The following is a 57,671-nucleotide window of genomic DNA, read 5'->3' on the forward strand; positions in this document are numbered from 1 at the left end:
AAAATTCTGTCAAAAACTTTCTAAAATTTCTTTCACCAATGAAGCAAATTCCAGTTGAATCCTTTTTCTTAGCTGTTGCCAAGCCATTTGCTAGTGCAATTTCACGAACTTGTGGCTTAGTTAAATCAGCTAATGGGAAAATAACCTTTTTGATTTGATCCTGACTCAATTGGCTTAAGAAGTAAGTTTGGTCCTTATTGCCATCCTTTGGACGCATCATGTGCGTAACTCCATTTTCGTCAGTAACAGTCTTGGCATAGTGGCCCATGGCAATATAATCAGCATCCAAATCCATGGCAAATTCCAAGAAGGATTTGAACTTTATTTCACTGTTGCACATGATATCAGGATTTGGAGTTCTGCCCTTCTTGTATTCATCCAAGAAGTATTCGAACACTCGATGCCAGTATTCTTTTTCAAAGTTAATTGAGTAATATGGAATACCTATCTTGTCTGCAACCTTCTTAACGTCTTCGAAGTCTTCAGTAGCAGTACATACACCGGAATCGTCAGTATCATCCCAATTCTTCATAAATACGCCAACGACATCGTAGCCTTGATTTTTTAGAAGTAGAGCTGCAACTGATGAATCTACTCCACCACTCATCCCTACAACTACTCTAATCTTGCTATTATCGACCATTAAATCAATCCTTTACCTCTACAAGAATCTTCTTTTCAACTAGATCCTTAAGAATGAAATTCAAAAGTTCAACAGTTTGTGCTAGATCCTTGTTTTTAAAAATATTTACCTTCTGCAAACCATTCTTGTCGGTAATAACCATGGTTAAATGCGATAAGTCCTTATTAATCGTCATCTTCAACTTAGTTGGTGCGTTATATGGGGAGTCATTATATAGAGGGTGCTCGTAGTTGTAGTTACCCTTTACAGTCTTGACAAAACCAACGTCAATCAATGCATAGAGTTTAATATCTGGACTTAAAGTAAACTGACGGTTATCACCGTTAATTACAACTTTGTTTGCCATATTTTACCTCACTTATTAATAATAAGTTACTTCCTTTTTAAAAGCAACTATTTCTGCTTTCTTTTAGCCAATTTTGCTAAGGCCTTAGCAAATTTAGCTACTTCATCATCATTATTATACCGTCCAAAAGATATTCTGATTGATTCATCTATTCTTGGTGAATCTTGACCAAAACAAGCTATTAGGACATGAGAAGGTTCAACTGAACCCGCAGTACATGCTGAGCCACCAGAAACTGCATAACCAGCTAAATCCAAGTTTGTCTGCAATACCATCGTGGAGATCCCGATAATATGCAAATTTAGAACGTGATGGGACATATTTTCGCCAACCCCACCATTGATTTCATACTTAACTCCAGCCTCATCAAGTTCTTTTAGAATAATCTCTTGGAAATGACGATACTTAGCTTGAAGTGCTGCACGATCAATCTGACTGATTTCCTTAACAGCCTGTCCAAAACCAGCAATTCCTGGAACGTTTTCGGTTCCTGCGCGTCTTTTAACTTCTTGTTCGCCACCCATAATTAAACTCGGAATTGAAACATTGCTATTTTCATATAAGAAACCTAAAAACTTTGGCCCATTGATCTTATGTGCCGATACTGATAAGAAATCAATATTCATTTTTCTGACATCGATTTCGATATTGCCCATCCCTTGAACATTATCGACGTGGAAATATGCGTTTGAATCCTTTACCAGTTTACCAATTTCTTCAAGTGGATTAATTGCACCGACTTCATTATTTACCGACATAACCGAAACTAAAATAGTATCTGGTCTTAAGGCAGACTTAAGTTCATCTAGGCTAATGTGTCCTGTTTGATCTACATCAAGATAAGTTACCTCATAACCCTGTCTTTCCAATTCACGCATTGGATTCAAAACTGACGGATGTTCAATTTTCGTCGTTATGATATGTTTGCCTATCTCTTTGCGTGAACGTGCTACACCAAAAATTGCAGTATTATTGCTTTCTGAACCACCTGAGGTAAAAATAATTTCTCCATCATGGGCGTTTATTGCTTCTGCAATTTGGTGACGCGCAAGATCAATAGCTCTTCTAGCCCTTCTACCAAGTTCATAAGTACTAGATGCGTTGCCAAAATCTTCTTGCATCTCCTTAGTTATTACCTTAATAACATCTGGAGACATTGGAGTTGTTGCAGCATTATCTAAATAAATTTCTGTCAATTTAATTCATCTTTTCTAAATAGTTACTAATTAATTTTGCAGCCTTAGCTCCTACCCGTTTTACGAAAACATCAAAGACTTCGCCAGAATCATCATCTGCATTATCTGAAATAGCTCTCATTGCAATCAACGGAACATTGAATTGATAAGCCACTTGAGCAAAAGCTGCTCCTTCCATTTCAACGCCTAATGCATCTGGGAAGTTAGCTTTAATTTGCTTTTTGGTTTCCTCAGATGAAATAAATGAATCTCCTGTTACCACCAAGCCACGACGATAATCGATTGAATTTTCATTCAAATACTTGATGAAATCATTTCTTTGAGCAGATTCCAATTTGAATCTTGCTGGTTGTCCAGGTATTTGTCCTTCAACATAATCACCAGCATTGGCATTATGTGCGTCGTGATAAGCAAATTCGTCCACTAAAATAACGTCTTCTTTGTGAACATCCTTATCCATCGACCCAGCTGATCCAGTCATAAAGATGCAATCGATCTTGACCGCTGTTAACAAACTAGCTAGATTCATAGCTGCTTGAACTTTGCCAATTCCACTCAAACCCAAATAAACATCATTGTTATTAATAGAAAAATGTTCGAATACAGTTGATCCGAACATTTCCTTCTTATCTGAGTGAAAATTGTTCTTATAATATTCTGCCTCAACATCCATTGGGACAATAATCGCAATTTTCATTGATATCCTCTTTCTTTATAACTTAAATAAAGCTAACAAAACTAGTGCTATAAGAATCACTACTATTAAGATAGCGCTATTGAGCCGCTTTTTCAGAATTAAAGACTTATCGACTTCAGTTTGTAACTTCTCATCAGTAAAATTATCCGCTTCGCCATCTCCAGCAAGTGGACGATGTTTTTCTTCAACTTCAGTTGCTTGATCATCTATTTGATCCTTATCGCTAAATGCTGAAGTTAAATTAGAAAGCATACTCTTTCTTTTTTCTGATCGGATTTTTTTCTGATACTCTGATCTTTTTTCAACCATAATTACTCACTCATGTTCTTAGTTCCAGTCAATAACATATTTTCCCAAAAAGTTATTGCGAACACAGTTTTAGCGTCGATAATCTTGCCTTCTGATAAAAGCTTCTTCAAATCATCTAAACTATACCATTCAGCGGTTAAAAATTCGTCTTCATCCAAGGATCTTTTTTCCGTTAATTTGGTCAAAGTATCACAGTAATAAAGATACATCTTTTCATCGCTAAAGCCGACGGATGAGTAAAATTGAGATACTTCTTCCCAATAATCTGCCTTATATCCGCCTTCTTCATTCAATTCACGCTTGATTGCGTCCAAAGGACTTGCATCAGTTTCGTCAATTAAACCAGCAGGAATTTCTAAAGTGATTTGCTTGATTGGTTCGCGCCATTGCTTGACAAGTAGCATTTGTTGCTGATCGTTAATCGCAATCACACCAGCAGCTGGACGATGCTGAACAATTTCTCTAGTAGAAGTTTCTCCATTAGGCAATTTAACTGTTCTGACTGATAGATCTACGATTCTACCAGAAAAAATATGTTTGGATGAAATTTCAACTTCTTCTAAATTCATTCTTTCACCTTTTTCTAGTCAGCTAGGTAAACATTAACACATTGAAGGCCATTTTTACCCTGTGCTAATTCATATTTAACCCTTTGACCTACTTCTAAGCGCTTATATCCTTCTTCTTTGATTGCTGTATAAAAAACGAAATAAGATTTATGATTCATATCATCATCGATAAATCCATATGGACTTCTAGGCTCAAATTGTTTTACGGTACCAAATCGCATTATTCTAATCCTTCTTCAAGCGCTGCTGGGAAGTTATCTCTAACAATCTTAGCACAGCGACCACAAATAGTTGGTAATGCTTCATCTGCACCAATATCATTTCTGATCATTCGGCAACGTGGGCATTCTTCGCCATCTGCATGCTTAACTTCAACTGCAAGATGTTCATACTTAGTTGCTTCTGCTGGAGCATCTTCTTGAATAATTGTTAATTTAGAAACAATCAAAATTTCTCTAAAGTCAGCATCCAAATTATCAAGAACTTTTCTACTTTCATCATCTGGATAGATAGTTACATCTGCTTCAAATGATTTGCCGATCAACTTGTCATTTCTAGCTGCTTCTAAAGCCTTCAAGATGTCATCACGAATAGCCATGAACTTTTGCCAGTTTTCAAGCAATTCATCATGATTTGTATAAGTTTCCACTTCAGGCATGTTAGCTAATTGAACGAAATCTTCATCTTCTTTCAAGTAAGCCCAGATTTCTTCCATAGTGTGTGGCAAAATTGGAGTCAAAATCTTGTCTAACTTAACAGCTGCGTCATAAATGACAGTTTGCATTGAACGTCTAGCCTTGCTATCAGCTGCTTCAATGTACAAAACATCCTTGGCAAAGTCTAAGTAGAAGGCAGAAAGATCATTGGAGATAAAGTTGAAAACCTTTTTGAATACAGTATTAAAGTCAAACTTGTCATATGCTGCTAAACAGTCAGCAACTAAATCATTCAATTTAACTTCCATGTATTGGTCAACAGATCTTAAATCCTCATATGCAACTCTATTAGTTGCTGGTTCAAAGTCTGAAGTGTTTGCCAACATATATCTGAAAGTATTTCTGATCTTACGGTAGCTTTCAGCTGCTTGGTTCAAAATATCATATGAAACTGCAACATCAGAAGTAGTGTCTGCTTGAGCAACCCATAAACGAATAATTTCTGCACCCATCTTCTTAATTACGTCGGTAGGTGAAATTACATTACCCAAAGACTTAGACATCTTATGTCCCTTGTCATCCAAAACAAATCCTTGAGACAAGATTTGCTTGTAAGGTGCTTTTCCAGTGTTGGCAACTGAAGTAATTAAACTTGAGTTGAACCAACCACGGTATTGGTCTGAACCTTCAAGGTATAAACTTGCTGGGTATTGCAAACCATCGCGCTTTCTCATAACAGCAGCCCAAGAAGAACCTGAGTCAAACCATACATCGAGGATATCAGTTTCCTTCTTAAATTCGCCATTTGGTGAATGTTCAGATGTAAAGCCTTCTGGCAACAATTCCTTAGCAGTATGAGTATACCAAGCGTTTGATCCTTCTTTTTCAAAGATCTTGGCAATGTGTTCAATGGTTTCTGCATTGATAATTGGAGTCCCGTCTTCTGCGTAGAAGATCGGCAATGGAACACCCCAAGCTCTTTGACGAGAAATTACCCAGTCTCCACGGTCCTTAATCATGTTGTAAAGACGAGTCTTACCCCATGATGGAACAAAGTTTGTCTTTTCAATTTCATCCAAAATTTCTTGTCTAAACGATGAAATCGAAGCAAACCATTGTGTGGTTGCACGGAAAATTACTGGCTTCTTAGTTCTCCAGTCGTGTGGGTATGAGTGGACGATCTTCTTAAGTTTAAGCAAAGCCTTAGCTTCTTCAAGCTTCTTAACCATCAATTCATCAACATCTTGGTAGAACATTCCAGCCAATTCAGGAATTTCATCAGTAAACTTACCTTGGTTATCAACTGGACTGAAGATAGGAAGATCATACTTTTTACCAACATTGTAGTCGTCTTCACCAAAACCTGGTGCAGTATGAACTAAACCTGTACCACCATCTAAAGTTACGTGCAATCCTTCGATCAATAAGCTTTCGCGATCGAATAATGGGTGCTTAGCAGTCATGTATTCTAATTCTGCACCCTTTAGGCTCTTAACTACTTCATAATTTTCCCAACCAATTTGTTCAGCTACAGTGGTTAATAAGCCGTCTGCGACAACATATTTCTTATCACCAACTTTAACCACGTCATAAACGAATTTAGGGTTAACACAGATAGCTTCGTTAGCTGGAATAGTCCAAGGAGTAGTAGTCCAAATGATGAAGTAAGTATCATCATCAAGAATGCCTTTACCATCTTTTACTTGGAAAGCAACGTAGATAGTGTTAGCTTCAACGTCCTTATATTCAACTTCGGCTTCGGCTAAAGTTGATTCACTTGACCATGACCAGTAAACAGGCTTCTTACCCTTGTAGATATAGCCCTTCTTGTACATTTCACCAAAAACGCGAATTTCTTCTGCTTCAAATTCTGGTTGAAGAGTAATATATGGATGATCCCAATCTGCCATAACACCTAAGCGCATGAAATCTGCTTTTTGCTTAGCGATTTGTTCTTCAGCATATTGATGACAAAGTTCACGATATTTTGCCCGATCCATTGTCTTGCGATCAACGCCTTGTTTAGCAAGTTGTTGTTCAATTGGAAGACCGTGAGTATCCCAACCTGGTACATACGGTGCATAAAAGCCACGCATACCCTTGTAACGTACAATAATATCTTTTGATACCTTGTTCAAAGAGTGACCCATGTGAATATTGCCGTTAGCAAATGGAGGGCCATCATGTAAATCAAATCTTTCGTGACCTTGATTTAGCTTAAGTCTTCTTTGGTAAATATCATTGTCTAACCAGTCTTTTTGCCATTCTGCTTCGCGTACGGGCAAATTGCCGCGCATCTTGAATTTAGTTTTACCCAAATTCAAAGTCTCTTTAATTTTCATAAAAATCCTCTCTAAAAAAACAAAACCCCGTCCTAATTAGGACGAGGTTAACCGTGGTACCACCTAAATTGAGCTACTGCTCCACTTGGCTTTGCGTAACGTGCAAAAAATCGAATAGGCCAATTGGCAGCTGATCAACTTATTCAGGCTCTAATGCTGATCTTTCACCGTCATCAGCTCGCTGATATGCCATAAAGTTTTACTGTCGGTCTATTATTAATTATGATCTTTATAATTATCCGGAAAAACAATTGTAGGTGCATTATCACTGAAATTGATTTCAGGATTACTGCGATCAACTGTTTCTTGACTCGGACTGTCACCAGACAAAATGGTAGATGAGCTATCCAGATCATCAGGTTCTTGAGTAGAGTTTAAGCCATCTAAGTCCTCGTTGTCAATAATATCCGGCTCATCATCATCAATTTCATCGTCTAAAGCGGATTCACGAGCAAATTCTTCCTCTTGACTTTGAGCATAAGACAATGGTTCAGAGCCATCTCCTGGATAAAATCTTTCAGTATGATAAAACTCATCCAAAGTATGTTGCCAATTTTCATCTGACAAATCATTGATTTGCTTCTCTAACAAATCCTGAATATGCTTTCTGAAAACAGCAACTTCTTCCTTAATTCGCTTATAATCAGCTGAAATAGTTTCTTGTTGTTGCTTTTGGAAGTTGGTATCAGTTTCTGCTTGTTTCTTAGCATCCTCAATAATTTGAGCTGCTTCTTTTTCTGCTGCCAATTTCAATTCGTTAGCAGATTGTCTTGCAGAAACCAAAACATCGTTAACTTCCATTTTCTTCTTGTTATAGTCATCGACTTGACTTTGAAGCTTTTCAATCTTTTCGTCTTGAGCTACGATCTGGTTCTTCAGATCGATCATTTCATCTAAAGTATCACCATAGCTATCAACAATATCATCCAAAAAAGAATCTACTTCATATCTATCATAGCCATTGCGACCTCGACGGGTAAACTCTTTATTATGAATATCCATTGGAGTTATTTGTTTCTTTTTGCTTGCCAAAACTTTAGCACCACCTTTAATTTACCTTTTTTAGTTGCTTGAACATCTAAAACTTGAGCACGTCCAAGATGACGCAAACTAATAATATCATTCACCTTAACTATTATATTAGAATTTTTTGTCTCAAGCCAATTTAATTTTGCCTGTCCACCTTCGATTAACTGCTTAATCTGCACGCGACTTTGTTTGCTAAGCGACGACAAAATTGCGTCAAGTCGCATCGAAGAAACAATCGCTGTAACTTCAATTGAATTATCTTCTGGAACAAGGACCTCTTTTGGACTAATTTGTTTGATTCTAACTTTATTTTTTCCGATTCGAGAAATTTGGTCTGTGAAAAATACAGCTAAGTCTTTTTTGACAAAAAATTGCCAGCGTCCCATACCGTCGCCAATTATATCGCCAAAAGTATTTAAACTAACTCCAGAATTGGCTAGAGTTCCGAGAATATCGCTGTGCCTTAAAGATATAAATTTGCTTGGATATTCTATCTCAAGTGGAACAATTTCAAAATCATCGGGCAAAATACCATTCCAATTCGACGATAAGTATACACGCCGGCGTTCAGAATCTTTGTAACCACCATAGCTTTGAATTAGGCTTGCTTGCCCTATTACCTCATTTAGAATATATCTTTGAGCAGGATCCAAAAAACTAGTTAAAATTTCGTCATCAGAATACATTAGACGGTTATAAATATCGATGATTTCATCAATATCGCTGCTTTTTCCGTATCTGGAATAAAACCATTCTTTGTTTTTCTTTGCTTTCACATTCATAGTAGTTTCAAAAATAAAAGCGAGGCAAATCCTCGCTTTTTATCCAAATAATTTAAGTAAAATATTGTACAACCAAAATATTGCCTTGGTTTGAATGAAATAAAGTACAAGCAGTGCTAGCACCGATGATAGATCTATTCCAATCGAATAAGCCAATTGCTTAATTGGGCCTATTCTAAAAAGATTTAGATAAGGATCAACGATTCTATCTAGCAACTTACCCACTGTTGAATTCGCCAAAAACGGCATCCAACTCATAATGGCATCAATTACAATACAGATGGAATAAAACCAAAGGATGTATTGTAGAGCCATAATGATGTAATAAACTACCATCATTCCCATTAATTTAGGTTATCTTTCTTATCAACTAAATCGCTAATTTTGCCATCTGTTTGAAACTTTGGTGGAGTAGCCAAGAAAATCTTATCGCCAATCCTTTGAATTTCCCCATTCAAAGCATAAACAGTACCTGTAATAAAATCAACGATTCTTCTAGCCGAGCTGTCTTCCATCCGACTAAAATTAATCACAACTGCTTTATTTTTCAATAAGTTTTGTGCAACATCTTTTGCATCAGAATAAACACGAGGCTCATAAAGGACAATTTGACTCTTTGCGGAATCGATTCCCGCCTTTATTGACACCACGTTGTTGCGATTAATTGAATTCAACGGTGCTTGAGAACTCTCAGTATTTTCTTGTGGTTGAGCATACTCTTCTTCATCGTATAACTCATCATCATCCGAAATACCAAGGAACTTTCCAAAATCAAAAGCCATTATTTATGCTCCTAACTAATTTTCACCACGGTGCTTAAAAAATGGAATGCTACTGTTGTCGTCATCATCATCTGAAGCACTTGTTTCAATTTGTGGGATACTATTTGCTTGATCTACATTGTTAAATGCATCAAAATCATCTTGTTCTTGAACTGCATGAGCACGACGAGTTCCAGTTGAAGCTGGACTTTCATTCAATCCCCAAATATCATTAGGGTCATCAATTGCCAAAGAACTGTGTGGCTTAGCCTGGTTTAGTTGCGGCTTAGGTTGAACTTCTGGCTGTGGTTGCACTGGAGCTGCTTTTTGTTCAGCAACTTCAGCTTGTGGTTTAGCTTCTCTACCAGAAACTTGATGACCACGACCTGGCATTTGCTTTGATGCTCTTTCTTCAACTTCTGAGTCAATTCCAGTTGCAATTACTGTAACAACAACTTCATCACCTAAGTTTGGATTAATTGACGTACCGAAGATAATGTTAACATCGTCGCCAGCTGCCTTAGATACGATTTCTGAAGCATCTTGAGCTTCAAACAAAGTCAAATCTGGTCCACCAGTAATATTCAATAGAACTTGCTTTGCACCATCAATTGATACTTCAAGCAATGGAGATGAAATAGCCAACTTAGTAGCTTCAACTGTTCTGTTTTCGCCACTAGCACGACCAATTCCCATCAAAGCAGCACCTTGGTTCTCCATAACTGTCTTAACATCGGCAAAGTCAAGGTTCACGTAGTCAGTTGAAGTAATCAAGTCTGAAATACCTTGAACACCTTGCTTAAGAACGTTGTCTGCTTCCTTGAAGGCATCCATCATTGGGGTCTTCTTATCAACCATTTCTAGCAAGCGGTTGTTAGCGATGATAACTAAAGTATCAACGTATTGCTTTAATTGAGTAATACCTTCTGCAGCGTTTCTAGCACGCTTAGGTCCTTCAAAAGTAAACGGACGAGTAACAACACCAACAGTTAAAGCACCTGTTTCACGAGCAATTTTTGCAACAACTGGAGCTGCACCAGTTCCAGTTCCACCACCCATTCCGGCAGTTATGAAAATCATATCTGCACCTTTAAGTGCATCTTCAATTGTTTGTTCACTTTCTTCAGCAGCTTTTTGCCCAACTTCTGGATGAGAACCAGCACCTAAACCTCTAGTAAGCTTAGGTCCTAATTGAATCTTTTCTTCTGCTTTATTACTATTTAATGCTTGGACATCAGTGTTAGCTGCAATAAAGGAAACACCTTGTACGCCATCGTCAATCATTCTGTTAACGGCATTACCACCGGCACCACCAACACCGATTACCTTAATGACAGCGTTCTTGTTGTCATCTGAATCGAATGTAAAATCCATCTAAATTAACCACCTTTAATCAAAGAACTTCTTGAAAAAGCTTTTTACGCTTCCAGTTCTCATTTTTGAATCTTTCGCTTGTTTTTGTGAAGAAGCTGATCTTCCTTTTTCTTTATTATTATAAGCTACTTTGCTTTCAGTTTCACTATCAGAGACTGTTCTTTTAGGAATTTTTTCTCTTTGCACATGTGGTGCAGGAGTTTCTTTCTTTAGAATAGTCGTTCCATAAATAGCAGAATTGACCAAATTGTCAATTTCTGACAATCTCGTAGCATAAATCACAATGCCATATGCTGCTGCATAAATTGGATTTCGCATTCCCATTTGTGAAGGTTGATAAATTCTTGTCTTAGTTGACAAAGTATTTTCGACAATTGTATCAATACCTTGCAACAGACTTGTTCCACCAGTAATTACTATTCCACCTGGCAATTTTAGCGCATTAGTCTTGGCTAATCCTTTACCTATTCTCGTGGTCATCTGCATAACTCTTGCGTTAATAATTTCGCTCAAGTATTTTTCTGTGACCATCTTTTGACCATTGGAACCGACGCTGTTAACAGCAAACTGATCCTTATCTGAAGCTAACTCAGGATCGGCATAGCCATAATCCAATTTGATTTGTTCAGCATCCTTTTTAGACGTACTTAATACTATCGAAATATCATTAGTAATATCGCTACCACCTTCAAGATCAATCTTGGCATACTTGATCTGTCCTTCGTGAATAACTGTGGCGGTAGTGGTACCTCCACCCAAATCTAGTATAATTGAACCGAAAGTTCTTTCTCCTTCGTCTAAAGCAACACTTGCAATAGCTAAAGGAGTTGGTACAAAGAAACTATTCTTATAGCCAGCACGTTCTACTGCTTTTCTGATGTTGTGAAGTGGACCAGAAGGTGCGGTCAAAAGCACTCCACGTACAGCTAAAGAATGCGCGATCATCTTTCTAGGATCGTCTACATCAGTTTTACCATCAATCATAAATCTATTTGGCAAGAATGAGATAGGATCTCTACCATCCTTGACTGCTGATTTAATTGCAGATTGTAAAACTCTAACAACGTCTTCATCGCCAACTTCTTGGCCTTTATCGCCAACATTAGTAATGCCAGCAGCGCTTTCCATCTGAAGCATTCCTACAGGAATACCTATAATCACATTATAAATACTGGTATTTGTCTTTTCTGCAACTTCGCGCAAAGCATTGCTAATTGCTGCTGCAGTTTGATCAATATCGACTATTTCACCATGACGCATTCCAGTATTTGTTGTTGTCACAGCGCCTATAACTTTGCCTGAATCGGCTACTACTGCTTTTATAGTGGTGGTTCCAATATCAATACCCACCAATAGTTTTGAATTATCCAAAATTAAGCCCCCATTAATAACTGCCCCAAGAAAATTTTAGCATAAAAGTCTATATTTTACAGCTATGATATGCCATAAGCCTTTTTCTCACTAGTAGATAATGGTCTGCTAAACGCCCCGATTTCTAAATCAATTAGGGCATTCTTTCCTGCCTTGGCCTTAATAGCATTATAGTATTTTATTTTGTTCTTTAAAGTAGCAACATTTCCAATTACTACGTTACCATCCTTCATAACCAAAATAATTTGAGTTTTTCTTCTAGTGCTTCCACTTAACAACTTAACCTGATCTCTAAACTCAGCATCTAGAGAATTGAACAGCTTTAAATCGCTCTTTAGCGAAACACGTTGATTATAGCCAATAAAAATCGGCTTATCCTGATTTATATTATCCCATAACAACGCCTGACTGCCTATTTTTCCATTCGATAAAATTTTACGGTACTTGGTTCCGTCCTTAATATAGCCTATTGTTTCATATTCATGAATCTGTATGACTAAATTATTCAATCCCTTAACAGAAACCGCAGCACTTTTTACCTCGGGATATTTTGCCGTTAAATTGTTAGTCAATTTTTTGTTTTTGAAGAGATAATCAAAAACCTTATCGCGAACTTCCATTCCTGATGATTCAACAACTTCTTTAGCTGAAAGATCAGGAGCTCCTGTCACTTGTACACTATTTATATTGGCTAAAGGCGAAATATAATAACCAAAGCAAAGTATTGCAATGATCGAAAAGCCCAAAATTATACCTAAATTTTTGGATAGTGATTTTCGCCTCTGCAGGTGCAACTTTGAAAGTGAGGTAGAAACCTTGGTGTTTTTCTTCTTTTTCTTTTGATTTGAGACATGATTCAAATATGGTGACAATTCCTTGCGCGGATCAATTTTCGTCACATTTTTCTTGGCCAACTACCTCACCTACCTTTAATGGGAAATTTCTTGCATTACTTTAATTACTTGATCAGCAGCGTCAGGTACTCCTAATTTCTTGGAATGTTCTGACATCTCTTGCGCATATTTTTCATCGAGCAAGATGTGATCGATGGATGAAACAAAATTATTTACGTTTAAATCATCTTCAGGTATTACCAATGCAGCACCAGCTTTTTCTAAATCTTGTGCATTCTTCATCTGGTGATTATGAGTTACGTTAGGACTAGGAATCAGTATTGCTGGAACACCCAAAGCCGTAAACTCTGCAATACTTGTTGCTCCAGATCTTGAAACCACACAAGTCATTTGAGGAAGCAAAGCTGGCATATTCTTGATGTATGGTAAAACCTTGATATATGGTCCTAAGTCAAAGCCATCCAACTTCTTTTGAATTGAATCGTAGTAGTAAGTACCTGTCACCCAAATAAGCTGATATGGCTTTTTCTTAAATTCCGTCAAGGACTTGAGCATAATACGATTGATTGCTAATGCTCCACGCGATCCACCAAAAACTAAGACCGTTGGCATATCAGAATTCAAGCCTAAAGATTCCTGAAGATCAATCTTGTCATTATTTTCAGATAAAACTTGTTGTGATCTAGGATTTCCTGTCTTAACCAACTTCTTCTTGTTTGAAAATTGCTTGGTAGCATCGTCAAAACTGTAACAAATCTTATCAACGTAGTGACCCAAGAACTTGTTAGCCAAACCTACAACAGAATTTGATTCATGGATCAATGTAGGGATCTTCAATTTAGCTGCTTCATATACAACAGCACCTGAAACGTAGCCACCAGTTCCTAGAACTACATCAGGCTTAAAGTCACGAATGATTTCTTTAGCACGCTTAGTTGCCTTCAAAAACAAATCAATAGTTTCAAAGTTCTTTAAAGGACGCTTGCGATCAAAGCCTTGGATTTTAATAGTCTTAAAGTTAACGCCAGCTGCAGGAACGATCTTTGACTCTAAGCCCTTATCAGTTCCAACGAAGAGAATTTCGTCATTAGTAGAAATTCCGCTTTGTTTCAAACGTTCAATAATTGCCATAATTGGATATATGTGGCCGCCAGTTCCACCACCAGTAAAAATAACTCTCATCTTACTTAGTCTTCAATTCCTTTACAAAGTTTATAAAATAGTCGCCACGATCTTCAAATGTTCTAAATTGATCCCATGAAGCACATGCTGGTGAAAATAGAATTACATCGCCAGCTTCTGACAATTCGTAAGCTCTTGGTACTGCTTCTTGCAAGGTATTTACAATTACAATATCCTTAATGCGAGCTTTTCTAGCAGCATCTGCTAGCAAATACTTGGTTTCTCCGTACAATACTACTGATTTGACGTGCTTTTTGATTAGAGGAACCAATTCATCAAAAACAAAGCCGCGATCTAATCCACCAGCAATCCAAACTTCTGGTTGCTTGAAAGCTGGTATTGCAACGCTAGCAGCTTCAATATTAGTCGACTTAGAATCATTATAAATCTTTCGATCGTCTAATGTCATTACATATTGTAAACGATGCTTAGCACCACCAAAAGTAGTAAGAACTGCCTTAATGTCATCGTTATCAGCACCCATAATTTTTGAAATAGCAATTGCAACTAAGCAATTTTGACGGTTATGAATACCTGGCAATTTGATATCATCATCAGCAATAATCTTTTCGCCATGACTTTCAAGAGCATCTTTTCCAATGTAGTAGTCTGCTTGAGAATCAGATTCAGAGAAAGTTATCATCTTTGCCTTGCTGATTTCTTGTTCACGCTTCAAGATATCTTTTTGGTCGAAGTTAGCAACAAAGTAATTGTCAGCAGTTTGGAATCTTGTGACATTCAATTTAGCTTCAACATAGTTATCAAAAGTCTTGTGGTAGTCAAGGTGAACATTGTGATAAATATCCACGATAGCCGCTACCCTTGGATTAAGGTCTGTTACACCCATGAGCTGGAAGCTTGAAATTTCTACTACCAATAAATCGTCCTTAGTAGCTTTCATAACAACTTCAGAAATTGGAACCCCAATATTTCCTACAGCATATGCATGATGACCTGATTTTTGCAAATGATGGTCAAGAATTTGCTGGGTCAACATAACGGTAGTAGTCTTACCGTTTGATCCAGTCACGCAAACATATGGTGCCTCACTTACGCTTAAAGCAACTTCTGGTTCAGTAATAATTGGAACTTGCAATTCTTCTGCCTTCTGCACCATTGGGTTTTCATAAGGAATTCCCGGATTCTTGATAAAGTAGTCGAAATGTTCTTTTTCCATTAATTCGATTGGATGATATCCGCCAATTACGCGAACTCCCAAGCCTTCAAGCTCTTTGGCATGCTCGTTTTTAGACAAATCTGCGCTGTCATTTAGCGTAATATCTGCTCCAAATTTCAAAAGTAGCTTGCTGACAGCAAAACCACTCTTTCCTAATCCTAAAATTAGGACTTTTTTATTACTAAACTTACTATTTTCCTTCATTTTTATCTATTAACCCCAAATTGACAAATACAAAATACTACCAATTAGTCCTACTAACCAGAATACAATATCAACTTTCCATTCAGACCAATGCATCATTTCAAAATGGTGGTGTATTGGCGTCATCTTGAAAATTCTCTTACCAGTTGTTTTGAATGAAATAACTTGCAAAATAACACTGGCAGTTTCACAAACAAAAACAATTCCAATTAACAATAATGACCATGGGCGGTTTAGGAACAAACTTACTGCTGCTAAGCCCCCACCTAAAGCAAGTGAGCCAGCATCACCCATAAAGATTTTAGCTGGTTTATGGTTGAAAATGAAGAAAGCAATCAAACCACCGATCACACTCATACAGAAAATCAAAATAGCTTCATTGTGTTGCTTAAATGCAATGTAGGCATACGTACCATATGCAACAATTGACAATCCTGTAGCTAAACCATCTAATCCATCTGATAAGTTTACAGCATTAGAAAAACCAACCAACCAGAAAATTTCAAATAACACAAATAAAAGTAGGCTGTTAACCACCCCAAAGAATGGTAGGTATAAACCAAAGGTAAATTTGTCTTGCATTGCAATTACAACTAAAACGATTGCAATCAAAATTTGCAATAACAACTTTTGCCAAGCACGTAAGCCTAAATTACGTTTAAAGTATAACTTGATACCATCATCAAGAAATCCGATGATTCCGTAACCTAAAAGCGCAATTACTAGTATCCAGCTGATATTAGTAAGCTTATCTTGCCAAATTGATACCCAAATGGTTGAAATAACTGCAGCCAAAACGAAAACCGTTCCACCCATCGTAGGCGTACCAGATTTAGATTGGTGCCACTTTGGTCCTTCATCTCTAATTTCTTGTCCTTCTTTGTGTGATCTCATATAAATGATCATCCAAGGCAAGAAAATGGCTGTTATAACTAGCGAACTTACTAATGAAACTATGCTAATATCCATAAAACTCTCATCCTATTCCTTTAATTCAACTTTCAATTTTGCATTCGACTTGATTGTCTTCCCTGGCTTAATACTTTGTTTAATCACTTTGCCACTTCCGCTTGTCGAAATCTTTATACCGGTCAAGCTAGAGAATTGCTTAACATCAGTCAAGCTCCAATTCTCCATATTCGGCATACTGATTTTGCCCGAAGTTAAAACAAACACCTTAGATCCATTGCTTACCTTTTGATATTTCTTTACCCCTTGAGCAATTACCTTATTGCCAGATCCCAACTTAACCAAGTTCAATCCTAATCCTTTTAACTCTGAACTTGCTGTTTCGATGGTCATCTCCTTTAAGTTTGGAACCTTAACTGCCATTGCAGGAGAAGTATCATTCTTAGACATAATGATTACCCGGTTCATCAAGGGCTTAAAGATCGAACTAAGGATTGTTTCAGCTGAATCCGACATTCTTCTAGGCTGTTTCATCGTAATGTAAATACAGTAGCGAGGATTTGATCTTGGCGTGATTCCAACCACAGAGAAAATGTAATTATTGTCTCCTGTCAAATATCCTCCGCCTTTAGGGTTGGCAATTTGTGCTGTACCAGTCTTAACACCAATGCTCTGGCCACTTATGTTATAAGCTGCACCAGTACCAATATTCTTGCTCAATACTCGCTTCATATTATCTACGATAATTTTCCGTGTTTTAGCAGAATATATTGGAGAACCAACTTTCTTGGTTTGATAGCCTTGAATCACCTTATCATCACTATCAGTGATTTTTTCAACTAGTTGTGGCTTAACCATCTGACCATTGTTACCCAGACTTGAAAAAGCCTGCATCATCTGCATTACATTGACATTGACACCCTGACCAAAACTCGTTACAGCCTGGTCAGTAACTGTACCAAATGATAAAATACCAGCCTGTTCACCTGGCAAGGTAACTCCAGTCTTTTTGCCTATTCTGAAACGGTTCAAATACTTCTTCCAAGTCTTGGCGCCCATTTGTTGTTCCATATGAACAAAACCGGTATTACTTGACCTAGCAAAAGCTTGCCAATACGGAATAGAACCCCAACCTGACTTTTGCCAGTCATAGATTGTAGCTCCTCCAACAGATACAGAACCTGAACTGTAGTAATTATTAGGATGGTAATTGCCACTATTGACTACCGCTGCCATGGTCAAAATCTTGAAAACTGATCCCGGCTCATAAGTATCTTGAACTAAGATATCACGATATGAACTAGTCAAACCCTTCTTGGTTTGTGGATTGAAGGTTGGGCGCTGCGAAGCAGCTAAGATCTTTCCTGTCTTCATATCTTCGACTACGGCTGTCATGCTTACAGGATTATACTTTTCTTGAACCATGGAAAGTCTTGTTTCAAGAAAACTCTGTAATTGAGAATCAATCGTCAAATATAAATTGTTCCCATTTTTAGCTGCCTTATAAACGCGATTCTTAGAAGCTATTTGATTTTCTGAGGCATCGACAGAAGATATAGTATATCCATCTTTGCCTGAGAGAGTCTTATTAAACCAGGCTTCTAATCCCATCGTACCAACTAAAACATTTGAGCCAGTTTTAGAATTATATTCGGGCTGTGCCAAACCAACAATGTGGGACGCAAAATTACCATTTGGATATAGTCTTGAAGGCGTTTCAATAAAATTGATTCCTGGAAGTTTCATTTTTTCAATTTTATTTTTTTGTGCCTTGGTTAAACCACTACCACCTGAACCAAATTGAACTTGAAATGCCTTTCTAGTAGGATTCAAGTATTTCAAAATTTGATCCTTGGAAAGTGGCAAAACAGTTGCTAACTTTTCAGCAGTTAGTTCTTTATTCACAACATATTCTGGTCTGTTCTTATAATCGATTGAAGACTTGTCCAAAATTGCATAAATCGTGTACAAATGTGAGTCTTCTGCAATCGCCAAACCATTTCTGTCATATATTGTGCCTCGGCTTGCCTTAATGACTGTATTTCTACGGTACAATTGCGATGTTCTCTGTGTAAGATTCTCACCATTAATTGTCTTGGAAATACCTAAATATAAAAATCTACCCATAAATACAAGAAAAACCAAAGCCACGGCTAATTGGAGGATTCTCCCCACCGTAAAGCGGTAGTCGTGGGCTTTGGATTTCTGTAGCTTTAAATTACTTTTTTTCTTATTCATTAGTGAATTGTCCTAATGTTTTTTTCTATTAACGTTAGACCCTTCTTACGAGCGATCTTATTTAATCTCGTTGTTGAAGTTAACTCGCCAATATCTTGTCTTAAACCAGTTACCGTATTCTCATTCTTAGTAATTGACTGCTGTATACTGCTCAATTCTTGTTGAGCTGAAGTTGCAGTAATACTTGAAGAAACAAGAAATGTCATCATAGCAATTGCAATGACGCTTCCTAGGATAACTAGCAATCTTTCGAATACGGTCCATCTAACGTTTCTAGGATTATAAGCTCGTTGCCTTTCTAGCGTGAACTCGACTTCTCGATCGGATTCAACTTCATAATTTCTAGCAGAACTATCAGTCATAGTACTTCCTCATCATATCTTCTCTGCAACCCTTAGTTTTGCACTGTGTGAGCGGTTGTTGTCCCCTAGTTCCTCAGTTGTTGCCGTGATCGGTTTGCGGTTAACCAACTTTAAGGTTGGTTTTAAGTTTTCAGGGATTACCGGCATACCTCTTGGCACTTCAACCTCAGAATACTTCTTAAAAATCTTTTTAACGATTTTATCTTCATCCGATTGAAAAGTAATTACACTGATACGTCCACCCGGCTTTAAAAGTTCTATTGCTTCTTCAAGTGAAGTCTGTAAAACATCTAATTCATGGTTTACAGCCACTCTCAAAGCTTGAAAAGTTTTTTTAGCTGGGTGTCCGCCTGTTCGTCTTGCATACGCAGGAATAGCTTCTTTAATGATCTCGACTAATTCAAAAGTCGTCTCAATTGGGGCATTTTGTCTGCGTTCTACAATCTTACGCGCAATTTGCCGCGAAAACTTTTCATCGCCAAATCTAAATAGAATTTTGGCGAGCTCTTTTTGGTCTAGTGTATTGACTAACTGATAGGCGTCAACTTCTTGACTTTGATCCATCCTCATATCTAGTCTTGCATCATAACGATATGAGAATCCGCGATCTGCTTGATCAAATTGCGGAGAAGACACACCTAAGTCATAATAAATACCATCAATGCCATCTGTGTACCCCAGCTCTACCAGGTTGTCCTTCAAATGACTGAAGTTATCATGAACAAGCTGTAATCTCGGTGTGCTTTCTTCGTTCAATAAATCAGCGAAGTTTAACTTGGCTGCCTTTATTGCATACTCATCCTGATCAAAACCAATCAAAGTGCCTCTATCAATTTTGCTAAGTAAATACCTTGCATGTCCTCCACCACCAAAAGTTGCATCGACATAAAGACCATCATTTTTTGGTTTCAAATTATCAATAGTTTCGTGTAAGAGAACACTGGTGTGTTTGAATTCCATAATTTACAGTTCAATTTCATCCAAATTTTCTGCGATGTCATCATAATCTTCATTTGCTTGATCAGCAAATTCAGTCCAATGCTTCAAGGACCAAATTTCGATTCGGTTTGAAACACCAATAATGACACATTCTTTAGTAAGCTCGGCATGTTCTTTTAATGTCGTGGTCAGATTAACACGTCCTTGCTTGTCGAACTCGCATTCCATCGCACCAGAGTAAAATAGGCGCATAAAAGCGCGCACATTTCTCTTAGTCAACGGAAGTTTCGCTAATTTAGCTTCAATTTTGTGCCACTCATCAAGTGAGTAACCAAAAATGCAGCCTTCCATTCCTCTAGTGAATACCATTTTGTCACCAACTTGATTTCGTATTTTAGCTGGTATAATCAACCGACCTTTACTGTCCAAGTTGTGACGATATTCACCCATGAACATGGTCTAGCCCCCTTCCAATGAATAATTTACCACAATTCCCCACTTCCTACCACCCATAACAGTTAAAAAACTTGATAATTTATCGATTTATTAATTAATTTTGCTTAAACAAAAAATTCCCTACCAATAAGGTAGAGAATTGCTTCACAAATTATTACATCAGAACGAAAAAGACCAAACCTATATACCATAAAATTGATGAAACACTAAGATAGCGCCATAGCTCATAAAGTGTTTTCCAAAGCGAAATATTCTTATTTTTGATGGCAGTTTCTAAGGCTACCCATAAAACCAAAATAAAAAACATCAAAAATCCATATGGCAAAAATGATGGTTGATGGCGTAATTTAGTAATCATTCCACAAGCTGGAATGAAAAATAGCGGCAATAGGTCTAATCCAGAAAACTGCGCTTTAGGTAAAAATGTATTGATCAGAAAAGATATCAGCAGACCAAGTGCTGGAATTAGAAAAATTGACAACATAAAAATTCCTCCATAAAACGATTCTACACTTATGCCGTTGAAAAAAGTACCTTTTAAGCATAAAATATTTCAGAGTAGGAGGTTAAAAGTTATGGCACGTAGAAAGAAGAAATCAACATTTCAAAAAATAACCATTTTTATGGCTTTATTGATGGCTTTAATTACTCTTCTAGGAGTTCTTTTCCAAACCTTGAGCGTTGCAGGAATGCTTTAAAGTGTAATTTTAAAAGAGGTGACAATCATTTATCGTGATTGTCACCTCTTTTATATTTCTGGATAATTATTGTCGATAAGCATCCAGGTCAATTAAAAATGGATAACTTTGAGCCAAATTGCCCCAAATCCAATAACTGACAAAAAAGAATGGAATCGACCAAACTGCAGTCAAAACGAGGCTACCAACCAACTGATTGATTGGCACGACTGCAAGACCAACTATTCTCAATATGCCCCAATTCCAAATTTGGAAGGCTACACAGCCAATTATTATGATAATTAACCTAGCCCAAAAGGTTTCTGGCCAAAATCTTGCTATTTTTTGGCAAAGCCAACTGGCAAGCGGCAAAAATACCAAATTTACTCCCAGAATACCTAAGAAAAAGCAATCAGCCACAAGCCCTGTAAAAAAGGCTAACCAAATCTCCTTGCTATTTACATCATCAAAAAGTGCAATCAGCATGATAGCAATGGGAAGAAAAAAACTCCCGGTACTGTAACTCTTAAAAGTCAACACCTGATGCATGTAAAAAGACAAAGAGCCGTCAAAAGCTAGAGTAAGAAATAAGGCTATTGCCAAAACCCATTTACGTAGGAAGCGCATTAATTTGCCACCTTCCTAACAATTACAGATACCACTGAAGGATTGTCCAAATCGCCGGCTGGCTTAATGTTGATCAAGTTTGAAAGACCAAATTGATCCTTCATTGTTTTGGTAACTGTTCCAATTAGCAATCCTTTAGGAGAATTTCCACCCATACCACTAGTATATACGGCTGTGCCTGGTTTTAGCTTCAAGTTATCATTAACTTGTGAAAAAGCTAAGCTGCTATCTGAATTAACAGTAATGATTCCATGAACCACCTTACCGTTTGAAGCTTTTGCTTGGACTGCAAATCGATTGGCTGACTTGTCTGTAGTCGTTAGCAATTCAACTTTAGCAGAAGCAGCATTGGCTTCGATAACTCTACCAATAACTCCCCCATCACTCATAACAGCTTGATTTTTCTTAATGCCTGATGCAGACCCCTTATCAATAACTAAGACATCTGACCAGGTATCATTTGAGCGAGAAACCACTGATGCAATAATTGTATTGTAATCAGTTAAAGTATTTTTTATTTTTATAGCTGCTTTCAGCTGCTTATTTTCTGCCCGAAGAGCTTGATTTTGAGCTTTAGTTTGTCCAAGATCAGTAACTTGCTTCTTTAAATAATCATTCTCATTTTGAGCATTCAAGATGTCATTAACGTTGGTTAACCCACCAGAGATCAATCCAACTGGTACATTGATAATTCTAGCTCCTAATGCTACTACATCATTACCGAAGCTTTGGATTAAGAGCGGAGTATTTCTTTTATTTCTAAGACTAACGCTTCCACCTAAAACAGCAAAAAATACAATAACGACCACAAATGTAGTTAATAATTTTTTATTTTGTAAAAACTTTTTCATACACAAATGATCCTAATAAATACAAAAACCGGCACCGGCCGGTTTTCCTGCTATTTACGACTTCGACGCATTACTTCAATATTCTTAAGAGATTCGCCTGTACCGATTGCTACACAATCAAGTGGATCTTGTGCAATAAACACTGGCACCTTAGTTGCTTCTGAAATAACTTCTGGAAGGTTCTTAAGCAAAGCACCACCACCAGTTAAAACAATACCGTGATCGATAACATCGGCAGCAATTTCAGGTGAAGTTTGTTCCAAGGTTTCCTTGATTGCAACAATAATGTCTTGAACAACATCTTGAATTGCTGAAGCTACATCGCTAGCTTCAATTTCAATTGATTTTGGCAAACCAGTAACTAAATCTCTACCACGAATATTCATAGCTTCAATTTCTTTGGCTTTTTCAACTGAAGCAGAACCAATTTGAATCTTGATATCTTCTGCAGTTCTTTCACCAATAAGCAAATTGAACTTAGAATGAACGTAATTGATGATTGCAGTATTGAACTTGTCACCTGCTTGACGAATTGATGATGACGAAACGATACCACCTAATGAAATAGTTGCAACATCAGTAGTACCACCACCTATATCAACAACCATTGAACCAGTTGGATCCATTACAGGTAGTCCAGCACCAATAGCTGCAGCAAACGGTTCTTCAATTACAAATGCTTCGCGAGCACCTGCAACACGAGCAGCATCGATAACTGCACGCTTTTCAACTTCAGTAACGCCTGATGGAACACAGATCATCACTGATGGCTTAGAATTGCCTACTGTCTTTTCCATAAAGTACTTCAACATTGAAGCAGTGGTATCGTAATCTGCGATAACTCCGTCTTTCATAGGGCGGATTGCTCTAATAGTTCCCGGAGTTCTACCAATCATTTCTTTTGCTTCTGAACCAACCGCAATTACTTCACCAGTCTGGGTATTTTTTGCAACTACTGATGGTTCGCGCAATACAATGCCCTTGCCTTCCATGTAAACGAGTGTATTGGCTGTACCTAAGTCAATACCAATGTTTTTTGTACCTAATCCAAACACAAAAATCTCTCCTTAATTTCCTGACTCTAAATCTTGAATAATTATAGCATAAACTAAAGGTAAAACAGCTTTTTGAACAAATTTTATAAAAATTAAAAGATATCGTTTTCGCGCATGCTAAAATACTTGCCCTTACCAACAATGAAATGATCGATCAAATCTACCTTCATAAACTTGGATGCTTCAATCAAATCTGAAGTAAGCTTTAAATCGCTACTGGATGGCTCAAGCCTACCACTAGGGTGATTGTGGCAGACGATAATCCCGGAGCAGTTAAACATTACTGCCCAGCGAAAGACATCCCTAGGGTGAGCAAAAGAGCGATCTAGCGTCCCTTTAGAAATCATTTTTTCTGCAACAATTTTGCTAGCATTATCCAAATAAAAAGCCCAAAATTCTTCTTGTTTTCTACCAGTTAATTTATTAGCTAAATAAATTCCAACCTCATTGCTAGAGCCGAATACCGGCTTTCTCTTTGGCTCAGCTGATCTCAACCGATCTAGCAATTCCTCAATTCCAGCAGCTAATTCTAAGTCACAATCTGGACCAGTCGCATAATTCATTAACTGTTCAAAAGAAGATATTCCTTTTGATTCCAACTTATCCGTCAAATTAGTCAAAGTGTCTACTCCTTTATCCTGAAGTATGTAGATCACCTGACCTAGCAATTCAACATCCGTACTTAGCTTAAATTGATTAGTTTGTAAATTATTCATAAAAAACCTCCTCAATTACTAAATACGCAAAAAATCAAAAAATATTTCTTAAGAATTGGTAAAGATTGTCGCAAATCATAGTTGCATTCTTTTTATCTTGTTCATTAGGCTGCAATAAATCTGGTACCATTATTACCTTTATGCCGGCATTTTTCGCAGCTTGAACTCCCGTTGGCGAGTCTTCGAATGCTAATAAGTTTTCTTTTTCGATATGCAACTTTTCAGCTGCTTTTAAATAAATATCAGCTGCCGGCTTAGGTTGTAAATTACCTTCTTGCACATCTTTATAGCTAAGATAAAAATCAAAATAATTGCGAATCCCAGTATTCCATAAAACATGTTGAACGACATTATCATAATTGCTAGATGCAACTGCCATATGCAAGCCTAATTCTTGAAACTTGTCTAATGCTTCTTGAACGCCAGGCTTCAACTGAAGCTTTCCTTCATCAGTCCATTGCCAAACTAAATCGTCTGTTCTTTTGATAAAACGATCTCGTTCTTCAGCCGTATCAAAATACTTATGATAAAAGTTCTCCATTTCACGAACAGTTGCACCCGCTAGCTTAAGATACGAATCTTCAGGAATTCCCAAATTTGCCTCTTTGGCTGCAATAATGTTTGCCTTCCAATAAAGGTTTTCGGAATCAACCAACAAACCATCCATATCAAAAATTATCCCTTTAATTTCAGGTTCAATGTTTTTGACTTTCATTACTGCACCTCTCAAATTTCAAAATTGCACTAACCAAATAAAATGATCCTGTTACAAGCAAAATATCGTCTTTTTGTAAACTATCCCGTAATTTCGAAAAAGCTGTTTGATAGTCCTCAAAATAGCTATATTTAGCTATTATTTCATCAGGAAAGTCCTCCTTTTTAGCTGCTCGAACATATGGAATCGTAGTCAAAAAAACTTCATCCCGCTGATCAAATAGTCCAAAGACATCTAAAATATCTTTATCTTTCATAATTGTAATCAATATTTTGATTTTTCGATAATTTTTTGTTTGGTGCAAAAAAGTCAACAGATTCTGCATGGCTTGCACATTATGTGCCCCATCTAAAATTATAGTCGGCTGCTGATTAATTATTTGATAGCGTCCAGGTATTACAGTCTCATCAATTGCTTGTTGAATCATTGAGCTAGTCAAATCAATCTTTAGCAATAAAAAAGTAGTGACTGCTAGCGCAATATCATAATTTTCGACTTTTGGTCTAGGCATAAATTTAAACTTGTAAGATTCAAATTGATAATTTCCATCATCATCAATTTTAAAATCTTCACCTAAACGATATAATTTTGCCTTCTCCTGGCTAGCTTTAGCTTGAATTATCGATAATACTTCAGACGGAATATTTCCAACTACAACTGGCTTTTTTTGCTTAATAATGCCACTTTTTTCTTGAGCAATATCTTTAATGGTTGGGCCGATAATTTTTTCATGATCTAAGCCGATTGTGGTGATGATGCTGGCCTCAGGATCTATGACGTTAGTCTTATCATGCTGGCCACCTATTCCAACTTCAATCACGGCATAATCACAATCTTTTTGATCAAAATACAGAAATGCCATTGCAACTTCGTATTCGAAGGTTACTAATGAAAAATCTGACTCAGTTCTTCTAATTTTTTCAATCGCTAATTCAACTTGATTTGCTACTTCTACTAACTCTTCATTTGGTATATTTTGTCCATTAATTTGAATTCTCTCGTTGAATTCCAAAATATATGGTGAAACAAAAAGACCGGTTTTTAAACCGGCCTTTTTGAGTAAATTACTTAGGTAGTAGGAAGTTGAGCCCTTTCCATTTGTACCCGTAACATGCAAGGTTTTTACTTTATCTTGGGGATTGCCCAATTCTTGTAAAACCTTTTTGATAAAACTCAAATCATTTTTCGGATGCAAATGGGGCAAAGCATACAAATATGAAATAACGTCCTTGGCCGTTTTAAATTTCACGTTACTTGCTTTCTTTCAACTCTTGAATTCTTTCTCTAACTCCAGCTAATTGACTTTCGTAATCAGCCTTCTTTTCCTTTTCCTTTGCAATAACTGCTTCAGGTGCATGAGCAACGAAACCTTGGTTTGAAAGCTTCTTTTCTGCTCGTTCAACTTCTGCGATCAAGCGCTTTTCTTCAGCCTGCATTTTAGCAATTTCTTCTTCAACATTAACTAATTCAGCTAGTGGTACAAAGATTTGTGCACCAGCGATCACTGCAGTCTTAGCAAGCTTAGGAGCTTCAATTTTAGCAGCTACAGTCAAGTCTTTTGGATGCAAGAAGCTATCTACGTAGCTAGTATTTTCTTCCAAAATGCGCTTATTCTTTTCATCATCTAATTGAATCAAGATGTCGATCTTAGAAGCCATTGGAGCGTTAACTTCCATTCTGATGTTTCTTACAGCCTTGATTACTTCAATCAAGAATGCCATATCTTCATCAGCCTTAACATTGTCAAATTCTAGGTGAACAGTAGGATATTCTGATACCATGATTGACTTGCCTTCATGTGGCATTGATAGCCAAAGCTTTTCAGTAACAAATGGCATAACTGGGTGCAACAAGCGCAAGATTTGATCAAGAATCCAGATTAAGTTATCTTGCTTTCTCTTCTTTAAATCTTCATTATCGCCGTTTAAAGCAACCTTACTAATTTCAATGTACCAGTCACAGAAGTCATTCCAAATAAAGTTGTAAGCTTCACGTCCAGCTTCACCAAATTGGTATTCGTCAAATAAACGAGTTACTTCCTTAACGGTGTGGTTCAATCGATCAAAGATCCAGCTATCTGCCAAGTCAAACTTGCTTGTATCTGGCATATGAGCAGGTTCAGCATCTTCTGGCAAGTTCATAATTACGAAACGTGATGCATTCCAGATCTTGTTAATGAAGTTCCAAGCAGCTGAAAGCTTCTTAGGATCATAACGAGTATCTTGACCAGGAGCTGTACCGTTGAGCAAGAACCAGCGCAATGAGTCAGCACCATACTTTTCAACAACATCCATTGGGTCAACACCGTTGCCCAAAGACTTACTCATCTTTCTTCCTTCTGGATCACGCATCAAACCATGAAGAACAACATCGTTAAATGGACGCTTGTCAGTAAAGTGAAGACTTTGGAAGATCATTCTTGATACCCAGAAGAAGATAATGTCATATCCAGTAACCAAAGTATTTGTTGGGAAGTATCTCTTAAAGTCTTCAGAATCTTCATCTGGCCAACCTAAAGTTGAAAATGGCCACAAAGCACTTGAGAACCAAGTGTCCAAAACATCTGGATCTTGTTCCCAGTTTTCTGCATCCTTTGGAGCTTCAAGGCCAACATAAGTTTCACCAGTTTCCTTGTTGTACCAAGCTGGAATTCTGTGTCCCCACCATAATTGACGTGAAATAACCCAGTCATGAACATTTTCCATCCATTGCTTAAGAGTTAATTCAAATCTTTCTGGTACAAAGTTTACTTTTCCATCAGTTTCTTGATTTTCAAGAACTCGCTTAGCTAATGGTTCCATCTTTACGAACCATTGCTTAGATAAACGAGGTTCAACTTGAACGCCTGATCTTTCAGAGTGACCAACTGAGTGAACGATTGGATCAATCTTAATCAAGTAACCTTCTGCCTTCAAATCTTCAACCAACTTTTCGCGGCAGTCGAAACGATCCATACCAGCGTATTTGCCAGCCTTTTCGTTCATTGTGCCGTCGTCGTTCATAACGTTGATTCTTTCAAGATTATGACGATTACCAACCAAGAAGTCGTTAGGGTCGTGAGCTGGAGTAATCTTAACCAAACCAGTTCCGAATTCTGGATCAACGTGTTGGTCTTCAATAATTGGAATATGACGACCAACGATTGGCAAAATCAATTCCTTACCAACTAAATCTTTATAACGCTCATCTCCAGGTGCAACAGCAACAGCTGTATCACCAAACATAGTTTCCGGACGAGTGGTTGCAATTTCTACGTAGCCTGAACCATCTGCAAATGGATACTTAATGTGGTAGAATGCACCCTTATCATCCTTATGAATTACTTCGATATCTGACAAAGCAGTTTCTAGCTTTGGATCCCAGTTAATAATGTATTCGCCGCGGTAGATCAAGCCTTCGTTGTAAAGTTGAACAAAGACCTTGCGAACAGCCTTTGACAAACCATCATCCAAAGTAAATCTTTCGCGAGAGTAGTCCAATGAAAGTCCCATCTTTGCCCATTGGCCTTTGATGATGTTTGCATATTCATCTTTCCATCCCCAAACTTGCTCTAAGAACTTTTCGCGACCTAATTGGTGACGATCTAAGCCATGTTCACGTAAACGAGCTTCAACCTTAGCTTGCGTAGCAATACCGGCATGGTCCATACCTGGCAAGTACAAAGTATCGAAACCTTGCATACGCTTGTATCTAATCAAAGTATCCTGAATTGCAGTATCCCATGCGTGACCCAAGTGCAACTTACCAGTTACATTTGGTGGGGGGATAACGATTGAAAATGGATGTGCCTTCTTGTCTCCAGATGGCTTAAATAAATCTTGGTCAAGCCAAGTTTGATAACGACCTGCTTCAACCTCATTTGGGTTGTATTTAGGTGCTAATTCTGTCATAAAATTCCTCCATAAAAAAAGTCCTAGACAATTTTGTCTAGGACGATTTATTAACCGCGGTACCACCTAATTTGGGCAGACTATGCCTGCCCCTCTCTTAAGCGATAACGGCGCTTACTGACCGGATTAACCTATTGAAATGTGGTTCAGCTAATCGGCAATCAAGCTACATAACGGTTTCTAGGTCTCTCAGCATTTTGACCATTCTCTGTAAATTAAACTGATACCTCTTGATTTTTGCCTTGCCAAGATTATAGCATGATTTGAATTAAGAAAAAAGTCAGATTTAGTTTTGAAGCCCTTTCTAGTATCCAAAATGCTCTTTGATTTCATCTTCGCTTACTTCTCGATATTGGCCAAAATCCAGTGACTCATCTAGCCAAAAATCTCCCATTGCTAAGCGGTGCAAACGCAAAACTTCCATCGACTGAGATAAAAACATGCGTTTAATCTGATGATACTTACCTTCGCTAATTGTAATTCTGACATTAGAAGTGCCTTTTTCAGCATCTTGATCAATTAACTCTAGCTTTCCAGGTTTAAACTTTGTTCCATTGCGCATTTCAATTCCTTGAGCAAAATTTTTGATTGTTTGCGCAGTCACCATCCCTGCCACTGTGGCTTCATAAACCTTTTCGACATGCTTTTTGGGCGAAAGCAATTGATGAGCCAAGTCACCGTTATTAGTGATCAGCAAAAATCCTGTAGTATCCTTATCTAATCTTCCTACTGGAGCCAAATTTCGATATTGATCCTCTTCTTTTAATAAAGATAATACCGTTTTTTGCTTTGGATCATTTGTAGCTGAAATTACGCCTTGAGGTTTATTTATCAAGAAATAATGATATTGCTGATAGGAAATATCTTTTCCATCTACTTGAACGTTTGCATTTTCTGCTAATTGCATTTTGGCTGATAGGACAACTTGTCCATCAACTAATACGCGCTTTTCCTTAAGCAATTTATGAACTTCTTTTCTTGATCCAACTTTCATGTTGGCAAGATACTTATCTAATCGCATAATTATAACCTTTAATCTAGTAAAAAGGCGTTAGTAGTCGATCCTACTAACGTCTTCAATTACAATAAATCTGCGTCTTCGCTAGATTGATTATCGATGAATTTTTGATCTGGATAGATAGCGGTGATTTCAATTCCATCCAAAGCTCTTTGGATTAAGCCATCAACATCCAAATATGATTCATACTTGCGTGCCTTATCAAGCTTTGGCTTAGTCTTAGGTCTTGGTGGAGCAAAAATTGTACAACAATCTTCAAATGGAACAATTGACAAATCAAAGGTTCCGATCTTTTCTGCCAATTTAATAATTTCAGTCTTATCCATTGTAGCAACTGGACGCAAAACAGGAGTAGTAGTTACATCATTAATTGCAACCATTGATTCCAAAGTCTGTGAAGCCACTTGTCCAACTGATTCACCGTTGAAGATTGCCAAACCGCCTCTTCTTTCACGAATAATATCAGCAAGTCTAAGCATAAAACGACGTTGAACAGTCATCAAATAGCCTTCTGGAAGCTTTTCTTTAATTGTTTCTTGAATTTCAGCAAATGGAACAGCGATAAAGTTAATCTTACCAGCATAATTTGCTAAAACCCCAGTCAATTCCTTCGCCTTAGCTAAGGCCTTTTCAGTAGTGTATGGAGGACTAAAGAAGTGAACCATTTCAATATCTACCCCACGCTTTAGTGCAAGATATGATGCAACTGGAGAATCGATACCACCTGAAAGCATCATTACAGCCTTGCCGGCAGTACCAACTGGCATACCACCTGCACCATGAAGCAATTGATTTGAAATATAAACCGCATCTTGTCGAACTTCAATTCGCAAAACTAAGTCTGGGTGCTTCATTTCAGCCTTGATTCCTGGAATCTTTTCAAAAATGTAATCACCGATGATTGAATTCAATTGATTAGTATCATATTCAAACTTGTGATCACTACGTCTAGTATTTACTTTGAAAGTCATCCCTGCCTCGTAAGTAGCCTGCATAATTTCTAATGCAGTTTCTTTAATGCTTTCGAGACTTTTTTCTGTTTTTATTACTGGGGAATATGTTTGTATTCCAAAAACCTTTTTCAATTTTTCATCGATTACTTCAAATGGAGTTCCATTCAAAGTAATGTGCATGCGGTCGTGCTTTGGATGAACTTCAATTTCTGGGAAATCCTTTAACACGCGATTTACATTAGCAGCTAACTTGCCAATAAAATCCTTTCTATTCTTTCCCTTAGTCGATAGTTCGCCATAGCGGACCATAACTTCTGTATATTGGACCATACTATTATTCTCCTAAATGGTTAATCTTGGCAAAATGTTGGTAAATATCATCAAATTCTGCTATAAATTTATCTGCTTCTTGCATTGTATTTGATTCATCAAAACTCAAACGAATTGCACTCGTTGCTATTTTATCATCTACATGCATTGCCACCAAGGTACTTGCTTCATCAGCAGTCTTTGAAGCACATGCAGAAGTAGTTGAAGTAAAGATATCTCTACTCTCAAGAGTATGTACTAGAGTTTCGCCCCTGATTCCTTCTAATGCAAAGCACAAAACATGTGGAGCAAAATCTGGATTAGATGGAGAAAAGATATCGATGCCTGGCTTAGTTTGCAAGTATGACAAGATCTTATCTTTAATTGCTTGTTCCTTAGCTGCTTTTTGCGATTCATCGGTCAAAACCAATCTCATGGCTTTAGCCATTGCAGCAATTGCAGCCAAATTTTCTGTACCTGAACGCAATCCCTTTTCTTGGCCTCCACCATCATTAAGAGGCATCAACATCTTGCCTTCTTTTTTGTAAAGAACGCCGATTCCGCGTGGTGCATGGAATTTATGAGCTGATAAACTAGTCAAGTCTACTCTAGGAGTGAAAACTCGCTCCCAGATATCCTTACCTAAAGCTTGAACGTTATCAACGTGGAAGTGAATTGTTGGATAATTCTCTAGCAAATCACTAATTTCATCAATTGGCTGAATTGCTCCAATTTCATTGTTAACGCCCATAACCGATACCAAAGTAGTATCAGAATCGATTGCTTGACGCAAATCGTTGACATTTACTCTTCCTTGCTTATCAACTGGCAATCTAGTTACACGAAAACCCAGTTTTTCTAAAGAATTAAAAGCATTAGCAACTGATGCATGTTCAACGCTTGAGGTGATAATATGCTTACCAAATTCACGCTTTTCAAAGGCTGTTCCCTTGATCGCTGTATTATTTGATTCCGTTCCACCTGAAGTAAAAAATACTTCATGCGGCTTTACACCTAATAAAGATGCGACTTGCTTTCTAGAAGCTTCCAACATTTGGTGAGCTCGATCGCCTAGTTTATGCAAACTGGACGGATTGCCCCAAATATCAGTTGCTACCTTGGTATAAGTAGAAAGTACTTCTGGGTCAATTTTAGTTGTAGCACTATTGTCAAAATAAATCACTCTGCATTACCCCTTTAAAAAAACGGCCATACGACCGTTTAGTAACTTATAAATTGTAACTTAAAAATATTAAAGCATCAATTATTTGTTATTGAGCTCAGAATAATATGCGTTTTCAAGTCTTTGATATGAACCAGGCTCAACTTTTTCGATTGCTGTAGCAATTGTATCTAAAGCTTCTTTGTAGTTATAGTCTTCTTGATATAACTTCATCGTATCCTTTTGAGCCTTTTGGATAATTCCATTTTCAGTAAATTTGTTTGAATACGTCATCGTTAATTCAACTAAATTTGCTGAGTTGATAATATCGTCAGTTTCCCGCTTCAAGCGCTCAACATCATCGGAAATTTGAATTAATTCGCCAGAAATTTTTTCCATATTGATTCTAACGTTTGATAATTCTTGACTCACTTTGCCAATTTCATTGACTACTAAAGTGTACATTTGAACAAAGCTATCTGGATTGCCTGGCAAATGTCTACGTTTCAAGCGACGATAAACTAAGGAGACATCTTGTTTAAATTGTTGAATTGAATCAACTGCCACGCTTTCAGAATCGTAGAGACCATCTACATCTTCTGACATTTCTTGCTCTTCAGCAGCAATTTGGCGCAAGCGATCGATCATAGCAATCCAAGAATCTTGAATTTGCGAATATACTCCCTTACCATCCGCAATATTTTGAGTATCAATCGTATATTGATGACTCATTTCATCAATCTCGCGAGTCAAATGCTTACTCTTATCTAATTCCCCATGCGTTAATTCATAGCTTTCATCAATATGACGCAACTTTTCAACTAATTTTTGAGAAGCTGCTTGTTGGCGAGAAATCAGCGTAAACATTTTTTCGCGATTCTTTTCGACAAATGGTCGTGCCTTGTATTCTTTGCCCAAAATACTGTATAAATGATCAATCTTAGCAGCAATCTTTTTAATTTCCTTAGTAAAAGATTGAATCTTCAATTCGCTCAGCAATGCTCGAGCTGAATCAATATCATCTTGAATATTTCTAATTTCATCAAGGAAATTAATCTCAGTGATTGCGTAGCGCTCAACTACCATCTGTTTATATGCTGAAGTTAGTTCTCTGATTTGATCCTGGAAAACAGTCTCTAGTTGGTGATGTGCGTCTTTGATTTTTGGCAATTCATTCTCTAGATTGGCTAGATCCATTTTAATTTTGGATAAAACACGCTTAGCTTCAACATGATCACCTTGTGAAGATAAATTCTTAGCTTCTTCAAAATCGCCTTCCATGGCAGCCAAATTATCTTCGATTTGGTCAATGGCTGAGCCATAATCAAATGAATCTGCTAAAACCATCTTTCGCATTTCGCGATACTTCTTAAGCAATGCGTCATACTGGACCTGATTTTCACGATTAGATTCTAGCAATTCTGTGAAAACATCCTTGGTATTCTTAGCATCCTCTAAAACAGGCTTGATTATTTCTTGCGCTTCTTTAATATTTTTTCTTGCCTTAAACAAGTGATAAGAAGCGTTGAAGTTAGCTGCTGTATCAATCAACTTCTGCGCATTAGGTACCTTATTGGTTGCAGAATCCTGGTAGCTCTTTCTCCAGGTGTTCAAAGTCGTCAAACTTTCTCCTGCAAGATCCATTTTATCTAATCGCTCGATATCTTGATCAAGCTGCATATTTTGAAATTTAGTTATTGCACTATCAATTGCTTCAATTTCCTTAAGTTGCTTGCGATTCATATAAAGCACAACCGCTATTACAAGTACAATTAGAATAATTATTGCTACTACAATGATTGTCTGAATTGATGACATTATTTATTCCTCCGAAACTACAATAATTATACCAAAACTGTTAGGGAAAATAGGATAAAAGATAATTTTTATTGTTGCTTTATTTTCAAAAGCCACCTATAATAGTCTTCGTGTAAAATATTTGCAGCTATAAGTGACAAGAACGTCAACATCTTGATACGCTACTAGTGAACGAGTAGCCCATGCTGCAATCGGTGAAAGTGAAAATCAAGATGCACGAATGTTGAACTTATTTGTAATATTTTACTCCAGAAATTTTTTTAGATTTTATTGGAGGATTTTTTATGTCAAGATATACAGGTCCAAGTTGGAAGCGTTCAAGAAGATTAGGTATCTCACTTTCAGGTACTGGTAAGGAATTAGCTCGTCGTAGCTACGCACCAGGTCAACACGGTCCTAACCAACGTGGTCGTTTGTCAGAATACGGTCAACAATTACACGAAAAGCAAAAGTTACGTTGGATGTTCGGTTTGAACGAACGTCAATTTAGAACTATGTTTGCTCGTGCTGGTAAGATCCGTGAAGGCGAACACGGTGTTAACTTCATGATCTTGCTTGAACGTCGTTTGGACAACGTTGTTTACCGCCTTGGTTTGGCTACTACTAGAGAACAAGCTAGACAATTAGTAAACCACGGTCACATTACTGTTGACGGTAAGCGTGTTGATATTCCTTCATACGAAGTTAAAGTTGGTCAAACTATTAGCTTAAAGGAAAAGTCAAAGAACTTGGCACAAGTTAAGGACGCTCTTGAAGCAACTACTTCACGTCCTTCATTCGTAACTTTCGACGAAAACAAGATGGAAGGTTCATTAGTTCGCCTTCCAGAACGTGACGAAATGGAACCAAACATCAACGAAGCTCTTGTTGTTGAATGGTACAACAAGTTACTTTAATACTTGTCTGTTCTTTCAAAAAAGCCTCCCTTTCTTGGAGGCTTTTTTGTTTTATATAATTTTGATTGAGGTACAGTCATGGAAGATGATTTACAATCCCGAGCACAATATGCTGCACAAGGTATTACCCCGCAAACCAAACCAGATGAAAGAAGACGCTATCTTGGCTCTTTGCGCGAGCGAGTATTGGTTAGAATGGATAATTCAGAAACTCAAAAGCCAGAGTTAACAAAGTTATTTATTGATCATATCGACGACTACACTGGTTATACTATTTTGATTAATGGCAAAATCACCGATAATACTTTTTTGGATAAAGTAGAGTCTATTTGTAGTCAAAAAAACATCGCTTTTACTTTGATCAATAATGAGACTGCCAAAACTGACCCAGAAGCTACTGCTGTTTTGGTCGTGGCTAAAGATGCTATCAATCGTATGCGGATTGAAATAGGTCAAGTCTACGCTCCAGAAATGCCTAAGACCGAATTAGCTCAGCCTGCAAAGAAAAAGATAGGCTTTTTCAAGCGACTATTTTCAGGTGATAAACAATGAGACCTTTAGCATATCGCCTGCGCCCCCAAAATATTGATGATGTGGTTGGCCAAGAACATCTTATTGGGCCTGGAAAAATAATTCGTCGAATGGTAGAAGCTAAGCTATTATCCTCAATGATTCTCTACGGCCCTCCTGGCATTGGTAAAACTAGTATCGCATCAGCAATCGCCGGAAGTACGAAATATGCCTTCAGAATGCTAAATGCGGCCACTGATAGCAAAAAAAGATTACAAGAAGTAGCTGAAGAAGCAAAATTAAGTGGAACAGTTATCTTATTACTAGATGAAATCCATCGATTAGATAAACCTAAACAAGACTTTCTTTTGTCATCGCTAGAATCTGGTCGAATCATCCTAATTGGTGCGACAACAGAAAATCCATATATTTCCACCTCTCCTGCTATTAGATCTCGGTGTCAAATTTTCGAATTAAAACCTATTGCTCCAGAAGATGCTTCTAAAGCAATAGATCGCGCACTAAGCGATTCTATCAATGGACTTGGTAAATATAACGTTACTCTGACTGATCAAGCTAGGGAGCTTTTAATCAGCAAAGGGAACGGTGATTTGCGTGCTACGCTCAACGGCCTTGAACTTGCCACCCTTTCTACTGTTCAAGAGCAAAAAAATAAGGGGCTTGATCTGTCAAGTATCACCCTAACAGAAGAAGAAATTGAAAATTCTATTCAAGTCAGAAGTCAGAACTTCTCGCTTGATGGCGACAGCCATTATGATCTCATATCAGCTTTTCAAAAATCGATCAGAGGCTCAGATACAGACGCTGCCTTATACTATCTAGCTAATTTGATTAAATCTGGCGACTTAATTTCAATTTGTCGCAGATTAACAGTCATTGCGTATGAAGATATCGGACTAGCCAATCCAGCTGCTGTTCAACACGCTTTTTTAGCAATTCAAGCTGCACAAACGATCGGCTTTCCTGAAGCTAGAATTCCATTAGCCAATGCAGTCATTGAACTTTGTCTGTCACCTAAAAGCAATAGCGCAATCAGTGCAATCGATGCAGCTTTAGCTGATGTCAATAAATCTTCTTTGGATATCCCTGATTCTTTAAAAGATGGTCATTATGCCGGTGCAAAGAAATTAGGACACAGCGTGGGCTATATCTATCCACATGATTATGCCAACGATTGGGTTCCACAGCAGTATTTGCCAACGAAATTAATGAACCATAAGTACTTCCTGCCAAAAGGAAATTCCAAGATAGAAACTGCCTTAAAGAATCAATATGCGACCCTCAAAAAGATGCAGAGCGACGGGCTTAAGCAAAAATAGCGCATTTTGATAAATGCGCTTTCATATTTCTTGACAAGCCTAGCTACATTGGGTATTATAATAGTGATCTGAGTTGATCGACAAGCTTAAATGTATAAAGTTGACCGATCAAACAATAAGACGTGGGAGTTAATAAATAACATCCGAATCGGAATACTGGCTCGTCTCAGGATCCATATTCGCTGCGATATTAACTCAAGATTTGAACACTGCGGGTTCAACAAGCGTCATTATGCTATGTTCGGTTAACTCAGATTTCTTTAGAATTTTAACAAACGGTCCCTTTGGGATCGTTTTTTTATGGAGTGAAAAAATTGGTAATCAAAATTTTTATGTTAATCTTTATCCTAGTTCTATTGCTCACCTCCTGGTATATGTGGCATCGACGCAATGGTCATTTTATCATCTACGATGTCGGCAGTGATCCTCGGCTAGCAATGGTACTTAAAGTCACTTCTATCTCGCTTTTTTTGGAAAGTTTATTGGGAATTGTTCTATTATTTGTCGCTAATAAATATTTGAATCTAATCACACTTGCGCTTGGTTCATTGACAATCCTTATTTTTGGTCTATTAATTAATAAAAAGAATGATTAATCTTGCAACAAATTTGGTAAAATGGAATTAAGGAAGAGGTGCTTAAAATGAGTTCACAATATAAACATATTCAAGTTTCTGTCGATGGATCCAAAGAAGCTGACCTTGCTTTTAGTAAATCCGTTGCTGTTGCAAAACGTAATAATGCAAGTTTAGAAATCCTTCATGTAATTGATACTCGTTCATTCCAAAATGTTTCAAGTTTCGATTCTGCAATGGTAGAACAAGTTTCAGAAGATGCCAAAAAGAAAATGGAAGATTATTACGAGCGTGCAAAGTCCGCTGGTCTTGAAGACGTACGCTATCATATCGAATTCGGATCACCTAAAACTATTATCGCTCACGATTTTCCTAAGAAGCATAAGATTGACTTAATCGTTATTGGTGCTACAGGATTAAATGCCGTTGAACGTTTATTAATCGGTAGTGTTACAGAATACGTAACTAGAACAGCAGATTGCGATATTTTGGTTTGCCGGACCAAAGAAACCGGAATTGCCGGTATCTAAAAACAAATAAAGAGGGTTGATGACCGACATATCAGTGTCGATTATCAACCCTCTTTTTATTTTATTAAAAATCTCCAGCTGTACTAAAGATGTAATCTTTGTTGTGGAATTTCATTGACAAGATCATCCCTATTCCGACCATATTACCAATCAAGGCTGATCCACCTTGAGAGATAAATGGCAAAGGAATACCCGTTAAAGGTAGAAGATCTATACTCATACCGATATTTTCGAACACGTGGAATAAGATCATCATGATAACCCCAGTTGAAATATATGAGTAAAATGCATTCCCAGTATCGAAAGTAATTTTTACCATTTGAATAATCAAATACAAATAGATCAAAATTACAGCTACACTACCAACAAAGCCAAATGTTTCTCCAATTACTGAATAAACCATATCCGATCCACGAACCGGCACATAAACGCTAATTTTGCCAAAACCATTGCCAAAAATTTGTCCTGAGCCAATTGCCTGCATACTCTGCCACAATTGATATGCACTATCAGAGGTACTGCTTGATGGAGAAAGCCATGAATTGATTCTTTCAAACTGATAAGCATGAAAAAAATGACTCAAAAATTGCTTACCTACAGTCGTCGTAACCAAAAAGATTACCACGCCGCCAAGCAAAATTACAAAACCATAGGTTGGAATAATAATCTTCCAGGTTATTCCTGAAACCAAAATTATCCCACCAACCATAGCAAAGAATACCAACATGGTACCAAAGTCATTTTGCAATTTTAACAATACTGCTACTGGCAATAAGCAAAGCAAAATTCTACCAATCAAGATCCAGTCGTTTCTTACAGTGTGTTCATAAGTCTGATTATGATTATGAACTATTCTTGCCAACATTAAAATGAATGCCGGCTTCATTACTTCAGAAGGCTGAAATGTTAATGGTCCTAATTTAAACCAACTTTTCGCACCTGTACTTGCGGCTACTTCCCGGTTATACAAGAATAGCACTGCAATTAAGAGCAATATTCCTAAAGCATAAACATATGGTGCAATTCGAAACAATTGTTCAGCATCAAATTGCATCACAAAAATCACGATAACTATTGAAATTGCGTACCACACTCCCTGCATTACTGTCGCTCTTAAAGGTGTCCCTACATTGGAATCACCGGTAGCTGCTACATATATCGAATATAGTCCTATCATTGCCAGCAAAAAAACTGGGCCAATGATATTCCACGCAATCCTATCAATTAAACTTGTCTTATTTTCTACTTGTGCCATTCACTAATCACTACTCAATTTTATTTTTCATGTAGAGCGAAGTATGAAAGCAAATCATTGATTGAGCCCTCTAGACTCTTAGCGTACAACACATTATTTGATTTAGTAGTTGTAGCACGGTAGCGGTTTTCTACCTTTTCAATGATTCCGATGGATTTTTTATTAGGGATAATCACTTCCCAGGTAGGGATACTTTTACCCTTAAGTTCATTAACTTCGACATCTATGTTTTCAATTTTCTTAGACATAACTTCTCCTACTTACCTCTTGGGATGAAATTTATTTGCGATAATTGGATCCTCATAATCCTCAGGGTGAGGATTTCTAAAGATAGTAAAATTATCTGGTACCGGATCCACGCCTCCACGTATAAATGGATTACATCTTATTATACGTGATACCCCCATTATGAGTCCAAAAAATGGGCCATGTTTCTTTAATGCATCCAACATATAATTTGAACAAGTTGGATAATACCGACATGAATCCGGCAAAAGTGGTGAGATTCCTTTTTGATAGAATCTTACTAATAAAATAAAAAATCTATTCAGTAATCTTCTCATTTTAGCGATGTTGATGCTTTTCAATATTCTTCAGCAAAGTACCTGTTCCCAAAGCAACTGCTTCTAAAGGATGGTCTGCTGTAAGAACTGGCACTTGAAGATAGTAAGATATCAATTTATCAATATTCTTCAAAAGTGCTCCACCACCAGTAAGCATAATACCGCGATCAATAATATCTGCAGAAAGTTCTGGTGGAGTTGTTTCTAATACCTTCTTGGTTGCAGCTACAATTGACATTAAGCCATCGTGAAGGGCTTCTTGAATTTCTGGAGCTGTTACTGTAGTTTGCTTTGGCAAACCATCTACAACATCTCTACCGCGAACAGTAATTGATAAATCTGGATCTGGCTCAAATGCACTACCGATTTCAATCTTGATTTCTTCAGCTGTCCTTGAACCAATCAATAAATTATGCTTATTCTTAATATAAGAAATAACTGCCTGATTCATACTATCGCCAGCATAGCGCAATGAGCTTGATGTAACTATTTCACCCATAGATAATACGGCTACGTCAGTAGTACCACCACCGATATCAATTACCATATTGCCTTGAGGCTTAAATATATCCAGTCCTGCACCCACAGCTGCTACCTTTGGCTCAAAATCAAGGTAGACCTTTCCGCCACCTGATTTTTCTGCTGCTTGAATAATTGCTTTTTGTTCAATTGAAGTAACGCCAGTTGGCGCACAAATTAAAATGTTTGGCTTTGACATAAAGCCTTTTACATTCAATTTTTCAATGAAGTATGAAAGCATTGCTTCAGTGATATCAAAATCAGCTATTACGCCGTTTTTTAATGGTCGAATAACTCTAATATTGCCTGGAGTTCTACCAACCATTTCATATGCTTCGCTACCTACAGCTACTACCTTATTAGTTGTCGTGTTAACAGCTACAACTGATGGTTCATTTAAAACAATACCTTTTCCAGAGACATTAATTAAAACGTTAGCTGTCCCTAGATCTATTCCAATATCTCGTGCCACAAATAGACCTCCCTATCATTCTTGATTAATTCTACCATACTTTATAAATCCTTGAACATGTCCAAAGTGTTTTTACCAATCCTTAAAATAGATTGCTAAGTTGCATCGATGTATCAATAAATGTTATCACAAAAGTTCCGACTAAATAGCCCAATGCAATCGCGGTAAAAATGATTAAAATTCTCGCCTCAAATATTCTACCCTTAGTGATAAATTTCTCTAGTCGCAAGGATTTAACAGCTTGAAATGATAGTCCTACCGTTACCAAATAGATAAAAATACTCAAAGCAGCATGGATTCCAAGTTGAAACATAAATTTCCTTTCAAAAAATGGCCTGAAGAATAATCTCCAGACCATTATTATTATCTTCTGTTGTAAACATCAATTCGGTTCACAGCTCTACGCAACGCAATCTCAGCACGATCAAATGATTGTTGATCATGTTTTTCACGAGCTTCTTGCATGCGCTTTTCAGCACGAGCTTTAGCTGCTTCAGCACGCGAAACATCGATATTTCTTGCTCTTTCAGCCGTGTCAGCAATGATTGTAGCAACATTATCCGAAAATTCAACGTAACCACCACTAATGGCGATATGATCAACCACACCATTGTTAGCTTGGCTTCTTGTAACTTTGACATCACCAATTGATAATGGGGTCAAAATTGGCAAGTGATTGTAAAGAATTTCTCTTTGACCATCTATTGCTCGAATATTCAATATCCGACCAAAGTGTGAATAAATCAAGCCATCAGGCGTAACGATATGCACTTCAATTAGTCTTTCTGGTTCTGCCATTGGACATCACCTTACTTTTCTAATAATGCTTGAGCTTCCGGATCACTTGGAGTCACGCCCATTTCTTTTGCCTTCTTGAGCACGTCTTCGATTGGACCAACACCACGGAAGGCATCTTCTGGAAGGTCATCTAAGTGACCATCCAAAATCAACTTAAAGCCCTTGATAGTTTCCTTGATTGGAACATATGATCCAGGAACGCCTGTAAATGTTTCGGCAACGAAGAAGTTTTGTGACAAAAAGAATTGAACCTTACGTGCACGAGCAACAATCAATTTTTCTTCATCAGATAATTCATCCATACCCAAAACAGAAATAATATCCTGTAATTCGTGGTATCTTTGAAGAACGTGTTGTACTCGAGTAGCAGTTTCATAGTGATCTTGACCTACAACTTCTGGGTCCAAAGCACTTGAAGATGATTCCAATGGGTCAACGGCTGGATAAATACCTTGTTCTACTAAACTTCTTTCCAAGTTAGTAGTTGCATCCAAGTGAGCGAAAGTAGTCGCAGGAGCTGGGTCTGTGTAGTCGTCAGCTGGAACGTATACGGCTTGAATAGAAGTAATAGAACCCTTCTTAGTTGAAGTAATACGTTCTTGCAATTGACCCATTTCAGTAGCCAAAGTAGGTTGGTAACCTACGGCACTTGGCATACGACCAAGCAATGCGGAAACTTCTGAACCAGCCTGAGTAAATCTAAAGATGTTATCGATGAACAAAAGCACATCTTGTCCTTCAACATCTCTAAAGTATTCAGCCAAAGTCAAACCAGTAAGTGCAACTCTCATTCTCGCACCAGGCGGCTCATTCATCTGACCAAAGACCATGGCAGTTTTGCTTAAAACGCCAGATGCTTTCATTTCGAAGTATAAATCATTACCTTCACGGGTTCTTTCACCAACACCGGTAAATACGGAAATACCACCGTGTTCTTGGGCAATATTGTGAATCAACTCTTGAATAATAGTAGTCTTACCAACACCGGCACCACCAAACAAACCAACTTTACCACCACGAACGTATGGTTCAAGTAAGTCGATAACCTTTATACCAGTTTCAAGAATTTCTCTACTAGTGGTTAATTCGTCATACTTTGGTGCCTCTTTATGAATACCCTCACGAGGATGATCTGCTGGAAATTCTGGTCCATTATCAATAGGTTGGCCTAAAACGTTGAAAACTCTACCTAAAGTGTCTTCACCAACCGGTATTGAAATTGGCTTACCAGTATCTAGTACTGTCATACCTCTTCTGAGTCCATTGGTAGATTCCATTGAAATGGTTCTTAAAACACCATCACCGAGTTCAAGAGTAACTTCAAGAGTAATGCTTTCCTTGTCTGAGATTTGAACTTCCAACGCATTGTTAATGTCAGGGAGTTCTTTATCAAGTGGGAATTTTACATCGACAACTGGGCCGATAACTTGAACGATTTCACCCTTACTCAAAACATCTACCTCCTTTTCATTATTCTAAGGCATTTGCACCACTAATAATTTCAGTAATTTCAGTAGTGATCTGTGCCTGTCTTGCACGATTCAATTTTGTAGTTAAAGTATCGACCAATTCATTTGCATTATCAGTAGCAGCTTGCATGGCAGTCATAGAGCTGGCATGTTCAGCTGTCTTAGCATCCAAAATCGCACCATAGATGGTTGAACGAGCATACTGTGGCAACAAGGATGTTAAAACGCTACTGATATCTGGTTCGATATCGTACTCTAAACGTTTATGTGCTTCAGCTTCTTTGATACCAATATCTAAGTCGACAATTGGCAACATTTTTTCAACACGAAAAGCTGATGATAAGGAGTTTACATGGTGAGTGTAGCAAACGTAAAGTTCGTCATAGACACCATTCATGTACATCTTGATAGCAGTTGAGACAATTGGCAACACTTGATCAAAAGTAGGTACATCTGAAATATCGTCATTTTCATATACGACATTCAAATTGTTCTTCTTGAAAAATTGTGCTCCAACAGAGCCAACAGCCAAGATTTTAACTTCCTTATCTTCGGCCTTGGAATCTTCAAATAATCCCATCATGTTTTTGATAACAGAACTATTGTAAGATCCAACCAAACCACGGTTACCAGTAACAACTAAATAACCAGTAGATTTGACATGTTTACGTTGTTGAATCAAATCAGCGGTAATTCCTAAGCCAAATACATTTGCATAATTCAACTTAGCAATATTTTTCTCATCAATTGCGATATTCTTTTCGCGAAGGTGATCTACCACTTGAGAACTCATCAAATTAGATAAAGTTTTTCTCACATGATCGTTATATATTGTATAACCTTTATCATGCTTTTCAGTTTGATTCAACTTAGATGCTGAAACCATTCTCATGGCTTCAGTAATCTTTCCAGTTTGCTTAACTGAAGCTATCTTCTTCTTCAACTCAAGTAAAGATGCAGGCATAATCTACCTCCTAATTATTACTTGGTGAAAAACTGTCGTTAAATTCTTTAAGAGCAGCTTGCAAGTCAGCTTCATCTGGCAATTGACCAGTTTCCCTGATGTGTTGAAGCAAATCATCATGACTATTGTCAAAGTTGTCATATAATTCAGATTCGTATCTTGCAATATCTTCAACTGGAATTGCATCAAGGTATCCGTGTGTCAAAGCGTACAAAATCAAGACTTGCTTTTCAACTGGAATTGGATCATGAAGTGGTTGCTTCAATACTTCTACAGTTCTACGACCACGGTTCAACTTAGCTTGGGTAGCTTGGTCTAAGTCACTACCAAATTGAGCAAAGCTTTCAAGTTCACGATAAGCAGCAAGGTCAGTACGCAAAGTACCAGCAACCTTCTTCATTGCCTTAATCTGTGCACTACCACCAACACGAGAAACTGAGTTACCCGCATCGATAGCTGGACGAGTACCAGCAAAGAACAAATCGCTCCGTAAGAAGATCTGTCCATCAGTGATTGAAATTACGTTGGTTGGAATATATGCAGAAATATCTCCGGCTTCAGTTTGGATAAATGGCAAAGCAGTCATTGAACCGCCACCTAATTTATCACTCAACTTGGCACTACGTTCTAGCAATCTTGAGTGCAAGTAGAAAACGTCACCAGGGTAAGCTTCACGACCAGGCGGACGACGGAGAAGCAAGGAAAGTTCACGGTAAGCGACAGCCTGCTTAGATAGGTCGTCGAATACGATTAATACATCCTTACCATTGTACATAAATTCTTCACCCATAGCTGTACCAGCATATGGAGCGATGTAAAGCATTGGTGCAGGTGATGAAGGACCAGCTTCAACAACAATGGTGTAATCCATTGCACCAAACCGCTTTAAAGTTTCAACTTGAGTTCTAACGGTTGACTCTTTTTGACCAATAGAAACGTAAATACAAATTACGTCCTTGCCCTTTTGATTCAAAATTGTATCAATAGCCAAGCTGGTCTTACCAGTCTTACGGTCACCGATAACCAATTCACGCTGACCACGACCAATTGGAACTAAGGCATCGATAGCCTTAATACCAGTTTGCAATGGTTCATTAACAGATTGACGATCCATTACACCTGGAGCTTGTGATTCAATTGGACGAGTCTTGTCAGTCTTAATTTCACCAAGACCATCGACAGGTTGTCCCAATGGGTTAACAACTCTACCTATCATTTGTTCGCCAACAGGAACTTCCATGATACGACCAGTTCTTTGGACACGGTCACCTTCACGGATGTTGTCGAATGGTCCTAAAATGATAATACCAACATCGTTGCTCTCAAGGTTTTGAGCAATACCGTATGAACCATTATCAAATTTTAAAAGCTCGTTGGAAAGAACATTGTCCAATCCGTGAGCACGGGCGATACCATCACCAACGTAAGTTATGATACCAACTTCATTTACATCAAGTTGATCATCATAATGTTCAAGTTGATGCTTGATCAAAGAGCTAATTTCTTCCGCTTTAATGCTCAATGGTTTCACCTCTTTTTATTCTTTATTCATTAATTGCGTCCGGATCTTTTGCAAACGGTTTTGAACCGAGCCATCGATCACTAAATCCTTAACTTGAAGGATTACGCCACCTAAAATACTAGGATCAACTTGATTCTCTAGACGTACACTGCTTAAGTTGTAGCGCTTAGCAAAACCTTGCCCCAATCTAGCCAATTGATCTTCATCAAGCTTAACTGCAGTAATTGCAGTTCCTCTTGCAATCAAATTCTTTTCATCATATAAATTGCAAAAATGTTCAATGATTTCGAGCAATTCGCTATAACGATTATAAGTCAACAATAAGTGCAAAAATTCTTTTGATTCAGCTGAGAAATTCTCGATAATTGCATCAAGGATATTTCTTTTTTCTGCACTATTAACTATTGGATCACTTAAAATCGTTATGAAATTAGGATTTTCTTTTATAGCTAAACGTAACTCACCTAATTCTTCATATACGGTGTCTAATGAACCCTTTTCTTTTGCAAAATCAAACAATGCTTGACCATATCGCATTGCAATATCTTCTCTACTTAAAGCCATTAATCATTCAGCCCCTTAATAAACTGATCGACCAAATCTTTTTGATCTTCAGCAGATAGATTCTTAGCGATAACTTTTTCTGCAATTGCAACTGAAATATTAGCAACTTCTTGTCTAGCATCTTCCAAGGCCTTGCTTTTGGCTACTTTGGCTTCAGCTTCAGCCTTCTTGCGAATAGAAACTGCTTCAGTATTTGCAGCAGTAACAATTTCAGTACTGGTCTTTTGCGCGTTTTCTTTTGCATCAGAGAGAATCTTAGTTGCCTCTTGTCTAGAGTTCTTCAAAGCTGCTTCACGTTCATTGGCTAGAATTTCAGCTTTTTTACGTGCATCGGCAGCAGAATCTAGATCTTCGATTACTTTTTGCCGCCGTTTTTCCATCATTTCGGAGACAGGTCCCCAAGCATAGTGCTTAACTAAAAGCATTAGGATGGCAAAGGTAATTAAATACCAAATGGTATTACCTAAGTAAATATCTGAGGCTGCAAATAATATGTTAAAAGTCATTTACTGCCCTTCTCTCTATACCTAATCTCTTAATTACAGGAATAGGATCAAGAAGGCAACAACGATAGCCAAAATTGGCACGGCTTCGATCAAACCAACACCAATAAACATAGTTGCTCTTAAGCTGCCAGCACTTTCAGGTTGACGAGCCATACCTTCAAGAGTCTTTGAAATAACCTTGCCGTTACCGATAGATGCAGCTAAGGCTGCTAAACCGGCTGCAAGAGAAGCAGCAAGATATTTTAAACCTTCTGACATAAATAAACCTCCAAAAATTATTCTTTAGTAACCTTCTTACCAATGTAAACCATTGAAAGTGTTACAAATACATATGCCTGGATAGAGCCAATGAAGACAGAGAAACCTTGCCAAATCATTGCCAACGGAGCTGCCAAAATCAATGTTGGAATACCAAGACTTGGAGCCAAGTTATTACCAATCAAAGTTAGCAGAACTTCACCAGCATAGATATTACCGTACAAACGTAGAGAAAGTGTTAAGAAATTGGTGAATTCTTCGATAATATTTACAGGTAGTAAAAATCCTACTGGAGCTGAATAATTCTTCAGATATCCACCCGCACCAAATCTTTGCACTCCGAACGTAAACGATAGAAGCAAAGTCATCATTGCAAACGACATAGTCGTTACTGGATCTGCTGTTGGTGATTTAATTAACATATTTTCGCCAACTTTGACTTCCAGGAACAATCCTAATTGGTTCATAAACCAAATGAACATGAATAATACAAAAGCATATAAAGATAAGTGCTTTTGTGCTGCTTCATCACTAACATTGTCTTTTACGATGCCATTAGTAAAATCTAGCAAGTATTCCAAGACGTTCTGCTTTTTGTTTGGTTTCATTTCAACTTTCCTTGATAGCCAAATACAAATAAACAAAACGGCCAATGCCATTAAAGTTGAACCTACGATGCCAACTAGGTCGAATTTCAAGCCAAATAGCTCGAATACCAATGGTTTCTCCACTACTTCGTGACCTCCCTTCTTTGTGTTGAATACTCGAACACGTACTTCATATTAACACTTAAATTCGGGTTTGTGAAAAAATGTAAGCGATTTTGCTAAATTCTTTTACAAAAAAATCTTACTTAGTACCAAATAAACGGTCACCAGCATCCCCAAGACCTGGGAAAATGTATCCATTGTCCATCAACTTGTCATCAAGTGATGCAGCGTAAATATCAACATCTGGGTGTTCAGCTTGGATTGCCTTAACGCCTTCTGGAGCAGCAACCAAAACTGCCAATCTAATATCCTTAACGCCACGCTTCTTCAAAGCTTCGATAGCCATGTTTGCAGAACCACCAGTTGCTAGCATTGGGTCAACAACCAAGCATTCACGTTCAGCAACATCTTTTGGCATCTTGCAGAAGTACTCATGTGGCTTTAAAGTTTCTTCGTCACGGTACATACCGATAACACCAACCTTAGCTGATGGGATCATTTCAAGCACACCGTTAACCATACCCATACCAGCTCTAAGAATTGGAACGATGGTCAACTTCTTACCGGCGATTTCCTTTTGTACAGTCTTGCCAATTGGAGTTTCAATTTCGACATCTTGCAATGGCAAATCTCTAGTAATTTCGTAGGTCATCAATCCACCAATTTCTCCGACGATACGACGAAATTCGTTTGAACCAGTTTCCTTACGACGGATAATAGTTAGTTTGTGTTGAATCAATGGGTGATCCAATACGACAAATTTTCCCATATTGTTACTGCCTCCTATATTTTAAACAAAGTAACATCATCAATATTCTATCAAAAAAGCCAGGAGATGAACCACCCCTGGCGCAATTTATTTTTCAAAATGATGTCCGGCTGCTGCCTTTGAAAGTCGATTCATATATGCAAGACTTGTTTGGCCTTCATCAAATCCTTGAACAAATATTTGTTTGATATTTGCCTTATCATCAAAATAGCGCAAGCCATTAAATAAATTATGATCTGCTTGAACCAAATTTTCGCCCAAGTTGAATTTGTTTTGCTCAGGCAAATCAATTTGCTTAAGAATTGATCCTAAAGCCATAACGCCAACTTGCTCAGTATATTCTACTTTTGCAAAATCATCTGGATCATCAACGATCACTACTGGAGCACTTGGTGCATAGTGGCGATATTTCATCCCTGGAGCCTTAGGTATATCTTTATCAGCTACCTTACCTGTATTGATTAAAACTTCTTCGCCCAAAGCTTCGCTTAATTGCTCAGGAGTAATTTCTCCCGGACGCAAAACAATTGGCGTTTCAACAGATAAATCAATAATTGTCGACTCTAGTCCCACACGAGTTGGACCACCATCAACAATTCCAGCAATCTTGCCCTTTAAATCGTGATATACATGCTGAGCAGTAGTTGGACTTGGCTTAGTCGAGGTATTGGCAGATGGACCGACAATTGGGAATTGTAATTTTGCAATCAAATCATGCGTCAATTGATCATCAGGGCATCTAAATGCTACGGTCTTCAATCCGCCTGTTACAGCTGTAGGCAAAGCTCCTTCTTTAGCAAAAAGCAAAATAGTCAATGGACCTGGCCAAAACTTTTCAATTAGCTTTTTTGCTCGCTGAGGTACTTCTTTGGCGTATTTTTCCATCATAGCTTCATCAGCTACCGTTACAATTAAAGGATTGTCGCTAGGTCTACCTTTAGCTGCGTAGACTCCTTTTACGGCTTTTTCATTAGTTGCAATTGCACCTAATCCATAGACAGTTTCAGTTGGAAAAGCTACTAATTCGCCTTTTGCAAGCAAATCAACCGCCTTATCGAGTTCAGACTTATCAAATATTTGCGTCTCCATTATTTTTGCCACCTTCCGTGAACCATTCTAGCATTGCCAGCCAAATCATCCTTGAACTTAATTTCAAAATCTGCTAGCTCTGTTGCAAATAATTCTGCTAGTGCCTCTTTTTGATTAAAGCCGAATTCTAAGAAAAATTCTCCGTGGCTATTCAAATGGTCACGAACCTGCTTAGCAAATTTGCGATAAAACTCTAAGCCATCTTTTCCGCCATAAAGAGCTTCTTCAGGCTCATTGCGAATTACATTCTTATCCATCAAATTCTTATCAGCAGGATCAATGTATGGTGGATTAGAAATGATCTTGTCAAATTTAGTCAAACCAATCAAAACATTAGCCTTACGAACAAGTGCATCAATTTCGTAAGTTAGCAAGTTTTCTTCTGCTATTCTCAAAGCGTTGTCAGAAACGTCAGAAATAGTCAAATTAAGCTCAAGACCACGTTTTTGGGCTTCTTTAGCTAAGGCAACAGTTATGCAGCCTGATCCTGTACCTAAGTCCAAAACTCGATCCTTATCCTTTAAACTAGTTAAAGCCCACTCTACTAACTCTTCAGTTTCAAATCTTGGAATTAGTACGCCCTTCTTGACCATGATCTTATAACCTAAAAACCAGGCATAGCCCAAGATATATTGTGGAGAATCACCTTTGACAAGCTTAGCAATATCTTTATTTGCCTGCTTTACTTGTTCATCAGTCAAGGTCATGTCTTGCTTAAGTTCAAACTCGCTAGGAGTCAAATCCAGTCTTTCTGCTAGAACATAATCAATATCTTCTTTAGCAATATCATCTGCTTGCTTATATGACCAAGCTCGAACTTCTTTTAATGTTTTAGGCATTATCAGCCAACTCCTCTAATTGCTTAGTTTGATTGTATAGAATGAGCGCATCAATGATTTCGTTCAATTCACCATTCATGATACGGTCAAGTTTATTCAAAGTTAAGCCAATTCTGTGGTCAGTTACACGGTTTTGAGGGTAGTTGTAAGTTCTAATTCTTTCTGATCTATCACCAGTACCTACAGCACTCTTTCTTTCGGCATCGTATTGATCACGGTTTTGACTTTCATAAAAATCATAAACACGAGACTTCAAAATTTGCATAGCCTTTTCACGGTTTTGTTGTTGACTACGTTGATCTTGCATAGCAACCACAATTCCAGTTGGAAGGTGAGTCATTCTAACAGCACTTGAAGTCTTGTTGATGTGCTGACCACCGGCACCTGAAGCGCGGTAAACATCGACACGAATATCCTTTGGATCTAATTCAATGTCAACTTGTTCATATTCAGGCATTACCGCAACAGTTGCAGTTGAAGTATGAACACGACCTTGAGATTCAGTTACTGGGATTCTTTGAACTCTGTGAGCTCCATTTTCATACTTAAGCTTTGAATAAACCTTGTCACCCGTAATCATTACGGCAACGCGCTTGTATCCACCTACTTCAGTTTCTTCTGAGTCAACTAAAGAAATCTTCCAGCCTTGTTGTTCTGCATACTTTTCATACATACGCAAAAGATCGCCAGCAAATAATGAAGCTTCATCTCCTCCGGCAGCACCACGGATTTCCATGATGATGTCTTTATCATCATTAGGGTCCTTTGGCAACATCAAGATCTTGATTTGATCTTCTAATTCAGCAACTTCTTTTTCAAGTTCGCTGTTTTCTTCCTTAGCCATTTCAACTAAATCGGCATCAGTTTCAGTAGAAATAATTTCGTTGTTGTCTTTAATGTCTTGTTGATCTGACTTGTATTGCTTGTACTTTTGGACAACTTCTCGAAGATCTGCTTCTTCTTTAGAAATTTCCATATAACGACTAGTATCACTAATAACTTCTGGGTCGGCCATCATTTCTTGAAGCTCTTCATAATGAGCAACCAAGCCTTCTAAGCGCGCCATAACTTTGTCCATCTATATAATTCTCCTTTTAAAAAACTAATTTTGTTTTGTGGGATTGAAATAATGAAAACGACACACTGGATAATAGCTTTCATCTCCACCAATTTGAACTTGTTCACCCTCATAAACTGGCTTGCCATTATTAATGCGTAAGTTCATTGTAGCCTTTCGACCACAATAATGACAAATAGTCTTCATCTCTTCAATTTTATCGGCATAGATTAAAAGATTCTCGCTACCCTCGAATAGATGATTTTGAAAATCGTTCTTTAATCCAAAGGTCATAACAGGGATTTTTAGTTCATCCACAATTTTAGCGCATTCCAATACATGATGCTTTTGTAAAAATTGTGCCTCATCAATTAAAACACAAGCCAAGGTACCATTACCAGAAGCAACATCTTGAGAATTCTTTTCTTTAACATAATCGAAAATATTCATCTCGCTGCTAACAGGTACTGCTTCACGTTGAATGCCAATTCTAGAAGCAATCGTCCCTACGCCATTCCGATTATCGACACCACTTGTCAACAAGACAATCTTACGATGTTGGGCCTCATAGTTGTGTGCTACCTTCAAAATTTCAATTGTCTTGCCACTACTCATTGCACCATAGCGAAAAAATAATTGCGCCATTTGAACTATTCTCTCCTTTATAAAAATATCCGTTTAATAGTATAAAGTAATTTTGCTTTTTATGCATTTAAACCTGTGAGAAAAACACTACTTTTGTACTTATGGATGTGCTATAGTAAAATTTGATTTAAAGTGAGGTATCAAAATGAGTTTAAATTCAACACTTGCGAAGGTTGCAGGAAAGACATCCTATTGGTTTCTGCACAATGTCTTAAAAGGGGGAACGAGTTTTCCTGGAAAGCTTGCCATGAAAATTGATCCCCAAGTTCTTAATACTCTTGCTAAGGACTATGAAACTATCATAGTAACTGGAACTAACGGCAAGACTATGACAACTGCTTTAATCGTTAGCGCCTTGAAGAAAAAATACGGTGACATCCTGACCAACCCTTCTGGTTCTAACATGCAACAAGGTATCGTAACGGCATTTTTGACACATAAACATAAACATGCCAAAAGAAAAATTGCCGTACTTGAAGTAGATGAAGCCAACGTAAAGATGGTTACGCAATTATTGCATCCTAAGACTTTCGTCTTGACTAATATTTTCCGTGATCAAATGGATCGATACGGGGAAATATATACTACTTACGAAAAAATCGTTAACGGCATCAAATTAGAACCTTCGGCTAAAATCATTGCCAATGGTGATGCCAGCATTTTTTCTTCAGTCGAATTGCCAAATCCAAAAGTTTTCTTTGGATTTAAATTGCCATCAGATCAACCAGATATCGACTTGAAAGCCTCAGTAAACACTGATGGCGTTTTATGTCCGGTTTGTGATCATATTTTGCACTATCACAGCATTATTTATGCTAACCTAGGCAACTTCTTCTGCCCTAATTGTGGCTACAAGCATCCGGAATTATCATATACGGTCAACCAAATTATTGAACGTACTCCAAATAGCTTGAAATTCAAAATGGGACAACGTGAATATGGCATCAACATTGGTGGTACTTACAACATCTACAATGCCCTAGCTGCCTACTCGGTAGCTAGAGAATACGGTTTAAGCGATGATGAAGTTGCTGAAGCTTTTGCTGAAAACAAGCGAATCTTTGGTCGACAAGAATTGATCAGCTATGCCGGAAAAGAAATAGATTTAATTTTAGTAAAGAATCCAGTTGGTTTGGACGAAGTTTTGCATATGCTTAATACCGAAAAAGACGATTATTCACTGATCACGCTTTTAAATGCTAACCACGCTGATGGTATTGATACTTCTTGGATTTGGGATGCCGATTACGAAGGTCTGGACAAAGATAAGATCAAGAAAGTCATCGTTGGTGGTCAACGCTGGCATGATATGGGATTTAGACTGGAAATAGCCGGATTTGAACCTGGCGATATGTTAACTAATCCTGATGATGACAGTTTGATTGAAGAAATTAAGAATTTGCCAACTAAGAAAGTTTATATTTTGTCAACCTACACTGCTATGCTTGCTTTAAGAAAGAAAATGGCAGAGAAAAAGATTATTAAGGGTGGCATGTAAAAAAGGACAGCTCGTAAGAGCTGCCCTTTTTATGTTTGCTAAATATCTAATATTAGCCCACTCGCTTAAAATTAGCTATACCAATTTCACGAATTTTGAACCGTTCAGCAAATTCAAAAAAGAATACACCGAATGTATACACCTAAAAACAAATTTTCAGCTAATTCCACGTAATCGCAAAAAACAAAAATGCCGTAATGTCGGGCTTTTAAGCTATCCCGCATTACGGCAAATTACTATAATTGGGATATTGGGAATCATACCAAGCCCCCTTAAATCGTTGTTATATCAAGGTTTAAAGAGTTAAATTAAAAATTTGGTCCCCGAATTTGGACCCCTTGACCCTAAAAACCCACATATTCAGCAAACTTTTCAGCTGTTTCACCCTTTTTGTCTTTTGTAACGTGGGTATAAATATTTAAAGTTGTTGCGGTGTCTGCGTGTCCTAGCCGTTCGCTAACTTCTTTTATTGTCCTACCAGCTTCAAAAAGTAATGAAGCGTGCGTATGCCTGAACCCGTGTATTTTAATTCTTCTAAGATTGTAAGCCTTACATATTGCACGGTTCCATTGGTCGGGCTTTGAAACTTGTGTAATACCATTGTTAGTATTAGCAAAAATAAAATTATTCTTGCTTAAAAAATTATATCCCAGCTGTAACATTTGTTTTTGCTGAATAGTCCGCCACTCTTTCAAGTAGTTCATTGTCTGCGTGTCCATGTCTATTAGTCTAATACTGCTTGCTGTTTTACCGTCTGATAAGTAAAGTCGGTTCTTTTCGCCAGTAGTAACCGACTTAGTAATATTGATAGTATTACTTTTAAAACTAATATCTGACCATTTGAGGGCTAGGCACTCACCTTTTCGCATCCCAGAAAATGCCAAAAGCCTAAAAAATACAAAGTATTTAAAATTATAGCTCTTAGCACATTCTAGAAACTTCTTTAATTCATCCTTTGAGTAAAAGTCATGAAAAGAATTTATGTTTTTAGGCGTTTTAGGTCTAACAACTTTACTCATTGGATTTTTTTCGATTACTTCTATATCTATTCCATAATTTAGCACATTGGATGCATACCGCAAAAAACGCTTATAAGTTCTAGGAGCTTCAATAAACCATTCATTAACTGCTTGTTGACACTTTAAAACGGTTAACTTATCAAGAAACACATTGCCCAGCTGTTTTAAAATGTGATCGTTGAAATATCTAACAGTTGTTACGTATGTGCTCTCTTTTACCGTGTTCTTATAGTTTTTAAGCCACATTGCGTAAAGGTCTTTGAATTGCATATTTTTGCTTCTTACTGGTTCATATTCACCCTTTACCACTTGCAATTTTAAGGCTAATAAACTTTCAAGCGCTTCTTGCTCTGTCAAAAAGCCAGTTTTTTTAATTCTAATAGACTCCCCCGTCTTATCATCTTTACCAACGTAAAGACGAAACATAAAACGTTGTTTTCCTTTACCTGTCTTATAAGGAACTATTTTTGTTTCATCTTTCATAATTAAAAGCCCTTCTAATAGCCCACACACCTTAAAATGGCTAGAAAAAACTTTTTACTATGAGGGATGCATTACTAATCTAAATACTTTTCAACCTTTTCAGCGTCAATATTTGGGTTATCTGGTAGCCCTTCAAGTGATTTAGAAAAGCTATTAATGGTATCAACTAACTTATTATTGAACTCCAAAACCTGCTTCTTAGTTCCATAAGTTGTAATTAAATCTGCTACATTCAAACATTGCTTAATATCTGGTTTAACTTCTGTGTTAAATCGCATATTAATTAGGGATGCATTACTATTTTTTTCAATTTCCTTACTAATCTTAATCATGAATTCAAATGTAAGCTTATAACGGCTAATAGTATCAAAATCAATTGTAAAATTTTCAGGGTGTTCGACCCCGAAAGCCTTTTTATAATTAGCATCAAAGATAAAACCAAAATATTTAAGCCAGTAATCTTTTACGCTGTCTGTTAATTCTTCTAATTGCTCAGCTGTAAATAATTGTTCTGGTTTAATTGCATTGATAAAGTCTAAATAATAAATGATTTTAGGTCTTAGCATTGAATTCTTATCCAAGTAGGAATTATTAAACACAGTTAGTAATTCTTTTTTGCTGTATGTGTTACCTTTTAAATAATCTATACTAGAATCAAGTATTTTAGATAATTTGGAATAAGAATTTTCATTTGGTTCCCGTTTGTCGTTCTCATATAAGCTTATAGCTTGTTGAGTTGTCCCTATTAACTCAGCGAGCTTTTTTTGGCTTATTTTTTTTGCTTTTCTAGCTTCTTTTATTCTATTCATGTTTTCACCACCTTTATTAAAAATATCGTATCATAGTTTCTAGCAAAAAGTTACACCTTTGCTGTTGTTTTTGCTGAAAATGTGTTCTATAATGTAAAAAACATCTAACGGAGGTGTAAAAAATGAAACTTAGCAATAAACAAGCAATTGCATTAAGACGTTTACGAGGTGAAAAGAATTTAACTATAACCGAATTAGCAAAAGAACTAGGCGTTAATGTCTATACTGCTAAAAAGGCGCTTGTAACTGATAATGCTAACTTTAACCCGACAACGGTTAATAAAATTACTAATTGGATTATTGACCAATACACACCAATTACAGTAAGCGAGGTGAAATAAATGAAGGCAGAACACAAGGAACAAAAAGAAAAAATTCAAATGGAATTTGATTTTCTAGCTCCTACCCCTATCAGTTTTAGGGATGAAATAACAAAGCTCACTAAATCAGAAAAGGCGCTTTATAAAATCATCCCTACGGGAAAAAAGAACGCTGTAAATACTAAGCAATTAGCAAAAACAATAGGCGTTGAATATAGGCGCATAACTGCGCTAATTCAACAAATAAGGCGCAAAAATATTGCTATTTGTTCAAGTCAAGAACCTAATTACAGTGGTATTTATAAGCCGGCTAATATTGTAGAGTTTGCGGAGTTCTTTAATCGTTACCAACGGGCAAACCGTGAGAGAAACAAAACGGAGACCGCTCTTAAATATTCCGAATATGGAATTAAACTTTTAACGTGTGGAACGACAAAAAAGCCACCTGATAAAAGCAATTGAATTGCTACAAGCACTAAAAAAGCCCGTTACACGGCTAATGTAACGAGCTTTAAACAATAATATTTATAAATTTTTTACAGTTACGATTATAGCCCACACACCTTAAAATGGCTATCAGAAAAAAGGACTTTTAACAATGGTAGAAAAGACAGAAAAGGAATTTATTATTTTCGATAAGTACGGAAATGTGCATTATACAAGCAATTTAAAAATTAAGAAAAGCGTTTCAAAGCCTTTAAACTCTTATATTTTGAAGTGTGATGCATCCCTATTCTTGGATTTAACGGAGGTGTTTTGTCTCTTTGTTCATGATTTAGATTTACATAAGTTTTATTCATGGTATGAGATAGATAATTCATTTGTCGAATCAGAGGACGGAACAAGTTTTTATAGAATGGCAAACATAGCTGTTAAACGCTATATAAAACATGAAGGATTGAAGGAGCTTAAATAATGCTATTTCAACTAGACAAAAACGAAGAAACAGAATTAAAAAAGTACGTTCTAACAATTGTAAAAGATGCTATTAAAAGCGGTATTGAAAACAATAAACCTTATCTAACTAGAAAAGAGGTAGCAAAGTTTTTGGGCGTTGCTGAATCAACTGTTACAAATTGGGTATCATTAGGGATGCCAGTTGCAATTATTGACGGGCGCAAACTTTACGGCAAACAAAGCATTTTAGAATGGCTTAAAAGTCATGAAGTAAGTTCTAAGCAATAGAAAAGCATCCCTAAAAGGGATGCTTATTTGTTTACGAACATGTGCAAGTTTATTAAAAGTATTCAAGTATAGGATAGTTCAAAAAATGGAAAAAAACAAGTTTATTATTTCCAGCTGGAATAGTAACAACCCAGTTAAAGGGTCAAAATTTGACCCCCACCAAAAAAGCCTTGAAGAAATTTGCTATATTTCCATTGATTGGATCACAATAACAGGGCTATTTTTAAAAAGCTCAGCAAAACAGGAATTAACTTCTATTGGTTGGGTTATTGCTAAGTCAGTAAATAGAGAGGTATTTAATTTAGAGTTGCAAGAAAAGA

66 protein-coding genes (2 of these 66 cut by a window edge) are annotated in these 57,671 nt (G+C 37.3%); 12 read left to right on the forward strand and 54 right to left on the reverse strand.

The genetic code is table 11. The annotated features are described in order from the left end of the window. The 23 genes from mnmA to BN53_RS05725 form a co-directional block, all read right to left on the reverse strand. Positions 1 to 643, reverse strand: the 5' portion of a protein-coding gene (gene mnmA, locus BN53_RS05615; protein ID WP_009559962.1) for a tRNA 2-thiouridine(34) synthase MnmA. The gene continues 485 nt to the left of window position 1, outside the view; the window shows 643 of its 1,128 coding nt (coding positions 1–643); it begins with the start codon at positions 641 to 643; the stop codon falls past the left edge of the window. 4 nt (positions 644 to 647) lie between these two features. Further along, positions 648 to 989 (reverse strand): DUF1831 domain-containing protein, encoded by a 342-nt coding sequence (locus BN53_RS05620; RefSeq protein WP_009559963.1) that lies wholly within the window; start codon positions 987 to 989, stop codon positions 648 to 650. A gap of 47 nt (positions 990 to 1,036) precedes the next feature. Continuing rightward, a complete protein-coding gene (locus tag BN53_RS05625; protein WP_009559964.1) occupies positions 1,037 to 2,185 on the reverse strand; it encodes a cysteine desulfurase family protein in 1,149 nt (382 codons plus the stop codon). Position 2,186: 1 nt separating this feature from the next. Beyond that, positions 2,187 to 2,882: a 5'-methylthioadenosine/adenosylhomocysteine nucleosidase gene (locus BN53_RS05630; RefSeq protein WP_009559965.1), complete on the reverse strand. Its 696-nt coding sequence runs from the start codon at positions 2,880 to 2,882 to the stop codon at positions 2,187 to 2,189. Between the two features lie 15 nt (positions 2,883 to 2,897). Continuing rightward, complete coding sequence (locus BN53_RS05635; protein ID WP_009559966.1) at positions 2,898 to 3,191, reverse strand: hypothetical protein; 294 nt, start codon at positions 3,189 to 3,191, stop codon at positions 2,898 to 2,900. Between the two features lie 2 nt (positions 3,192 to 3,193). After that, complete coding sequence (locus tag BN53_RS05640) at positions 3,194 to 3,760, reverse strand: NUDIX hydrolase (RefSeq protein WP_009559967.1); 567 nt, start codon at positions 3,758 to 3,760, stop codon at positions 3,194 to 3,196. Between the two features lie 14 nt (positions 3,761 to 3,774). Next, positions 3,775 to 3,981, reverse strand: coding sequence for a cold-shock protein (locus tag BN53_RS05645; protein WP_009559968.1), 207 nt, complete (start codon positions 3,979 to 3,981; stop codon positions 3,775 to 3,777). After that, on the reverse strand, positions 3,981 to 6,758 hold the full coding sequence (ileS, locus tag BN53_RS05650; protein WP_009559969.1) for an isoleucine--tRNA ligase: 2,778 nt from the start codon (positions 6,756 to 6,758) through the stop codon (positions 3,981 to 3,983). The genes BN53_RS05645 and ileS overlap by 1 nt, the downstream gene beginning before the upstream one ends. A 216-nt stretch (positions 6,759 to 6,974) precedes the next feature. After that, complete coding sequence (locus BN53_RS05655; RefSeq protein WP_040537339.1) at positions 6,975 to 7,790, reverse strand: DivIVA domain-containing protein; 816 nt, start codon at positions 7,788 to 7,790, stop codon at positions 6,975 to 6,977. After that, the gene (locus BN53_RS05660; RefSeq protein WP_009559971.1) at positions 7,766 to 8,569 is read right to left on the reverse strand and encodes a YlmH family RNA-binding protein; all 804 of its coding nucleotides are present in this window, start codon (positions 8,567 to 8,569) and stop codon (positions 7,766 to 7,768) included. Before BN53_RS05660 ends, BN53_RS05655 begins: the two co-directional genes overlap by 25 nt. Positions 8,570 to 8,608: 39 nt before the next feature. Beyond that, the gene (locus tag BN53_RS05665) at positions 8,609 to 8,914 is read right to left on the reverse strand and encodes a YggT family protein (RefSeq protein ID WP_009559972.1); all 306 of its coding nucleotides are present in this window, start codon (positions 8,912 to 8,914) and stop codon (positions 8,609 to 8,611) included. Then, positions 8,914 to 9,351 (reverse strand): cell division protein SepF, encoded by a 438-nt coding sequence (locus BN53_RS05670; RefSeq protein WP_009559973.1) that lies wholly within the window; start codon positions 9,349 to 9,351, stop codon positions 8,914 to 8,916. The genes BN53_RS05665 and BN53_RS05670 overlap by 1 nt, the downstream gene beginning before the upstream one ends. A gap of 15 nt (positions 9,352 to 9,366) precedes the next feature. Further along, a complete protein-coding gene (gene ftsZ, locus BN53_RS05675) occupies positions 9,367 to 10,704 on the reverse strand; it encodes a cell division protein FtsZ (protein WP_009559974.1) in 1,338 nt (445 codons plus the stop codon). Between the two features lie 15 nt (positions 10,705 to 10,719). After that, the gene (gene ftsA / locus BN53_RS05680; protein ID WP_009559975.1) at positions 10,720 to 12,075 is read right to left on the reverse strand and encodes a cell division protein FtsA; all 1,356 of its coding nucleotides are present in this window, start codon (positions 12,073 to 12,075) and stop codon (positions 10,720 to 10,722) included. A 62-nt stretch (positions 12,076 to 12,137) separates the two neighbouring features. Beyond that, positions 12,138 to 12,989: a cell division protein FtsQ/DivIB gene (locus BN53_RS05685; RefSeq protein ID WP_009559976.1), complete on the reverse strand. Its 852-nt coding sequence runs from the start codon at positions 12,987 to 12,989 to the stop codon at positions 12,138 to 12,140. A gap of 15 nt (positions 12,990 to 13,004) precedes the next feature. After that, positions 13,005 to 14,111 (reverse strand): undecaprenyldiphospho-muramoylpentapeptide beta-N-acetylglucosaminyltransferase, encoded by a 1,107-nt coding sequence (gene murG / locus BN53_RS05690; RefSeq protein ID WP_009559977.1) that lies wholly within the window; start codon positions 14,109 to 14,111, stop codon positions 13,005 to 13,007. A 1-nt stretch (position 14,112) separates the two neighbouring features. After that, complete coding sequence (murD, locus tag BN53_RS05695; protein WP_009559978.1) at positions 14,113 to 15,492, reverse strand: UDP-N-acetylmuramoyl-L-alanine--D-glutamate ligase; 1,380 nt, start codon at positions 15,490 to 15,492, stop codon at positions 14,113 to 14,115. Positions 15,493 to 15,501: 9 nt separating this feature from the next. Next, on the reverse strand, positions 15,502 to 16,461 hold the full coding sequence (gene mraY, locus BN53_RS05700) for a phospho-N-acetylmuramoyl-pentapeptide-transferase (protein WP_009559979.1): 960 nt from the start codon (positions 16,459 to 16,461) through the stop codon (positions 15,502 to 15,504). Between the two features lie 12 nt (positions 16,462 to 16,473). Beyond that, positions 16,474 to 18,639: a penicillin-binding protein gene (locus BN53_RS05705; RefSeq protein WP_009559980.1), complete on the reverse strand. Its 2,166-nt coding sequence runs from the start codon at positions 18,637 to 18,639 to the stop codon at positions 16,474 to 16,476. Further along, positions 18,639 to 19,001, reverse strand: coding sequence for a cell division protein FtsL (gene ftsL, locus BN53_RS05710; RefSeq protein WP_009559981.1), 363 nt, complete (start codon positions 18,999 to 19,001; stop codon positions 18,639 to 18,641). Before ftsL ends, BN53_RS05705 begins: the two co-directional genes overlap by 1 nt. A 12-nt stretch (positions 19,002 to 19,013) precedes the next feature. Then, complete coding sequence (gene rsmH / locus BN53_RS05715; protein WP_009559982.1) at positions 19,014 to 19,961, reverse strand: 16S rRNA (cytosine(1402)-N(4))-methyltransferase RsmH; 948 nt, start codon at positions 19,959 to 19,961, stop codon at positions 19,014 to 19,016. Positions 19,962 to 19,964: 3 nt separating this feature from the next. Further along, positions 19,965 to 20,396, reverse strand: coding sequence for a division/cell wall cluster transcriptional repressor MraZ (gene mraZ / locus BN53_RS05720; RefSeq protein WP_009559983.1), 432 nt, complete (start codon positions 20,394 to 20,396; stop codon positions 19,965 to 19,967). Between the two features lie 154 nt (positions 20,397 to 20,550). Continuing rightward, the gene (locus tag BN53_RS05725) at positions 20,551 to 20,880 is read right to left on the reverse strand and encodes a DUF3397 family protein (RefSeq protein ID WP_009559984.1); all 330 of its coding nucleotides are present in this window, start codon (positions 20,878 to 20,880) and stop codon (positions 20,551 to 20,553) included. 91 nt (positions 20,881 to 20,971) lie between these two features. Here BN53_RS05725 and BN53_RS09435 point away from each other — a divergent pair, with 91 nt between their 5' ends. Next, the gene (locus tag BN53_RS09435; protein WP_009559985.1) at positions 20,972 to 21,094 is read left to right on the forward strand and encodes a DUF4044 domain-containing protein; all 123 of its coding nucleotides are present in this window, start codon (positions 20,972 to 20,974) and stop codon (positions 21,092 to 21,094) included. A gap of 66 nt (positions 21,095 to 21,160) precedes the next feature. Here BN53_RS09435 and mreD read toward each other — a convergent pair whose 3' ends face one another. From mreD to ezrA, 11 genes are all read right to left on the reverse strand, one after another. After that, positions 21,161 to 21,700 carry a rod shape-determining protein MreD gene (mreD, locus tag BN53_RS05730; RefSeq protein ID WP_009559986.1) on the reverse strand — a complete coding sequence of 180 codons (540 nt, stop codon included), beginning with the start codon at positions 21,698 to 21,700 and terminating at the stop codon, positions 21,161 to 21,163. Next, the gene (gene mreC / locus BN53_RS05735; RefSeq protein WP_009559987.1) at positions 21,700 to 22,551 is read right to left on the reverse strand and encodes a rod shape-determining protein MreC; all 852 of its coding nucleotides are present in this window, start codon (positions 22,549 to 22,551) and stop codon (positions 21,700 to 21,702) included. Before mreC ends, mreD begins: the two co-directional genes overlap by 1 nt. Before the next feature lie 50 nt (positions 22,552 to 22,601). After that, a complete protein-coding gene (locus BN53_RS05740; protein ID WP_009559988.1) occupies positions 22,602 to 23,606 on the reverse strand; it encodes a rod shape-determining protein in 1,005 nt (334 codons plus the stop codon). A gap of 92 nt (positions 23,607 to 23,698) precedes the next feature. Next, positions 23,699 to 24,322, reverse strand: coding sequence for a JAB domain-containing protein (locus BN53_RS05745; RefSeq protein ID WP_009559989.1), 624 nt, complete (start codon positions 24,320 to 24,322; stop codon positions 23,699 to 23,701). Between the two features lie 34 nt (positions 24,323 to 24,356). After that, the gene (locus BN53_RS05750) at positions 24,357 to 25,037 is read right to left on the reverse strand and encodes an HAD family hydrolase (protein ID WP_009559990.1); all 681 of its coding nucleotides are present in this window, start codon (positions 25,035 to 25,037) and stop codon (positions 24,357 to 24,359) included. After that, on the reverse strand, positions 25,018 to 26,286 hold the full coding sequence (locus tag BN53_RS05755) for a bifunctional folylpolyglutamate synthase/dihydrofolate synthase (RefSeq protein ID WP_009559991.1): 1,269 nt from the start codon (positions 26,284 to 26,286) through the stop codon (positions 25,018 to 25,020). The genes BN53_RS05750 and BN53_RS05755 overlap by 20 nt, the downstream gene beginning before the upstream one ends. A 1-nt stretch (position 26,287) precedes the next feature. Then, a complete protein-coding gene (locus BN53_RS05760; protein WP_009559992.1) occupies positions 26,288 to 28,927 on the reverse strand; it encodes a valine--tRNA ligase in 2,640 nt (879 codons plus the stop codon). A 304-nt stretch (positions 28,928 to 29,231) separates the two neighbouring features. Beyond that, positions 29,232 to 29,948 (reverse strand): pseudouridine synthase, encoded by a 717-nt coding sequence (locus BN53_RS05765; RefSeq protein WP_009559993.1) that lies wholly within the window; start codon positions 29,946 to 29,948, stop codon positions 29,232 to 29,234. Between the two features lie 59 nt (positions 29,949 to 30,007). After that, positions 30,008 to 31,228: a tRNA uracil 4-sulfurtransferase ThiI gene (thiI, locus tag BN53_RS05770; protein WP_009559994.1), complete on the reverse strand. Its 1,221-nt coding sequence runs from the start codon at positions 31,226 to 31,228 to the stop codon at positions 30,008 to 30,010. Positions 31,229 to 31,232: 4 nt separating this feature from the next. Then, positions 31,233 to 32,390: a cysteine desulfurase family protein gene (locus BN53_RS05775; RefSeq protein ID WP_009559995.1), complete on the reverse strand. Its 1,158-nt coding sequence runs from the start codon at positions 32,388 to 32,390 to the stop codon at positions 31,233 to 31,235. A gap of 81 nt (positions 32,391 to 32,471) precedes the next feature. Then, complete coding sequence (ezrA, locus tag BN53_RS05780; RefSeq protein ID WP_009559996.1) at positions 32,472 to 34,187, reverse strand: septation ring formation regulator EzrA; 1,716 nt, start codon at positions 34,185 to 34,187, stop codon at positions 32,472 to 32,474. Between the two features lie 284 nt (positions 34,188 to 34,471). Here ezrA and rpsD point away from each other — a divergent pair, with 284 nt between their 5' ends. The 5 genes from rpsD (at position 34,472) to BN53_RS05805 (ending at position 38,038) form a co-directional block, all read left to right on the forward strand. Next, a complete protein-coding gene (gene rpsD, locus BN53_RS05785) occupies positions 34,472 to 35,083 on the forward strand; it encodes a 30S ribosomal protein S4 (protein ID WP_009559997.1) in 612 nt (203 codons plus the stop codon). Between the two features lie 78 nt (positions 35,084 to 35,161). Then, complete coding sequence (locus BN53_RS05790; protein ID WP_009559998.1) at positions 35,162 to 35,635, forward strand: YueI family protein; 474 nt, start codon at positions 35,162 to 35,164, stop codon at positions 35,633 to 35,635. Beyond that, the gene (locus BN53_RS05795; RefSeq protein ID WP_009559999.1) at positions 35,632 to 36,933 is read left to right on the forward strand and encodes a replication-associated recombination protein A; all 1,302 of its coding nucleotides are present in this window, start codon (positions 35,632 to 35,634) and stop codon (positions 36,931 to 36,933) included. The genes BN53_RS05790 and BN53_RS05795 overlap by 4 nt, the downstream gene beginning before the upstream one ends. Before the next feature lie 314 nt (positions 36,934 to 37,247). Then, a complete protein-coding gene (locus BN53_RS09930; protein ID WP_009560000.1) occupies positions 37,248 to 37,529 on the forward strand; it encodes a hypothetical protein in 282 nt (93 codons plus the stop codon). 47 nt (positions 37,530 to 37,576) lie between these two features. Further along, positions 37,577 to 38,038, forward strand: coding sequence for a universal stress protein (locus BN53_RS05805; protein ID WP_009560001.1), 462 nt, complete (start codon positions 37,577 to 37,579; stop codon positions 38,036 to 38,038). Between the two features lie 64 nt (positions 38,039 to 38,102). On the opposite strand, the gene BN53_RS05810 is transcribed toward BN53_RS05805, so the two are convergent. The 18 genes from BN53_RS05810 to BN53_RS05890 form a co-directional block, all read right to left on the reverse strand. Continuing rightward, positions 38,103 to 39,293 carry an FtsW/RodA/SpoVE family cell cycle protein gene (locus BN53_RS05810; protein ID WP_009560002.1) on the reverse strand — a complete coding sequence of 397 codons (1,191 nt, stop codon included), beginning with the start codon at positions 39,291 to 39,293 and terminating at the stop codon, positions 38,103 to 38,105. A gap of 20 nt (positions 39,294 to 39,313) precedes the next feature. Next, the gene (locus tag BN53_RS05815) at positions 39,314 to 39,541 is read right to left on the reverse strand and encodes a DUF2969 domain-containing protein (protein WP_009560003.1); all 228 of its coding nucleotides are present in this window, start codon (positions 39,539 to 39,541) and stop codon (positions 39,314 to 39,316) included. Between the two features lie 12 nt (positions 39,542 to 39,553). Beyond that, complete coding sequence (gene yidD, locus BN53_RS09440) at positions 39,554 to 39,856, reverse strand: membrane protein insertion efficiency factor YidD (RefSeq protein WP_081495932.1); 303 nt, start codon at positions 39,854 to 39,856, stop codon at positions 39,554 to 39,556. 1 nt (position 39,857) lies between these two features. Further along, the gene (gene mreB / locus BN53_RS05820) at positions 39,858 to 40,847 is read right to left on the reverse strand and encodes a rod shape-determining protein (protein WP_009560004.1); all 990 of its coding nucleotides are present in this window, start codon (positions 40,845 to 40,847) and stop codon (positions 39,858 to 39,860) included. An 82-nt stretch (positions 40,848 to 40,929) separates the two neighbouring features. Beyond that, the gene (locus BN53_RS05825) at positions 40,930 to 41,160 is read right to left on the reverse strand and encodes a DUF1146 family protein (RefSeq protein ID WP_009560005.1); all 231 of its coding nucleotides are present in this window, start codon (positions 41,158 to 41,160) and stop codon (positions 40,930 to 40,932) included. Positions 41,161 to 41,210: 50 nt separating this feature from the next. Beyond that, entirely contained in the window at positions 41,211 to 41,645 is a 435-nt protein-coding gene (locus BN53_RS05830; protein ID WP_009560006.1) for a F0F1 ATP synthase subunit epsilon, read from the reverse strand. Between the two features lie 11 nt (positions 41,646 to 41,656). Beyond that, positions 41,657 to 43,096 (reverse strand): F0F1 ATP synthase subunit beta, encoded by a 1,440-nt coding sequence (gene atpD, locus BN53_RS05835; protein WP_009560007.1) that lies wholly within the window; start codon positions 43,094 to 43,096, stop codon positions 41,657 to 41,659. 19 nt (positions 43,097 to 43,115) lie between these two features. After that, entirely contained in the window at positions 43,116 to 44,078 is a 963-nt protein-coding gene (locus tag BN53_RS05840) for a F0F1 ATP synthase subunit gamma (protein WP_009560008.1), read from the reverse strand. Between the two features lie 10 nt (positions 44,079 to 44,088). Then, positions 44,089 to 45,600, reverse strand: coding sequence for a F0F1 ATP synthase subunit alpha (gene atpA / locus BN53_RS05845; RefSeq protein ID WP_040537341.1), 1,512 nt, complete (start codon positions 45,598 to 45,600; stop codon positions 44,089 to 44,091). A gap of 15 nt (positions 45,601 to 45,615) precedes the next feature. Next, positions 45,616 to 46,164: a F0F1 ATP synthase subunit delta gene (locus BN53_RS05850; RefSeq protein WP_009560010.1), complete on the reverse strand. Its 549-nt coding sequence runs from the start codon at positions 46,162 to 46,164 to the stop codon at positions 45,616 to 45,618. Continuing rightward, positions 46,164 to 46,670 (reverse strand): F0F1 ATP synthase subunit B, encoded by a 507-nt coding sequence (gene atpF, locus BN53_RS05855; RefSeq protein WP_009560011.1) that lies wholly within the window; start codon positions 46,668 to 46,670, stop codon positions 46,164 to 46,166. Before atpF ends, BN53_RS05850 begins: the two co-directional genes overlap by 1 nt. Positions 46,671 to 46,703: 33 nt before the next feature. Beyond that, positions 46,704 to 46,928 (reverse strand): F0F1 ATP synthase subunit C, encoded by a 225-nt coding sequence (gene atpE / locus BN53_RS05860; RefSeq protein ID WP_009560012.1) that lies wholly within the window; start codon positions 46,926 to 46,928, stop codon positions 46,704 to 46,706. Positions 46,929 to 46,945: 17 nt separating this feature from the next. Next, positions 46,946 to 47,659, reverse strand: a complete 714-nt coding sequence (atpB, locus tag BN53_RS05865; RefSeq protein ID WP_009560013.1) for a F0F1 ATP synthase subunit A — start codon at positions 47,657 to 47,659, stop codon at positions 46,946 to 46,948. Between the two features lie 118 nt (positions 47,660 to 47,777). Further along, the gene (gene upp, locus BN53_RS05870; protein ID WP_009560014.1) at positions 47,778 to 48,407 is read right to left on the reverse strand and encodes a uracil phosphoribosyltransferase; all 630 of its coding nucleotides are present in this window, start codon (positions 48,405 to 48,407) and stop codon (positions 47,778 to 47,780) included. An 87-nt stretch (positions 48,408 to 48,494) separates the two neighbouring features. Then, a complete protein-coding gene (locus BN53_RS05875; RefSeq protein ID WP_009560015.1) occupies positions 48,495 to 49,496 on the reverse strand; it encodes an L-threonylcarbamoyladenylate synthase in 1,002 nt (333 codons plus the stop codon). After that, positions 49,496 to 50,335: a peptide chain release factor N(5)-glutamine methyltransferase gene (prmC, locus tag BN53_RS05880; RefSeq protein ID WP_009560016.1), complete on the reverse strand. Its 840-nt coding sequence runs from the start codon at positions 50,333 to 50,335 to the stop codon at positions 49,496 to 49,498. The genes BN53_RS05875 and prmC overlap by 1 nt, the downstream gene beginning before the upstream one ends. Then, positions 50,328 to 51,413, reverse strand: a complete 1,086-nt coding sequence (prfA, locus tag BN53_RS05885; RefSeq protein WP_009560017.1) for a peptide chain release factor 1 — start codon at positions 51,411 to 51,413, stop codon at positions 50,328 to 50,330. Before prfA ends, prmC begins: the two co-directional genes overlap by 8 nt. A gap of 24 nt (positions 51,414 to 51,437) precedes the next feature. Beyond that, the gene (locus BN53_RS05890; protein WP_009560018.1) at positions 51,438 to 52,037 is read right to left on the reverse strand and encodes a thymidine kinase; all 600 of its coding nucleotides are present in this window, start codon (positions 52,035 to 52,037) and stop codon (positions 51,438 to 51,440) included. A 145-nt stretch (positions 52,038 to 52,182) separates the two neighbouring features. On the opposite strand from BN53_RS05890, the gene BN53_RS05895 reads away from it, so the two are divergent. Next, positions 52,183 to 53,535: a Mur ligase family protein gene (locus tag BN53_RS05895; RefSeq protein WP_009560019.1), complete on the forward strand. Its 1,353-nt coding sequence runs from the start codon at positions 52,183 to 52,185 to the stop codon at positions 53,533 to 53,535. 344 nt (positions 53,536 to 53,879) lie between these two features. Here BN53_RS05895 and BN53_RS05905 read toward each other — a convergent pair whose 3' ends face one another. After that, positions 53,880 to 55,037 (reverse strand): tyrosine-type recombinase/integrase, encoded by a 1,158-nt coding sequence (locus tag BN53_RS05905; protein ID WP_009560020.1) that lies wholly within the window; start codon positions 55,035 to 55,037, stop codon positions 53,880 to 53,882. Positions 55,038 to 55,111: 74 nt separating this feature from the next. Then, positions 55,112 to 55,846 carry a helix-turn-helix domain-containing protein gene (locus BN53_RS09275; protein WP_009560021.1) on the reverse strand — a complete coding sequence of 245 codons (735 nt, stop codon included), beginning with the start codon at positions 55,844 to 55,846 and terminating at the stop codon, positions 55,112 to 55,114. A 122-nt stretch (positions 55,847 to 55,968) separates the two neighbouring features. Between BN53_RS09275 and BN53_RS05915 the strand changes: the two genes are divergently transcribed. The 5 genes from BN53_RS05915 to BN53_RS05935 form a co-directional block, all read left to right on the forward strand. Then, on the forward strand, positions 55,969 to 56,187 hold the full coding sequence (locus BN53_RS05915) for a GntR family transcriptional regulator (protein ID WP_009560022.1): 219 nt from the start codon (positions 55,969 to 55,971) through the stop codon (positions 56,185 to 56,187). After that, complete coding sequence (locus BN53_RS05920) at positions 56,188 to 56,628, forward strand: hypothetical protein (protein WP_009560023.1); 441 nt, start codon at positions 56,188 to 56,190, stop codon at positions 56,626 to 56,628. It abuts the gene before it with no gap. Between the two features lie 136 nt (positions 56,629 to 56,764). After that, complete coding sequence (locus BN53_RS05925) at positions 56,765 to 57,082, forward strand: hypothetical protein (RefSeq protein ID WP_009560024.1); 318 nt, start codon at positions 56,765 to 56,767, stop codon at positions 57,080 to 57,082. After that, positions 57,082 to 57,351 carry a helix-turn-helix transcriptional regulator gene (locus BN53_RS05930; RefSeq protein WP_009560025.1) on the forward strand — a complete coding sequence of 90 codons (270 nt, stop codon included), beginning with the start codon at positions 57,082 to 57,084 and terminating at the stop codon, positions 57,349 to 57,351. The genes BN53_RS05925 and BN53_RS05930 overlap by 1 nt, the downstream gene beginning before the upstream one ends. A gap of 85 nt (positions 57,352 to 57,436) precedes the next feature. Next, positions 57,437 to 57,671: the beginning of a replication initiation protein gene (locus tag BN53_RS05935; protein WP_009560026.1), read on the forward strand. Its footprint extends 695 nt past the window's final position; the window shows 235 of its 930 coding nt (coding positions 1–235); its start codon is at positions 57,437 to 57,439; its stop codon lies off the right edge, out of view.

Source organism: Lactobacillus pasteurii DSM 23907 = CRBIP 24.76, assembly GCF_000297025.1.
Lineage (GTDB): Bacteria > Bacillota > Bacilli > Lactobacillales > Lactobacillaceae > Lactobacillus > Lactobacillus pasteurii.

Excerpts from the sequence above, each read along its gene's own strand:
- mreD (WP_009559986.1), bottom strand. The coding sequence starts at position 21,700 with ATGCGCTTCCTACGTAAATGGGTTTTGGCAATAGCCTTATTTCTTACT.
- BN53_RS05810 (WP_009560002.1), bottom strand. The coding sequence starts at position 39,293 with ATGGCACAAGTAGAAAATAAGACAAGTTTAATTGATAGGATTGCGTGG.
- BN53_RS09435 (WP_009559985.1), top strand. The coding sequence starts at position 20,972 with ATGGCACGTAGAAAGAAGAAATCAACATTTCAAAAAATAACCATTTTT.
- BN53_RS09275 (WP_009560021.1), bottom strand. The coding sequence starts at position 55,846 with ATGAATAGAATAAAAGAAGCTAGAAAAGCAAAAAAAATAAGCCAAAAA.
- BN53_RS05795 (WP_009559999.1), top strand. The coding sequence starts at position 35,632 with ATGAGACCTTTAGCATATCGCCTGCGCCCCCAAAATATTGATGATGTG.
- BN53_RS05830 (WP_009560006.1), bottom strand. The coding sequence starts at position 41,645 with ATGGCAGAACCAGAAAGACTAATTGAAGTGCATATCGTTACGCCTGAT.
- BN53_RS05805 (WP_009560001.1), top strand. The coding sequence starts at position 37,577 with ATGAGTTCACAATATAAACATATTCAAGTTTCTGTCGATGGATCCAAA.
- prfA (WP_009560017.1), bottom strand. The coding sequence starts at position 51,413 with ATGGACAAAGTTATGGCGCGCTTAGAAGGCTTGGTTGCTCATTATGAA.
- ftsL (WP_009559981.1), bottom strand. The coding sequence starts at position 19,001 with ATGACTGATAGTTCTGCTAGAAATTATGAAGTTGAATCCGATCGAGAA.
- BN53_RS05905 (WP_009560020.1), bottom strand. The coding sequence starts at position 55,037 with ATGAAAGATGAAACAAAAATAGTTCCTTATAAGACAGGTAAAGGAAAA.
- thiI (WP_009559994.1), bottom strand. The coding sequence starts at position 31,228 with ATGGTCCAATATACAGAAGTTATGGTCCGCTATGGCGAACTATCGACT.
- prmC (WP_009560016.1), bottom strand. The coding sequence starts at position 50,335 with ATGCCTAAAACATTAAAAGAAGTTCGAGCTTGGTCATATAAGCAAGCA.
- BN53_RS05760 (WP_009559992.1), bottom strand. The coding sequence starts at position 28,927 with ATGACAGAATTAGCACCTAAATACAACCCAAATGAGGTTGAAGCAGGT.
- BN53_RS05790 (WP_009559998.1), top strand. The coding sequence starts at position 35,162 with ATGGAAGATGATTTACAATCCCGAGCACAATATGCTGCACAAGGTATT.
- BN53_RS05750 (WP_009559990.1), bottom strand. The coding sequence starts at position 25,037 with ATGAAAGTCAAAAACATTGAACCTGAAATTAAAGGGATAATTTTTGAT.
- BN53_RS05825 (WP_009560005.1), bottom strand. The coding sequence starts at position 41,160 with ATGTTTCAACTTGGAATCCATGCTGCTTTGAGTATTTTTATCTATTTG.
- BN53_RS05930 (WP_009560025.1), top strand. The coding sequence starts at position 57,082 with ATGCTATTTCAACTAGACAAAAACGAAGAAACAGAATTAAAAAAGTAC.
- rpsD (WP_009559997.1), top strand. The coding sequence starts at position 34,472 with ATGTCAAGATATACAGGTCCAAGTTGGAAGCGTTCAAGAAGATTAGGT.
- mreC (WP_009559987.1), bottom strand. The coding sequence starts at position 22,551 with ATGAAAAAGTTTTTACAAAATAAAAAATTATTAACTACATTTGTGGTC.
- yidD (WP_081495932.1), bottom strand. The coding sequence starts at position 39,856 with ATGAGAAGATTACTGAATAGATTTTTTATTTTATTAGTAAGATTCTAT.
- BN53_RS05640 (WP_009559967.1), bottom strand. The coding sequence starts at position 3,760 with ATGAATTTAGAAGAAGTTGAAATTTCATCCAAACATATTTTTTCTGGT.
- mraY (WP_009559979.1), bottom strand. The coding sequence starts at position 16,461 with ATGGATATTAGCATAGTTTCATTAGTAAGTTCGCTAGTTATAACAGCC.
- BN53_RS05850 (WP_009560010.1), bottom strand. The coding sequence starts at position 46,164 with ATGGCTTTAAGTAGAGAAGATATTGCAATGCGATATGGTCAAGCATTG.
- BN53_RS05645 (WP_009559968.1), bottom strand. The coding sequence starts at position 3,981 with ATGCGATTTGGTACCGTAAAACAATTTGAGCCTAGAAGTCCATATGGA.
- murG (WP_009559977.1), bottom strand. The coding sequence starts at position 14,111 with ATGAGAGTTATTTTTACTGGTGGTGGAACTGGCGGCCACATATATCCA.
- BN53_RS05725 (WP_009559984.1), bottom strand. The coding sequence starts at position 20,880 with ATGTTGTCAATTTTTCTAATTCCAGCACTTGGTCTGCTGATATCTTTT.
- BN53_RS05620 (WP_009559963.1), bottom strand. The coding sequence starts at position 989 with ATGGCAAACAAAGTTGTAATTAACGGTGATAACCGTCAGTTTACTTTA.
- BN53_RS05890 (WP_009560018.1), bottom strand. The coding sequence starts at position 52,037 with ATGGCGCAATTATTTTTTCGCTATGGTGCAATGAGTAGTGGCAAGACA.
- BN53_RS05815 (WP_009560003.1), bottom strand. The coding sequence starts at position 39,541 with ATGTCTAAGAAAATTGAAAACATAGATGTCGAAGTTAATGAACTTAAG.
- BN53_RS05635 (WP_009559966.1), bottom strand. The coding sequence starts at position 3,191 with ATGGTTGAAAAAAGATCAGAGTATCAGAAAAAAATCCGATCAGAAAAA.
- BN53_RS05665 (WP_009559972.1), bottom strand. The coding sequence starts at position 8,914 with ATGGGAATGATGGTAGTTTATTACATCATTATGGCTCTACAATACATC.
- BN53_RS05660 (WP_009559971.1), bottom strand. The coding sequence starts at position 8,569 with ATGAATGTGAAAGCAAAGAAAAACAAAGAATGGTTTTATTCCAGATAC.
- BN53_RS05745 (WP_009559989.1), bottom strand. The coding sequence starts at position 24,322 with ATGAATAATTTACAAACTAATCAATTTAAGCTAAGTACGGATGTTGAA.
- BN53_RS05920 (WP_009560023.1), top strand. The coding sequence starts at position 56,188 with ATGAAGGCAGAACACAAGGAACAAAAAGAAAAAATTCAAATGGAATTT.
- BN53_RS05765 (WP_009559993.1), bottom strand. The coding sequence starts at position 29,948 with ATGCGATTAGATAAGTATCTTGCCAACATGAAAGTTGGATCAAGAAAA.
- BN53_RS05875 (WP_009560015.1), bottom strand. The coding sequence starts at position 49,496 with ATGGAGACGCAAATATTTGATAAGTCTGAACTCGATAAGGCGGTTGAT.
- ezrA (WP_009559996.1), bottom strand. The coding sequence starts at position 34,187 with ATGTCATCAATTCAGACAATCATTGTAGTAGCAATAATTATTCTAATT.
- rsmH (WP_009559982.1), bottom strand. The coding sequence starts at position 19,961 with ATGGAATTCAAACACACCAGTGTTCTCTTACACGAAACTATTGATAAT.
- BN53_RS05670 (WP_009559973.1), bottom strand. The coding sequence starts at position 9,351 with ATGGCTTTTGATTTTGGAAAGTTCCTTGGTATTTCGGATGATGATGAG.
- BN53_RS05630 (WP_009559965.1), bottom strand. The coding sequence starts at position 2,882 with ATGAAAATTGCGATTATTGTCCCAATGGATGTTGAGGCAGAATATTAT.
- BN53_RS05840 (WP_009560008.1), bottom strand. The coding sequence starts at position 44,078 with ATGCCTGCATCTTTACTTGAGTTGAAGAAGAAGATAGCTTCAGTTAAG.
- atpF (WP_009560011.1), bottom strand. The coding sequence starts at position 46,670 with ATGACTTTTAACATATTATTTGCAGCCTCAGATATTTACTTAGGTAAT.
- upp (WP_009560014.1), bottom strand. The coding sequence starts at position 48,407 with ATGGGAAAATTTGTCGTATTGGATCACCCATTGATTCAACACAAACTA.
- mraZ (WP_009559983.1), bottom strand. The coding sequence starts at position 20,396 with ATGTTCATGGGTGAATATCGTCACAACTTGGACAGTAAAGGTCGGTTG.
- murD (WP_009559978.1), bottom strand. The coding sequence starts at position 15,492 with ATGAAGGAAAATAGTAAGTTTAGTAATAAAAAAGTCCTAATTTTAGGA.
- BN53_RS05925 (WP_009560024.1), top strand. The coding sequence starts at position 56,765 with ATGGTAGAAAAGACAGAAAAGGAATTTATTATTTTCGATAAGTACGGA.
- BN53_RS05705 (WP_009559980.1), bottom strand. The coding sequence starts at position 18,639 with ATGAATAAGAAAAAAAGTAATTTAAAGCTACAGAAATCCAAAGCCCAC.
- ftsZ (WP_009559974.1), bottom strand. The coding sequence starts at position 10,704 with ATGGATTTTACATTCGATTCAGATGACAACAAGAACGCTGTCATTAAG.
- BN53_RS05915 (WP_009560022.1), top strand. The coding sequence starts at position 55,969 with ATGAAACTTAGCAATAAACAAGCAATTGCATTAAGACGTTTACGAGGT.
- atpE (WP_009560012.1), bottom strand. The coding sequence starts at position 46,928 with ATGTCAGAAGGTTTAAAATATCTTGCTGCTTCTCTTGCAGCCGGTTTA.
- ileS (WP_009559969.1), bottom strand. The coding sequence starts at position 6,758 with ATGAAAATTAAAGAGACTTTGAATTTGGGTAAAACTAAATTCAAGATG.
- BN53_RS05895 (WP_009560019.1), top strand. The coding sequence starts at position 52,183 with ATGAGTTTAAATTCAACACTTGCGAAGGTTGCAGGAAAGACATCCTAT.